Raw genomic sequence first — 56587 nt, forward strand, 5'->3', positions numbered from 1 at the left:
GTGAATCGCCGCGCCCGCCCGAAGGCCCCGGCCACCCCGCCGAGGAAGAGGTTCCGCATGTCGACGTCCCGGCTCCGTCCGCGCCCCGGCGAAGCCGCAGCACTGCTCACCGTGCTCGGCCTGCTCGTCCTGGAGGAGATCGCCCTGGGCATGGCCGAGGAGGACGAGCGCCCCGTCATCGGCGGCATCCTGATCGGCGCCTCCGGCACCGGCCTCCTCGTGGTCGGCGCCGTACTCCTCACCCGGTGGCTCGACGCCCGCCGCCCGCTCCCCCTGCCGCCGGCCGGCCCTGACGGTCCCGAGTACAGCGCCCGCGCCCTCGAAGGCTTCCCCATGGAAGCCGTCCGCCCCCTGCTGCTCGCCGAGAACGCCCCCCGGCTCGACCGCCTCTACTCCGCCTGGATGCTCGCCCGCTCCGGCCGCCCGGCCCCCTGGATCGCCCGCCGGCTCGACCTCCCGCTCGACGCCGCCCACCTCCTGGTCGACGCCGCCCGCTCAGCGGAACTCGATCAACGCCCCTGATCCGGCGCCCCGTTCGCCTGCACCACCAGGTACGGCACCAGCCCGCGCTCCACCAGCGCCGCCCGCCAAGCCTCCCGCGCCCGCAGCAACTCCCCCGCGCCGTCCGGCTCCTCGCCCGCCGCCTCCGCCGACCGGGCCGCCGCACCCAGCAGCCCCAGCCCGCCGACCAGCAGACTCACCGCCGCCACCCCGGCCGCGACCCACCCGGCCTCCACCAGCGCGTGCGCCAGGACGTCCAGGTCCTCGACCAGGCCCAGCGCGAAGCCCAGCAGCAGGAAGATCACCGCCGCCGCCCCGGCGATGACCGGCACCACCACCCCCAGCACCCCCCACCACCCCGACGCCCGCTCCCGCTCCGGCTCGTCCGCAGGCAGCCGCACCACCGCGTCCGCACTCGCCCGCAGGGCCGCGTACCGCTCGTACTCCGGCGCCGCCGCGGCCAGCACGAACTCCACGTCCTCCCGCGCCGCCCGCCGCAACGACTCCACCCCGCGCGCGCCACCCTCGACACCCCGCAACGCCTCCCGCACCTGCGGCGCGGCGAGCGCCCGCCCGAGCGCCGTCTCGAAGTCCGCCCGATCCTGCTGCGGCAGCCGAAGCGGCTTGTGCATGTCGCGTCCCCGTTCACCGGTCGTGATGTTCTACAGAACTGTAGAACAAGGGGGCGCATCGTAGCAGCCCCGCTCACCGGCGGACTCACACCTACGAGGGGTCCGCCATCGGCACCCGCGCCAGGGCCGCGCGGATCGTCTCGGCGACATCGGGGACGGGAACGCCCCACTCACGGAGCCACGCGGCGATCCGCGCGATCGACCTACCGGTGCGCTGCGAGACCTCCAGGAGTGTCGCCAACGAGAGCCCCCTGCCGACATAGATCGGCTCCCGGCCGATGTCACCGAGAATCTGGAGCGCCTCACGATGCGTCAGACCGGCGGGTAGACCATCGCACGACACGTCGATCCCCCGAGACCTCAAGTGCCCGGCCAACTCCTCCGGGCGCCTGTGGAGCTGATGCGCCGCCGTGATCAGCCGGGCGAACGGCACGGTGTCACCGATGGCCAGGTCTTCCCAGTCCATGGCGCCGTCGACCTGAAAGAGCTCCCGATCGAGTCGAGTGGCCGGGCCCGGAAGGCACATCGGAGATCCGTACGCCCGGTACCAGTCGACCACCTCCTCCAAGGTGGTGTCTCCGAGGTCCAGAAATCCGAAGGCGTGTCTGAAGGGAACTTCTGCGGGATCCCCCCACCGGACCCCTCGGCGCTCGAACAGGTCCAGGTCCTCCACCGATGCGTCCTGCGGCATCGTCGGCGTTCGGAACCCGAGATCCGTGAAGAAATCGAGCACCTGGCCGATGCCGACCTCCCTCGCTTCCGCAACACGCAACACATGCGCAGCGGGGACGACTTCCGCGCGGAGGAGCCACGGCCATGAACCGTCAAGACACGAGCTGAGCGGCACGAGCAGGTCATCCGACGGATGAGCGGGGAGTCCCGTCGGGTCGGCCTTCAGTCCGTACCCCGCCATGGCGCGCACCACCTCGGGCACGGGAACGCCCAGCGTGACGCTCGCCTTGACCAGATGGCCCGGGGCGACGACGTCACCCGGCTCCGGCCAGTCACGGAACCGCCCGTGCTCTCCCCGCGCCCGCAGGAACACCGGGTCGGACTCCACCGCGAGCGCCAGATCACGCACAGCCCGAGAGACATCCGCACCGTCCCGCAACCACTCCTCGGCCACCTCGGTGACCGAGACGTCCCGATAGCCAGCTTCCGCCACCAATCCGGTCACGGTGACCCGCCGACCACCACCCGGAGCACCACCGGGCACCATGCCGACGCTGATGGCCCACTCCTCGGCGGAATCCAGATCGGCACCGAGCCTGGCGGCGATCATGGCGATCACCTCTCTGCCAGGACTCCTCCAGTACCTCGTCCCCGTGAACCTCACACCATGGCGGGTCGTCATGGAGACTTGATCGGACGGCATCGCCGCACGGACGTCCCCGACGGCCAGGAGTTCCGGACACACGTCCGCCAGCGCCTCCAACTGCTGCTGCCGACGGTGTGCCAGGAGTCTCCACAGGACAACCGAGTCCCCCGGCCTGCCGGCGACTTGCGGCTTCCTGCCGCTCGCGCCGGGCGCCGCGATCCCCACGACGTCCAGCACATCGATGTCCACGGGGAAGCACCCCGTCCGTCGGGTCTCGAACTCGATGCCGCAGTAGTCGAAGACTCGGCCCTGCCGGACACACTCCGCGGCCACGACGTCGGCGAGCTCCGCGTCCCCATCCATCACGTCCGTGAGCCATTCCATGCTCAGCAGAGGTGCGCCGGTGCCGACCAGTTCGACGACTGCCTTCTTGAGGAGTCCACCGATGCGGTCGGACACGTCATCGATCACCTGGCGACGGTCAACCGACAACCTGCTCGGCGCCCACGGGCCCGAGAGGTTCACGACGACTCCCACGGGTCCCCTGCCGGGTGCCATGAGCCTCCGCGATGCCGACGGCTGGACGAACAGGCCGTCCACCAGAAGTGCCCCGCCGTACTCGCACCACGTCACGTGCACTCCGCTGGGTGCCTCCGTCCACGGAACCAATGCACCCCACGCGCCGATGCCGAACTCCTCGGCCGTCGGTGACGACCTGCTCCGAAACGTTCCCGGCTCCCACTCGACTCTCCGCTCCTCGTGAACGGCCGTCGTGGTGAACTCCGCGATGCCCAGCAGGCGTTCGAGCGCTTCGAGAGCCGACCACGACGCCGCCAGGTCGATGTCGTCCCGGAGGAACAGCCGGACGGTGGTGCCGGGCTTCCGGCAGGTGTCCTCTCGCTCGACGATGCGGAAGAGGTGGCCGGGGCCGTGGATGGAGACCTCCAGGAGGGGACCCCGTCGGCCGGTGGCGTCCATGCGGCAGGTGGTCACCCGGATCTCGTCGGCGAGCATGAAGTAGCTCAGCACGCCGATGCCGAAGCGGCTGTTGGGGTACAGCTCGACGGGTGGGTCGGCCTTTCGCCACTCGGCGCGTTCGAGTTTGAAGTCCAGTTGCTCCGCGAAGCGGGCGCCTGCGTTGGAGAAGACGCCCCTCAACTCCGCCTCGCCCATGCCGACACCGTTGTCCTGGCATTCCAGGTAGGCGCGGCCCTCCTCGTCCACGCCCTGGCGGAACTCGATGCGGCCTTCGTAGCTGAAGCTGGCGCCCAGGGTGTTGGTGCGGTCCAGGTATTCGGTGCGCGCGCGGCGGTAGCGGCAGGCGTCGAGGGCGTTCTGGTAGAGCTCGCGGACGGCGAGGTCCCGGTCGCGGTAGAGCTCGACGCCCATCAGCAGGCTGCGCACCCGCCGTTCGTCCAGCCGGAACCTCGCCCAGCCGGTGAAGGCGCCGCCGGCGGGGGCGGCTTCGTCGGAGGTGAGGCGGGTGGGCAGCGGGTGGTCCACCAGCACGCGGCGGACGGCGTGGAGGAGTTCGTCGGCCCTGGCCGTGTACTCGCGCAGGCCTTCGACGACTGCTTCGTGGTGGCATTCGGCGCGGAGCACGGGCAGGTCGTAGGACCCGCCCCACACCGCCTCGTCCAGGGTCCGGCGCAGGGCGGGTAGGCCGACCTCGTGGGGGATGCCGAGGTGTTCGGCGACGATGTCGGGCAGGGCGGTGGTCTCGATGGCGGTGCCGTAGGCGAGTGCCAGCAGCAGGGCCAGCCGCGGCTCGCGGACGTGCTGTTCGCCGGGGGCGCGCAGGTGGTCGTCGGCGCTGAGGCCGGCGAGGTAGTCGCGGTTCGTGACGTCGGGGCCTCGGCGGAGGCCGTGCAGGAGGGCGCAGACCCGCTTGGGCGAGAAGGTCTCGCCGAGTTCGGCGAGCTCCGGCAGCGCGTCGAGGAGTTCGCGGACGCCGTCGGGGTCGGCGAGGTCCTCGTGCTGGTCGAGCCAGCGGTGGAAGAGCCACCAGCCGAGCGGCGCGGCCGAGTCGGGCCGGGTGCGGGCGCGGTGGGTGAGCAGGTCGTGGGACTCGATGAACTGCTCGTACGCCGCCCGGTCGCCGTGGGGCTCGCCCGACGCCTGCAGGTCGGTCGGCCGCACGGTTGCCCGGGCGGCGGCGAGGCGCAGGGAGCGGACCCGGTAGAGGAAGGGGAGTACGGCCAGCAGCGCCGCCTCGGCCGGGTAGAGGTCGAGCGGCTCGTCGCCGAGCAGCCAGCCGACGCGTGCGGCGAAGCGGAGCGCGATCCCGGGGTCCTGCCAGGGGTCGTCCGTGAGGTGGGCCTCGTCGCGCAGGCGGGCGAGTCGGCGGACGGCTGCGAGCGCAGCCCGCCGGTACGGTTCGGCGTCGCGGTCGGCCCGGACGTGGTGCCAGGCCCGGGAGTCGGCGGCGGTGTGCACCCAGGGGTCGTCCCCGTCGGCGACGGCCGGGGGACGCCGTCCGTCCAGGTAGACGTTTCCGATGTACCCGGCTTGGACGGCGTCCCCGTGCACGGTGCCGTTCATCGTGTTCGAGCTGTCGACCACCGCTCGTGCCCCTCCCCGTGTGCAGGGCACGAGCGTAGGGCAATCCCGGCTCAGCTCGTGGTGGCGCTGGGGGCGGCCGGCGCGGTGGTGAGCGTGACCCGCTTGGCGTCCGCCGCGGCCGGCGGGGTGGCGCCGATGTTGGAGACGGTGGCGGTGAGCACGGCGTCGACGTCGGGGATCCAGTTGAAGGTCTTGGACTGGACGACGATCTGCCGTTGCTGCTGCGTCCCGTCGCAGACCACGTCCGCCTCGGCCGTCCGGCTGGAGCCGAAGGCGATCGAGGAGGAGTCCTGCGGGTCCTTCTGCTCGACGGAGACGGTGAGCGAGCGGGCCTCGGTGCCGACCGAGCAGAGGTAGTCGACGTCGACCCGGACGCGGCCGGGCAGTTTCGGGTCGATCTTGGCGTCGCCGAGGCTGACGACGGTGGTGGCGGGGACCGGGTCGTCGGCCTGGGCGGGTGCGGCGAGGCCGGCGAGGGCCGTGGTGACGACCGCCAGGATGATCCACCGTTGCACTGCAACCTCCCTGTGGTGAGGACGTGTTGCGGCTGACGCTAACCGCCCGGCCGGGGCGCCGCGCGTCGAGGCCGGGCGGTCGTCATACCAACGGCCCACCCCCGCGGCCGGGCCCGGCAGCCCGGCCCGCGGGCCGGTCCCTCCGCCGGTGCCCGCCCCCTGGTCACCGCCGCCGGAGCCAGACCGCCCAGGTCAGCACCGAGCAGAGCACGTACGCCCCGAGGAACCCGAGGTACGCCGCGTCGCCGTTGTGGCTGGCCAGGAAGGACTGCCGGAAGGCCAGGTTCACCAGCACTCCGCCGAACGCGCCGATCGCTCCCGCGAGCCCGATCAGCGCGGCGGAGCGGCGCCGGGAGTCGGCCTCGGCGGCCTCCGGGTCGGCGCCGGCCGCGACCGCCGTCCGGGCGACGGCCTGGTAGTGCGCCGGGATCATCTTGTACGTCGAGCCGTTGCCGAGGCCGCTGAGCACGAACAGCGCGATGAACCCGGCGAGGAACAGCGGCAGCGAGTCGGCCCGCGAGGCGAGCAGCACCACGCCGGTCCCGGCCCCCATGGCGAGGAAGGTGCACAGCGTGACGACCGCCCCGCCGTACCGGTCGGCGAGCCGCCCGCCGACCGGCCGCAGCAGCGAGCCCAGCAGCGGCCCGAGGAAGGTGAGCGCGGCCGCCTTGACCGGGGTGTCGAAGCGTTCGTGGAACTGCACCTGCAGCACCTGTCCGAAGGCGAACCCGAAGCCGATGAACGAGCCGAACGTCCCGATGTACAGCGTCGAGACGGCCCAGCCGTACGGGTCGCGGGCGACTTCCCGCAGCGCCCGCCCCGCCCGGGACGAGCCGGAGGAGCCGGACGACCCAGACGGCCCGACAGAGTTCGTCGCCAGGTTGTCCATTCGCCACCACGCCCCCGCCGCCGCGAGCACGATCAGCGGCAGGTAGAGCAGCGGCAGCAGCCGGGGGTGGGCGGCGCCGGCGGTGGCCAGCACCAGCAGCCCGAGCAGCTGGACCGCCGGTACGCCGAGGTTGCCGCCGCCCGCGTTGATGCCGAGGGCCCAGCCCTTGAGCCGGTGCGGGTAGAAGGCGTTGATGTTGGCCATCGAGGAGGCGAAGTTCCCGCCGCCGACGCCGGCCGCGCAGGCGACGGCCAGCAGGGTCCCGTACGGGACGCCTGGTTCCAGCACGAGGGCGGCGAGCGTGGTGGGGACGAGCAGCAGCAGGGCGCTGACCACCGTCCAGTTGCGCCCGCCGAAGCGGGCGACGGCGAAGGTGTACGGCAGGCGCAGCAGGGCGCCGAGTGCGGTCGGCAGGGCCGTGAGGGTGAACTTCCCGGCGGTGTCGATGTGGTACTCGGGGCCGAGGAAGAGGACAAGGACCGACCAGAGGCTCCACACGGAGAAGCCGATGTGTTCGGAGAGCACGGAGAACACCAGGTTGCGGCGGGCGATCCGGGCGCCGGTCTGCGACCAGAACTCCTCGTCCTCCGGGTCCCAACCCGCCAGCGGGGCGGGCTTTCTCGCGTCGAGGACGGTCGTCATTGCGCACCTCCGGGCGCGGCCACCCGCACCGGCCAGCGCCGCAGCACCGCGGGGGCGCCGTCGGGGGCGGTGTCCTCGTCCAGGCAGCGGCCGTCGGTCAGGTCGTAGACCTGCTTGTACATCGGCGAGATGAGCGTCGGACGGTCGCCGCGGCTGCCGAGCAGGCCCCGGGAGAGGACCGGTGCGCCGCTGAACGGGTCGAGGTTGTCGACGGCGTGGAGCGTTCCTGAGCGGTCCCGGAAGAGCGCGACCTGGCCGGTCTCCGGGAGCAACACCGCGACGCCGCGGCCGGGTTGCAGGTCGGTGAGGGCGCAGACGGTCTGCCAGCGGGTGCCGTCGTGGATCTGTACGGTCACGGGGTGAGCACCTCCAGTCGGGTTCCGGCGACGAACACCGGGGAGTCGAGGGTGCGGCCGGCCTCGCCGGGGCGGGCGGGGCGGATCTGGCCGCGTTCGGGGACGAAGGTCACGGCGGGGTCGGGGGTGCCGGGGGCGTTGACGAAGGAGGCGAAGCGACGCAGCCGCTCGGGGTCGGCGAGCGTCTCGGCCCATTCGTCGCGGTAGCCGCTGATGTGACGCTCCATCAGATCGTCCAGTTCGGCGGCGATGCCGAGCGAGTCGTCGATGACGACGGCCCGCAGGTGGTCGAGGCCGCCTTCCAGCCGCTCCAGCCAGACCGAGGTGCGCTCCAGGCGGTCGGCGGTGCGGATGTAGAACATCAGGTAGCGGTCGATGGTGCGGATGAGGGTCTCGCGGTCGAGGTCGGCGGCGAGCAGGTCGGCGTGCCGCGGGGTCATGCCGCCGTTGCCGCCGACGTAGAGGTTCCAGCCGGCCGAGGTGGCGATGATGCCGAAGTCCTTGCTCTGGGCCTCGGCGCACTCGCGGGCGCAGCCGGAGACGGCGGCCTTGAGCTTGTGCGGGGAGCGCAGCCCCCGGTAGCGCAGTTCGAGTTCGATGGCGAGGGTGGTGGAGTCCTGGACTCCGTAGCGGCACCAGGTCTCGCCGACGCAGGACTTCACGGTGCGCAGCGACTTGCCGTAGGCGTGCCCGGACTCGAAGCCGGCATCGACCAACTTTTGCCAGATGACCGGCAGTTGGTCGACGGTCGCGCCGAACATGTCGATCCGCTGACCGCCGGTGATCTTGGTGTAGAGGCCGTGGTCGCGGGCGATCTCGCCGATCGTGATCAGGCCCTCGGGGGTGATCTCGCCGCCGGGCACCCGGGGGACGACCGAGTACGAGCCGTTGCGCTGCAGGTTGGCGAGGAAGTGGTCGTTGGAGTCCTGCAGGGCGCCCTGCTCGCCGTCCAGGATGTGGCCGTTGCCGAGGCTGGCGAGGATGGAGGCGACGGTCGGCTTGCAGATCTCGCAGCCCTCGCCGCCGCTGCCGTGCTCGGCGAGCAGTTCGGAGAAGCCCGCCACGCCGGTGACCCGGACGATCTCGTACAGCTCGGCGCGGGTGTGGGCGAAGTGCTCGCACAGGCCCTTGGCGGTGCTGACCCCGGCGGCTTCCAGCTCCTCGGTGACGACGGCGCCGAGCTGCTTGAGGCAGCTGCCGCAGCCGGTCCCGGCCCGGGTGCACTTCTTGACGGCGGCGACGCTGTCGCAGCCCTGGTCGCGGACGGCGGCGCGCACCGCGCCCTGGGTGACGTTGTGGCAGGAGCAGAGCACCGCCTCGTCGGGCAGTGCGACCGCTCCGGCGGGGGCGAACCCGGCGGGCAGGACGAGCTGTTCGGGGGCGACGGTGAGCGGCTTGCCGCCGACGGCGAGCGGGCGCAGGGTGCCGTAGCCCTCGGTGTCGCCGACCAGGACACCACCGAGCAGTGCGCCGTCGGCGCCGATGACGAGCTTGCGGTAGACGCCGCTGCGGCTGTCGCTGTAGAGCACGTCGAGGGCGCCTTCGGCGGTGCCGTGCGGGTCGCCGAAGCTGGCGACGTCCACGCCGAGCAGCTTGAGCTTGGTGGAGGTGTCGGCGCCGGTGAAGCCCTCGCCCTCCAGCTCCGCGAGGGTGCGCGCCGCCGTCTCGGCCATCTGGTAGCCGGGGGCGACCAGGCCGTAGACCCGGCCGTCGACGGCCTGGGCGCACTCGCCGATGGCGAGGATCGCCGGGTCCTCGGTGCGGCAGTGCGCGTCGACCACCACACCGCCGCGCGCGCCGACCGGCAGCCCGCACTCCCGGGCGAGCTGGTCGCGGGCGCGCACGCCGGCCGAGAACACCACCAGGTCGGCGGGCAGTTCGCGCCCGTCGGCGAGGGCGAGGCCGCGGACCGTGCCGTCCGGGCCGGTGAGGACGCCGCTGGCGCCGGCGCTGGTGTGGACGGTGACGCCGAGCTCCTCGATCTTGCGGCGCAGGGCCGCGCCGCCGCCGTCGTCGACCTGGACGGCCATCAGCCGGGGCGCGAACTCCACCACGTGGGTGTCCAGTCCGCCGGCCCGCAGCGCGCCGGCCGCCTCCAGGCCGAGCAGCCCACCGCCGACGACGACGCCCGTCCGGGCGGTCGAGGCCCCGGCGCGGATGGCGTCGACGTCCTCGATGGTCCGGTAGACGTGGCAGCCGGGGGCGTCGGTGCCGGGCACCGGCGGCACGAACGGCACCGAGCCGGTGGCCAGCACCAGGACGTCGTAGTGGACCCGGGAGCCGGAGCGGGTGTGCACCAGCCGCCGTTCGCGGTCGATCGCGGTGGCCGGGTCGCCCAGCCGCAGGTCGATGCCGTGCTCGGCCGGGAAGCCGGCGGGGCAGAGTCCGAGGTCGTCGGGGGTGCTGCCGGAGAACAGCGCACTGAGGTGGACCCGGTCGTAGGCGGGCCGGGGCTCCTCGGCGAGCACGGTGACCCGCCAGGCAGCCGCGGCCGGCTGCTCGGTCCAGGCCTCCAGGAAGCGCTGGCCGACCATGCCGTGGCCGACCAGGACGAGGTCCCGGACAGTGCGGTCGCGGTCGTCAGGGGTCATCGCGCTACTCCAGTCATGGCAGTTCCTCGGGTGAGCAGGTGCAGGGGGTGGCCGGCGAGCGTGCCGCCGTCGGCGAAGGCGCCGGCCAGGGCGTCCACGGTGGCCAGGTCGCCGAGCAGGATGGCGCCGACCAGCCGGTCGCCGCGCAGGACGAGCTTCTTGTAGCTGCCGCGGGTGGCGTCGGTGAGCCGCAGCACGTCAAGGCCGGGGTCGAGGGTCTCGTCGACGGTGCCGAAGGCCGCGTACTCCAGGTCGCCGGTGCTGAGCCGGGCGCGCGGGCTGGTGCCGGGGTAGCGGGCGTCCGGTTCGGCGCCGGAGAGGCGGCGGGCGAGGACGTCGGCCTGCTCCCAGGCCGGGCCGGCCAGCCCGTGGACGGTGCCGCGGTGCTCGACGCAGTCGCCGATCGCGGACACGTGCGGGGCGGCGGCCAGCCGGTCGTCCACCAGGATCCCGGTGCCGACCGGCAGTCCGGCGGCGTGGGCCAGCGCGGTGCGCGGACGGGTGCCGCAGGCGAGGACCACCAGGTCGCAGTCCAGCCGGTAGCCGCTGGCCAGCTCCACGGAGCCGACCTTCTCGCCGCCGTGGACGGCCCGGGCGCGGTTGCCGGTGTAGCAGTCGACGCCGAGCAGCCGCAGCCGCTCCCGCAGCACGTCGGCCGCCTCGGGATCCAGCTGACGTTCGATCAGATGCGGTGCCTGGTGGACGATTTCGGTGCGCACACCGAGCGCGGCCAGCGCCCGGGCGGCGCTCACCCCGAGCACCCCGCCGCCGATCACCACCGCGCGCTTGGCGCCGACGGCCTCCTCGGCCAGCCGGGAGCAGTCCTCCAGGGTGCGCAGCGTGTGCACGCCCTCGACCAGGCCGTACCCGTCGGGGCGGCGCAGCCCGCGGACGGGCGGGAGCACCGGGTTGGCGCCGGTGGCCAGCACCAGTTCGTCCCAGGGCTCCACCGTGCCGTCGGCCAGAGCGAGGGTGCGCGCGCCCGGGTCGAGGGCGACGACCTCGCAGCCGGGTCGGGCCGTCGCCCCGCCGAGCGGCAGGGCGATCGACTCGGCGTCGTAGCGCCCGGTCAGCACCTCGGCGAGCAGCACCCGGTTGTACGGGGCGCGGGCCTCGGCGCCGTACACGGTGACCGTGCCGGGCCCGCCGAGGGCGCCGTAGCGCTCGGCGAAGCGGGCGGCCGCCATGCCGCCGCCGACGACGGCGATCCTGCGGGCCGCAGGGCGCGTGCCGCTCGTGCGGCCCGTGGCGGGCTCGGGGGGTGTGGGGGGTGTGGGGGGTGTGGGGGGTGTGGGGGGTGTGCGGCTCATCGGGCGACCTCCGTTCGTTCGACCCTCGTCGGGCCGCCCCCGGTGGCCCCCGCCCGCTCGACGCGCACCGCGCAGAGCTTGAACTCCGGCATCCGGGAGACCGGGTCCAGCGCCGGGTTGGTGAGGCTGTTGGCCCGGCCGGCGCCGGCCCAGTGGAACGGCATGAAGACGGTGTCCGGCCGGATGGCGTCGGTGATCCGCGCCGCGGCGACGGCCCGGCCGCGCCGGCTGGTGACCGCGACCGGCTCGCCGTCCGCGATCCCGAGCCGCTCGGCCAGCCGCGGGTGCAGCTCGACGAACGGGCCGGGGGCGGCCGCGTTGAGCTCGGCGACCCGGCGGGTCTGGGCGCCGCTCTGGTACTGGGAGAGCACCCGGCCGGTGGTCAGGAACAGCGGGTACTCCTCGTCCGGCTCCTCACCGGCCGGGCGGTGGGTCACCTCGGCGAAGCGGGCCCGGCCGTCCGGGGTGGCGAAGCGGTCGAGGAACAGCCGCGGGGTGCCCGGGTGGTCCGGCGTCGGGCAGGGCCAGAACACCCCGTCCTCGGCGGCGATCCGCCGGTAGCTGATGCCCGCGTAGTCGGCGTCGCCGCCGGCCGAGGCGCGGCGCAGTTCGGCGAAGACCTGCTCGGCCTCGGCCGGGAAGCCCTCCGCGACGCCCAGCCGGGCGGCGAGTTCGCGCAGCAGCCACAGCTCGCTGCGCACCCCCTCGGGCGGATCGATGGCGCGGCGGCGCAGGATCACCCGGCCCTCCAGGTTGGTGGTGGTGCCGTCCTCCTCGGCCCACTGGGTGACGGGCAGCACGACGTCGGCGAGCCGGGCCGTCTCGGAGAGCACCACGTCCGCGACGACCAGCAGGTCCAGTGCCCGCAGCCGTTCGGTGACGTGCCCGGCGTTCGGTGCCGAGACCGCCGGGTTGGAGCCGGCCAGCAGCAGCGTCCGGACGCCGCCGGGCTGCCCGAGGCCGTCCAGCAGCTCGTACGCCGACACACCGGGGCCGGGCAGGCTCGCGGCCGGGACGCCCCACACGGACGCGACGTGCTCCCGCGCCGCCGGGTCCTCGATCGAGCGGTAGCCGGGCAGTTGGTCGGCCTTCTGGCCGTGCTCGCGCCCGCCCTGGCCGTTGCCCTGGCCGGTCAGGCAGCCGTAGCCGCTGTACGGGCGGCCGGCCTTGCCGGTGGCCAGGCACAGGTTGATCCAGGCGCCGACGGTGTCGGTGCCCTTGCTCTGCTGCTCCGGCCCCCGCGCGGTGAGCACCATGCCGGTCTCGGACCGGCCGAACAGCCGTGCCGCCTCGCGGAGTTGGTGGGCCGGCACGCCGGTGATCCGCTCCACCCGGTCGGGCCAGTGGGCCATCGCCGACTCGCGGGCCTGCTCGAAGCCGCGGGTGCGCTGCGCCACGAAGGCGCCGTCCACCAGGCCCTCCGCGATCACCAGGTGGAGCAGGCCGAGGGCGAGCGCCAGGTCCCCGCCGGGGCGGGGCTGCAGGTGCAGGTCGGCGAGCTCGGCGGTGCGGGTGCGGCGCGGGTCGACCACGATCAACGTGCCGCCGTTCTCCCGCAGTTCGCGGAAGTAGCGGACGGCGGGCGGCATCGTCTCGGCCGGGTTGCCGCCGACCAGGATCAGGCAGCCGGTGTGCGGGATGTCCGCGAGCGGGAACGGCAGCCCGCGGTCCAGGCCGAAGGCCCGGCGGTGTGCGGCGGCGGCCGAGGACATGCAGAACCGGCCGTTGTAGTCGATGTTGGCGGTGCCCAGCACCACCCGGGCGAACTTGCCCAGCAGGTAGGCCTTCTCGTTGGTGAGGCCGCCGCCGCCGAACACGCCCACCGCGTCCGGTCCGTGCTCGGCCCTGGTCCGGGCCAGCCCGGCGGCCACCCGGTCCAGCGCCTCCGGCCAGCTCGCCGAGCGCAGCGGGGCGCCGGGCCGGTCGCGCAGCAGCGGGCCGGTTAGCCGGACGTCCCGGTCCAGCAGGGCGGGCGCCGAGCGGCCCTTGCCGCACAGCGCGCCCCGGTTGACCGGGAAGTCCGGGCGCTCCAGCAGCTCGACCGGCGACCGGCCGGCCGACGGCCGCTCAGCGGACGACGGATCAGCCGACGACCCCCCGGCCGGCGACCGCTCGACCGGCACCAGCCGCATGCCGCACTGCAGCGAGCAGTACGGGCAGTGCGTGTCGGTGGCGGCGTCTGCGGCGGCGGCTCCGGCTGCGTCCGCGGCTCCGGCGGCCTTCGGGCTGGTCAACGTCATGCCGAGAACGGTGGCCGCCCGCTGTTTCCCGATCGGGTCGGCCGTGTTGCGGGCGCGGTACGCCTCGCTCACGGCACCCGGCCACCGGGGTGCACGGCCGGACATCTGCCGTAACCGGAGCGGCACTTTCGCTTACCGGCAGGTGACGGACGGGCAATGCCCCCGTAACACGCGCACCGCACGCTGACGGGCATGGCAGCAACCCCCACCCCGTCAGGGCCGCTCACCGGCTTCACCGTCGGCGTCACCGCCGCGCGCCGCCGCGAGGAGCTCACTGCCCTGCTCACCCGCCGCGGCGCACAGGTGGTCGAGGCCCCGGTGCTGCGGATCCTGCCGCTCGCCGACGACCTCGCCCTGCGCGAGGCCACCGAGCGCTGCCTGGCCGCCCCGCTCGACTACGTGGTGGCCACCACCGGGGTCGGCTGGCGCGGCTGGATGAGCGCGGCCGAGGGCTGGGGCCGGGGCGCCGCGCTCGCCGAGGCCTGCCGCGGCGCGGTGGTGCTCAGCCGCGGGCCCAAGGCCACCGGCGCGGTCCGGGCCAGCGGGCTGGGCGAGGAGTACTCCCCCGGCACCGAGGCCACCGACGAGCTGCTCACCTGGCTGCTCGCCCGCCCGCTGGCCGGGTGCCGGATCGCCGTCCAGGAGCACGGGATCCGGCTGGACGCCTTCGCCGCGGCGCTGCGCGAGCGCGGTGCCGAGGTGATCTCCGTCCCGGTCTACCGCTGGGCGCCTCCGGAGGACCCGGGCGCGGTGCGCAAGCTCCTCGACCAGACCGTCCGCCGCCAGGTGCACGCCCTCACCTTCACCAGCGCGCCCGCGATCACCGCCCTGCTCGCCACGGCGGAGGCCGAGGGCCTGTACGAGGCACTGGTCGACGCCCTGCGCGAGGACGTCCTGCCGGTGTGCGTCGGCGCCCTGTGCGCCCGGCCGCTCACCGAGCTCGGGCTGCCCGCCGTCCACCCGGAGCGCGGCCGCCTCGGCTCGCTGGTCCGGCTGCTGGCCGACACCCTGCCCAACCGGGCCCGACGTGAAGTCGCCCTCGCCGGGCAGGTGTTGACGCTGCAGGGGAACGCCGCCCTGGTCGACGGCGAGAGCCACTGGCTCAGCCCGCGCGGCGCGGCCGTGCTGCGGGCGCTCGCCGAGCGGCCCGGCCGGGTGCTCAGCCGCGCCGACCTGCTGCGCGCCGCCTGGCCCGACGCGGCGGCCGACGAGCACGCGGTGGAGGCGGCGGTCGGACGGCTGCGGGCCGCGCTGGGGCCGCACGCCGCACTGATCCGCACCGTCCCCAAGCGCGGCTACCGGCTGGCGGCGGGCTGATGGCCCCGGCGCTGCTCGCCGTCGCCCACGGGAGCCGCGATCCGGCGGCCGTCACCTCGACGCGCGCCCTGCTGCGACTCGTTCGCTCGCTCCGCCCCGAACTGGCCGTGCACTGCTGCTTCCTGGACCTCGCCGAGCCGTCCCTCCCGCAGGCCCTCGACCGGCTCGCCGACCGGCAGCCGATCCTGGTCCCGCTCCTCCTCGGCACCGGTTACCACGTGCGCGTCGACATCCCCGCCGCCCTGGCGGACGCCGGCCTCCCGCACGCCCGCCTCGCCGCCGCCCTCGGCCCGCACCCGCTGCTCGCCGAGGCCCTCGCCGACCGCCTCACCGAGGCCGGCGCCCCGACGGACGCCCCGGTGGTGCTGGCCGGCGCCGGCTCCTCCGATCCCACCGCGCTCGCCGACACCGCGCGGATGGCCCGGCTGCTGGCCGCCCGCCTCGGCCGCCCGGTCACCCCTGCCCACCTGTCGGCCGCCGCCCCCACCCCCCACCGGGCGGTCGCCGACCTCCGGTCCGCCGGCCACCCCGGGGTCGCCCTCGCCACCTACCTCCTCTCCCCCGGCTTCTTCGCCCGCCGCGCGGCCGGCACCGCGGCCACCTGGACCGGCGCCCCGCTGGCGGCCCACCCGGCCGTAGCCCGCCTGGTGCTCCACCGCTACGACGAGGCCCGCGCCGCCTCAGCCCTGCCGGCCGCCGCCTGACGCTCCCTCGATGAACGACAGCAGCCGCTCGTTGACGAGCTCCGGCCGCTCCAGGTTCAGGCCGTGACCTGCCCGGTCCAGGATCTCCGCCCGCACGCCCGGGATCAGGCGGGCGACCCGCTCCACCACCCGGCGCGGGCGCAGCAGGGCACTGCGCCTGCCCACCAGCACCAGGACGGGCAGGTCGATCGACGCCAGCTCCTCGTCCGTGAACGGTCGGGCCGCCGGGCGGCCGCCCGGCTTGTAGCTGCGCATCCCGAGCATCAGCGGAGCGATCATCTCGCGCGGCGCACCGAGCGCCGGGTTGGCGAGCAGCCGCCCCACCGCCGGACGCAGCGGCCTCGGCGCCAGCATGCCGAACAGCCCGGCGATCATGCTGACGTAGAACCGCGCGGGGACCTTCTCGATCCCGCCCGGGTCCAGCGGCGCGACCGAGGCGAGCCGCTCGGGCGCGTGGACGGCCTGGTTGAGCGCCAGCCAGCCGCCGTACGAGACCCCGACCAGGTGCACCCGCTCCAGCCCCAGGCCGGCGAGCACCTCCCCCAGCCAGGCGGCGTTCTCCTGCGATCCCGCCGCGACGGCGCGCTGCACACTGCGGCCGGGGTCGTCCAGGGTGTCGATCGCGTAGACCGGGTGGTGCTCCCCGAGCGCCGCGACCTGCGGGTGCCAGTTGGACGGGTGCCCGGCGTGCCCGTGCAGCAGCACGATCGGCTCGCCGGTCGCCGCGCCGTGGCGGTGGACGTGCACGCTCCCGTACGCGGTCTCGACGTCGAACTCCTGCCGCGGGCTCGGCCACAAGTCCATCGCGCGGTCGTACGCCTCAAGGAACCTCGCCCGAGCCGCCTCACTGACGAAGTGTCCGACGCTGGTCCTGGTCATGAGCCCTCCCCTGTTTTGGTGGTATGGTTGTACCACAAAAGTATTCGAAGGGAACCCGATGCCCAAGCTGGTGGACCACGAGGAGCGACGGGCCCACATCGTCGACGCCCTGCTCCGGTCGGCGGCGCGCGACGGCCTCCACTCCGTCACCATGCGCTCCGTCGCCACCGAGGCCGGCGTCTCCGTGCGGCTCGTGCAGTACTACTTCGACACCAAGGAGAAGCTGCTCCTCGACGCCATGACCCGCCTCACCGGCCGCATGGGCGAACGCGTCCGGCACCGGGTACGGGCGACCGGCGCCGGCACCGACCCGCGCGGCATCATCGAGGCCGTCCTGCTCGAAGCCGTCCCCACCGACGACGAGAGCCGCGCCTTCCACCTCATCCACACCGAGTACGCCGTCCTCTCCGTCACCGACCGCGCCCTCGCCGACCAGGCCTTCCTCGCCGCCCCCAACGAGATGGAGGCCTTCCTCGCCGCCCACCTCGCCACCGCCCGACGATCCGGCGACACCGACCCCACCCTCGACCCCCACCGGGAAGCCGCCGTCCTCCTCGCCACCTCGGCCGGCCTCGGCCTGAGCGTCCTCCTCGGCCAGCGCACCCCGGAGGAGGCCACGGCCACCCTCCGCTACCACCTCGACCGGATCCTCCCGGCCCGCAGCTGAAGGAGGGCCATCCGCCCCGCGTCGGCGGGCCCCGGTGGACGTCCGCCGCCACACCTGTGCACACCCCGACAGTCAATTGACTGATGGCACACGTATGACCTCACCGGAACAGTGGGGGTGCTCCGAGAGCAGACATGTCGGAAACCACACCACAGGGGTTGTCACCATGAAGAAGACGTCGGGCACGCTGGCGAGGATCGCCGGTGCCCTGGGGCTCGCAGTCGCCGCACTGACCACCGTGTCGGCCTCCCCGGCCGCCGCGAGCACCTCCGCCACGGCCGGCTGCACCAAGTACTACAAGCTCGACAACATCCAGGTCCAGGTGGACAACTGCTCCGACGGCTGGGTCTGGATCTACACCGGCAGCGGCACGTACACCACGGGCAGCGTCCACGTCACGGACAACTTCGGCAACAACCGGGGGGAGCAGAAGGCGGACCGGGGCAAGGCCAACGCGACCAAGTACCAGGTCGTCGGGAGCATCAAGATCTGCGGTACCAAGTGGCTCGGCTGGACTCCCCCGCTCAGCCCGTGGTGGACCGACTGCACCACCGAGATCCACGTGTGACCCGTCCGGCTGTGACCGCGGAGGCGGTCCGTCGACGGTGTCGGCGGTCCGCCTCCGCGGTCTCCGGGGCTCTGCGGGCTCAAGGTGCCACAGATGCCACGGATGCCACAGGCGCTACAGGTGCCACGTGGCTCGGACGGCTCAGTCGGCGGCCACGCCCGGCAGGCCGGTGGCGACCCCGTCCAGGGCGTGCGAGCAGACGCAGTCCCGTTCCGCGGGCAGTACCTCCAGCGCCTTGAACAGGACGGTGCGCAGCCGGTCGACGTTGCCCGCGAAGACCTTCAGCACCTCCGCGTGGGTGACGCCCTCGCCGCTCTCCACCCCGGCGTCGAGATCGGTGACCAACGCGAAGGACGTGTAGCAGAGCCCGAGTTCACGCGCCAGCACCGCTTCCGGATGGCCCGTCATGCCGACCGCCGACCAGCCGTTGGCGGTGAACCAGCGGGACTCGGCGCGGGTGGAGAAGCGCGGGCCCTCGATCACCACCAGCGTGCCGCCGTCCACCGGCTCCCACGCCGCGTCGCGCGCCGCGTCCAGGGCCGCCCGCCGCCCCACCGGGCAGTACGGGTCGGCCATCGACACGTGCACCACCTCGGGCACCGAGCCGTCCGGCAGCGGCAGCCCGTCGTAGAAGGTCTGCACCCGCCCCGAGGTCCGGTCCACGAACTGGTCCGGCACCAGCAGCGTGCCCGGCCCGTACTCCGGCCGCGACCCGCCCACCGCGCACGGCCCGAGCACCTGCCGCACCCCCAGCGCGTGCAGCGCCCACAGGTTGGCCCGGTAGTTGATCCGGTGCGGCGGCAGACCGTGGCCGCGCCCGTGCCGGGGCAGGAAGGCGACCCGACGCCCGGCCACCTCCCCCACGAACAGCGCGTCGCTGGGCGCCCCGTACGGCGTGTCGACGCGCACCTCGGTCACGTCGTCCAGCAGCGCGTAGAGCCCCGAGCCGCCGATCACGCCCAACTCGGCGCGTGCGCCGCCCTGATCGATCGTCATCGTTCGTACCCTTCGTCGAGGAACGTCCGCGGTCACTCCAGGGCGGGGGGTGAACCGGGGGTACGGCCGGATGGCCGCGGGCCGCCGGGGTGGCACCGGGCGGCCGTGCGGGTGACCTGCCGGACGTGTCGGCGGCGGAACGGCCCGGCCGTCTGCGTCGGTGGGAGTGCGCCGTCTCCGGGCGGTGCGTGTCCTGTCCCCGGATCTGAGAGCCGCCCATGCCTCCCACCGCTCGTCTCCGCCGCCTCGTCCCGACCGCGCTCTGCGCCCTGACCGTGGCCCTCGCCGGCGCCCCAGCGGCCCACGCCGCACCCCCGGGCCGCGAGGGCGGGTCCGACCCCGGCCGGGCGGACGGCGGCCGGTACGACTGGGACGGCGTGGCGGCCTGCGAGAGCAGCGGCAACTGGCGCGTCAACACCGGCAACGGCTACTACGGCGGTCTCCAGTTCGACCAGCCCACCTGGCGCGAGAACGGCGGCCTCGCCTACGCCCCGCGCCCCGACCTCGCCACCCGCGAGCAGCAGATCGCCGTCGCCCAGCGCCTCGCCGGCCGCCGCGGCCTCTCGCCGTGGCCCGTCTGCGGCGCCCGCGCCGCCCACCGCCACGACCGCGGCGACGCCGCGCCGCCCCCGGCCGCCCACGCCCCCGCCCACACCCACACCCCGGCCGCCGAGCCCGCGCCTTCGCGGGACGGCACCTGGACCGTCCGGGAGAACGACACCCTCGCCGACCTCGCCGAGCGCCTCCGCGTCCCCGGTGGCTGGCCCGCCCTCTACGCCCTCAACCGCAGCACCGTCGGCGACGACCCGGACCTCATCCAGCCCGGCATGGTCCTGGATCTCCCCTCCTGACCCCGTCCCCTCCCGATCCGCCGCCCACGCCCTCCCCTCCCGGGCGTGGGCGGCACCACGTGCTCACGGGGTCACCGGCTCGTGGCATCACGGACCCGCCGCGCCGCCCCGGACCCGCCGGCGAGAGCGCCTCCGGGAACGCCGACGGCCCGCCCGCTCACCGGGAGCGGACGGGCCGTGCAGCAGGGGCGGCGGTCAGGGGCCGGCGCCGGGGCGCCCGCGGGGGTCGGCCGACGGGGTCAGCCGACGTGGACGCGCGGGCGGCGCGAGCGGTCCGGCTCGGCCTCGCGCAGCACCTCGCGGGTGACCGGCGCGACCTCGCCCTGGCCGAACAGGAAGAACCGCAGGAACTGGGCGAAGGGGTTGCCCTCGGTCCACTCGAAGTAGAGGTGCGGCCGCTGCCCGGTGCGGTCCCGGACGGTGAGCGCCAGCGCGGCGATCGCGTTGGGGATGCTGGAGCTCTCCAGGGTGAGCACCCGGTAGCGCCCGTGCAGGACCTCGCCGCGGACGGTCAGCTCGGCCTCGAAGTCGGAGGCGTCGCGGACGGTGACCTCGACGAAGACCAGGTCGTCCTCGCCGGGGATGTCGTTGTCGGCGCGGATCTGGCGGATCTTGTCGCGGTACTCGGCGTTGTCGCGGCGGCTCGGCTCGTTGGCGATCAGCCGCAGCGGGCGGTGCGCGTAGTCCCTGATGAAACGTTCCGCCACCTCGTCCATCGCCACGTTCGTGACCCGCAGCTCGAAGGCGCGGCGCAGCCGGGAGGCCAGCGAGACCAGGATGATGCCGGCGATGAAGCAGGCGCCGATCTTCAGACCGTCCGGCCGCTCCATGACGTTCAGCACGGTGGTGTAGAGGAAGACCGCCGCGATGACGGCGAACGCGACGGTCCAGCCGCGTTGGCGCTTCCGGTACGCGGCGATGGTCACCGCGATCGCCGCAGAACTCATCAGCACCAGCACGCCGGTCGCGTATGCGCCGCCCTGTGCGTCCACGTCGGCGTCGAAGATCCAGGTGATCAGGAAGGCGACCAGGGTGAGCACGATCACCATCGGCCGCACGGCCCGCGCCCAGTGCGGCGCCATGCCGTAGCGCGGCAGGTAGCGGGGCAGCAGGTTGAGCATGCCCGCCATGGCCGAGGCACCCGCGAACCAGAGGATCGCGATGGTGGAGAGGTCGTAGACGCTGCCGAAGGTGCCACCCAGGTACTGGTGGGCCAGGTACGCCAGGGCGCGGCCGTTGGCGTCGCCGCCGGGCTTGAACTGGTCGGCCGGGATGAGCAGCGTGGTGATGAAGCTGGTGGCGATCAGGAAACTGCTCATGATCACGGCGGCGGTGGTGAGCAGCTTGCGGGTGCCGCGGATCCTGCCGACCGGGTTCGCCTCGGTGTCGTCGGGGTCGCCCTGGATGTGCGGCATCACCGCGACGCCGGTCTCGAAGCCGGACATGCCCAGCGCGAGCTTCGGGAAGAGCACCAGGGCCACGCCGATCATCAGGATCGGGTTGCCGTGCTGGGTGGTCAGCGCGTCGGTCCAGTCGGTGACCACGTGCGGAGCCTGGATGATCTTCCAGACGCCGACGGCGACCACGACCACGTTGAGCACCAGGTACGCCCCGACCAGTGCGACTGCCAGGCCGATCGCCTCGCTGAAGCCCTTCAGGAAGACCGCGCCGAGCAGTGCCACCAGGAGGAGCGTGATCAGCACCTGCTTGCCGCCGAGGACGCCGGTCAGGTGCGGGTTCTCCACCAGGTGCGCGCTCGCGTCCGCGGCGGACAGCGTGATGGTGATGATGAAGTCCGTCGCGGCGAAGCCGAGCAGCGCGAGGACGAACAGCTTGCCCTTCCAGAACGACAGCAGCCGCTCCAGCATCGCGATCGAGCCCTCGCCGCGCGGGCTCTCCTTGGCCACCCGCCGGTAGACCGGCAGCGCACCCAGCAGGGTGACGATCACCAGCACGATGGTGGCGATCGGCGACAGCACGCCCGCCGCCAGCGCGGCGATGCCCGGCTGGTAACCGAGCGTGGAGAAGTAGTCCAGGCCGGTCAGGCACATCACCCGCCACCAGCGCTGGCCGACGTGCGCACCGTGCGCGGCGGAGTCTCCCGCTGCCGCGCCCTCGTGCGACGCCTCCGGGCCGCCTGCCGCGTCGGACGGCTCCGCGGGCTTCGCCGCGCTCACGTCCTCCAGCAGCCAGCTCCGCAGCCGTATTCGCGCCGACGACGAACCCTCCGTCGCCGTCCCCGTCGAACCCGACGAAACCACGTGACACCTCTTGTTTAAAGACCCCGCAAAAGCGCCGTCGGGCGACGGCAGTGCGCCAGGCTATGCGACGGGCGTTAAGGAGGTGTCATCGGCCCGCGTTAAGAAATCGTCATGAAGGCGCAGGTCGGCGCGGGTGATCACGGCGCAGCGGGTCGGGCGCCGGGGCGGGGAACGCGCTCCCCGCCCCGGCGTCTCACAAGGTGGACCGGGGTTACGCCTGGTAACCGAGGACGGTCATCATGCCCGCCTCCGCGTGGTACACGTTGTGGCAGTGCACCATCCACAGCCCCGGGTTGTCGGCGTCGAAGTCGACGGCCAGGGTCGTGCCGGGCAGCACGATCGCGGTGTCCTTGCGCGGGCCGTCGCCGGGGAGCGCGAAGCTGTGTCCGTGCAGGTGGACCGGGTGCCACATGGCGGTGCTGTTGCGGAACTCCAGCCGCACCCGCTCGCCGGCGGCCACCGGGTGGCGCTGCGCCGGGTCGTACCTGCGGCCGTTGAACGCCCAGTCGGCCTTCGCCATGCCGCCGGTGAGCTCCAACTGCACCGTGCGGTCGGGGGACTTGGCGGGCAGTCGGACACCCGGGTCGGCCTTCAGCCCACCGGCGGTCACCAGCGTGCCGTCGAGCTCGGCCGGGCGCACCGAGGCGTCGGGCGCGGCGCCGCCGCCGGTGCGCAGCAGGGCGAGCGCGGTCGCGCCCTTGCCCTCGGCGAGCGCGGTCAGCGGGAAGACGCCGTCCCCGGCGGTGACCAGGACGTCGTAGCGCTCGCCCATGCCGAGCAGCAGCGCCCGGGTGGTGGCGGGTTCGACCGGGAAGCCGTCGGTGTGGGTGACGGTCAGCTCGTGTCCGCCGAGGGCGACCCGGTAGGCGGTGTCGCCGGCCGCGTTGATCAGCCGGATCCGGATCCGGTCGCCGGGCTTGGCGGTGAAGGTCTCGGGCGCGGTCGCGAGACGGCCGTTGACCAGGTGGAACGGGTGGGCGACGTCGGCGGCGTCGCCGCCGAGCACGGGGCTGCGCGCGCCCATCAGCATCCGGGTGGGTCCGCTCGTCGCACCGCCCGCCCCCGACCCCGCCGTACCGGTCATCCCTGACATCCCGGACATTCCCGGCATGTCGTGGCCGGAGCCGCCGGAGTGGTCCGTCCCGCCCATGCCCTTGGCGAGTTCGGCGAGAACGGCGTCCGGGGTGCTGCCGTCGACGCCGTCCACCCAGTCGTCCAGGACGACGACCCACTCCCGGTCGTAGCGCAGCGGCTCCTTCGGGTCCTCGACGATCAGCGGCGCGTACAGGCCGCGGTCCTGCTGGACACCGGAGTGCGGCCGAACGGCCGCAGCTGCGCCATCCTCCGCCTCCCCCACCGGGTCCGGTCCGCCAGCACGTACCCCCGTAGGGTATCGCGAACTGCAGAAGCGGACGGAGTGGGGGTCAACTCCGTTCACCCTCTTGGCAGGTGCAATTTCACATTGCTATGTTACGCCTCGCTCAACCGAGGGCGCCCCAACCTCGCAACGCCCGCCCTCGCCCCGGCAGTCCCGGGCCGGAACCCACGGCACTGCCGCCTCGCACCGCCCTGCCACTTCCCCCTCCAGGAGATCCGGTGTCAACTTCCCGCGTAGCCCGGCGAGTCCTGCTCGCCTCCGCGATGGCCGTCACCCTCACGCTGCCCACGCTGCAGACCGCCCAGGCCCTCACCCCCACCCCCGCGGCCTCCGCCCCGGCCTCGGCGCCGACCGCACCGAAGAGCTCCACGCCCGCCCCCGACCCGCTCACCGCCTACGACGACGTCGACCACCTCGGCGACGACACCGCCAAGCCCGGCGCCCCGGCCCCGGCCCCCGGCGGCGGCTCGCTCGGCAGCACGCTCATCCCCGGGTTGCTGCCCGACCACGTCGGCGCGCCCGCGCCGACCGCCGACCAGGTCGCCGGCACCACCGCCGCCACCCCGCCCACCAGCGGCGCCGGCGTGCCCTGCACCGTCGACGGGCTCACTCGCCTCGGCGCCGACCAGCTCGTCGCCTTCCTCACCGATCCGGCGGTCACCGCGGACGGCTGTCTGAACTCGATCCTCTGGACCTGGGACGCCCGCTTCACCACCACCATGGACAACGCCCACGTCCGGGCGGTCGCCGACCGGCTCACCCAGCTGTCCGCCACCGACGACGGCACCGGCTCCTCGCACGTCTACGAGCTGTGGACGTACCTGCACGCGACCGTCTACCACGCCTTCACCCACCACGAGCTGAACGTCTCCGACCCCGCCACGCTCGGCTCCATCCAGCGCGCGATCACGGCGTACGCGGGCAGCGCGCACGCCTTCGACCGCACCGACCTCGCCGCGAACATCCTGCGCGAGACCGCCATCACCGCCGGCGCCGACGGCCTGCGCCAGAACAACCTCGGCCTCGCCCGGCGCATCCTCGGCGTGCTCGCCCCCGGCACCACGGTGGCCGACAGCGCCGCGTGGGGCAAGGCCGTCCTCCAGGCGCTCAACCTCAACTACCTGGGCATCTACAACCAGGACCCGGCCTTCCTCGCCGCCGTCGCCGGCGACGCCGACTACCGCGCCGCGTTCCGCGCCTACGCCTCCTGGGGCCACCTCAAGGGCACCAAGAACGCCTGGGCCGCCCGCGACGCCGTCGCCGAGTACGGCCGGTTCGGGCAGGTGCCGGCCCTGCACGACGCCACCGTCGCCGACCTCGGCCGGCTGATCGACGCCACCCGGACCGCCTTCGGCGAGTGGTCCGACCCGTGGGCCAAGGCCATCGGCTGGGCCGCCACCTACGGCGCCTGCCAGCAGTACGGCGTCTGCATACCCGACCTGGAGGCGAAGCTCTTCCCGAACACGTACACCTACGACAACGGCGCCATCGAGGTCCGCACCGCCCTCGACAAGGCCACCGTCGACCAGATGTACTACGCGAGCAAGCAGGTCAAGTCCCAGTACTTCCGGGTGCTCGGCACCGACCAGCCGCTCGCCGGGGACGCCAACGCCACCCTGCACATCCACCTGTACGCCTCACGCGCCGACTACGAGGTCTACCACCCGATCCTCACCGGCTTCTCCACCAGCAACGGCGGGATCTACATCGAGCGCGGCGCCACCTTCTACACCTACCAGCGACGCGTCCCGCAGGACTCCCAGCTCACCCTCGAAGAGCTGTTCCGCCACGAGTACGTGCACTACCTCAACGGCCGTTGGGCGGTGCCGGGTTACTTCGGCGACTCGCGCTGGTACGCCGACGACAAGACCACCGCGATGGACGAGGGAACCGCCGAGTTCTTCGACGGCTCCACCCGCGACCACGGCATCCTGGTGCGCAAGTCGCTGGTCAGCAAGCTGGCCGCGGACGAGGCTGCCGGCATCCCCCGGATGACCATCGCCCAGCTCCTGCACGCCCGTTACGCCGACACCCCGGCCTTCCACTTCTACAACTACGCCGGCACCTTCTTCGAGTTCCTCTGGCAGCAACACCCCTCGCTGATCCGCGAGATGTACGGCTACCAGCGCGCCGACGACCCGGCCGGCTTCGACGCCTGGCGCGACCGGGTCGGCGCCGACGCCACCCTGCAAAAGGAGTACTCCGCCTTCCTCGACGCCCAGATCAAGAACGTCGACAACCTGTACGTCCCGTCGACCTCCTTCGTCCCGAACGGCTCCCTCGACCTCGCGTGGGCCGACGACGTCCAGGCGGACTTCGCCGCCGCCACCGGCATCACGCCCGACTGCAAGGACAACGGCGACTGGGCCAACAAGCCGATGCGCTTCGTCTGCACCGGCCGCATCACCGCCAACCTCTCCGACTCCGCCAACCCGGACAAGGTCTTCAAGGACATGTCCGACACCGTGGACTACTTCATCCTCACCCGCACCAAGGACGTCAAGGGGGCGAACAACCTCAACGACATGAACTGCAGCTTCGGCAAGGTCGACGTCTGGACCGGCGGCAAGGCCGGTACCGCCGACTACACCTGCGAGGGTCCGCTCCGCCGGTAGCCGCCGAACGCCCGGCGGCCGCGGAACGCCGGCCGCCGGGGCCACCGATCACCGGGCGCGGTACGGACAGTGGGATCCGTACCGCGCCCGGCTCACTGCTGCCCCGCCCGCCGGACGGCCGCCGCCAGGTGCTCGCGGAACCAACGGTGGCCCGGGTCGGCCGAGTTGCGCGGGTGCCAGGCCATCCCCAGCTCCAGCGGGTCGAGTTCGAGCGGGATCGGGAAGGAGCGCAGGCCCAGCGCCTCGACCGTCTCCGGCAGCCAGTCCGCCACCCCGAGCGCGACCAGGTCGCTGTCCCGGGCCAGCAGCATCGCGCTGGTGTGGCTCGGCACCACCACCGCCACCCGGCGCCGCAGCCCGCGCTCGGCCAGCGCGGCGTCGATCGGCCCGAGCCGCCTGCCGCGCCGCGAGACGCCGATGTGGTCGGCCGCGGCGAAGCGCCGTGCGGTGATCCGCCCGTCGAACAGCGGATGCCCACCGCGGGCCACGCCCACCAGGGGTGCCCGGACCAGTGGCCGGCTCCGGATCTCCGGGTCCAGGTGCCCCAGCACGCCCACCTCGACGTCCACGAGCCCCTGCCGCAGCGCCGGCCCGCCCTCCAGCGCCTCCGGCAGGAACACCGTGTCGACCTTGGGCGCCTCCGCGCGGATCCGCTCGGTCAGCGACCCGGCCACCCGGACCAGGACGACGTCACTGGTCTGCACGGTGAAGGTCCGCTCCAGGTGAACCGGCTCGAACCCCGCCCCGGGGCGCAGCACGTTGTCGCAGTCGCGCAGCAACGCGCCCACCTCCTCCCGGAGTTCGAGCGCCCGCGGGGTCGGCACCATCCCCTGTCCGGCCCGCACCAGCAGCGGGTCGCCGACCGTGCGGCGCAGCCGGGCCAGCGTCCGGCTCACCGCCGCCGGTGAGGTGCCGAGCCGCTCGGCGGCCTTGGTCACACTGTTCTCCTGCAGCAGGGCGTCCAGGGCCCGCAGCAAGTTGAGGTCCATCCATGGCTCCTGAACTGCATCTTTGCGTTCCGGTCAACTATCCCGTGCCCATCCTTGCATTGTTCCACCGTCCCGGGAGCCGGAGGGTGGAGACGTCCACCGGGAAGACCCGCTTCAAGGAGCACCTGTGTCCACCATGTCCCGTTCCCACCTCGCCGGAGACGTCCTCGCCGCCGTCAGCCAGAGCGGCCCGACCGTCTCCTTCTTCGACGCCGCCACCGACCGGCTCCTCGACACCGTCGAAGTCCTCGCCGAGCCGCACGAGTTGTGCTTCGACCCGACCCAGCGCCTGCTCTGGTGCACCAGCGCCTACCACTCCGGCTACTACCACGCCAACGGCGGCCGCCGCACCGAGCTGACCGTGATCGACGCCGACACCCGCCGGATCGTCGAGGTGATCGACCTCGCCCCCGAACACGGCCCGCACGGCCTGGCGTTGGACACCGCCCGCGGTCGCCTCTACGTCAGCGTGGAGGGCGGCCCGGACCGCCCCGGCGGCGTCGTGGTCGTCGACACCGACACCCGCCGCCCGATCGGCCGGATCGACACCGACGCCCCCGGCCCGCACTGGTTCGCCGTCTCCCCGGACGGTCGCACCGGCTTCGCCACCAACAAGGAGGCCCCGTTCGTCTCGATCGTGGACCTCGACAAGGGTGTCCTGACCGCCAAGGTCGAGGTCCCCGGCAGCGAGGGCCTCGCCGTCTCCCCCGACGGCACCCGGGCGTACGTCGCCGGGCCCTACCTCGGCTTCGCCGGCCGGCCCGACGCGACCCCCGGCATCCGCGTCATCGACGCCCGCACGGCCTCGGTCGTCGACACCCTCCCGACCGGGTCCGCCGCGCTCCCCGTCCACCTCACCTCCACCGGCAAGCTCCTGGCCGGCGAGGTCCGTTCGGCGCCCGACCCGGACTCCCGGCTGGGCCGCCAGCTCCCCGGCCGCCTCAGCGTCTTCTCCACCGACGACCACCGGCTCCTCGGCTCCGTCGAGATCGGCCTCTTCCCCCTGACCATCGCCTCCTCCCCGGACGGCCGACTCGCCTACGTCTCCTCCGTCGTCTCCTCCACCGTCGACGTCATCGACCTCGACACCCTCACGCCGGTCTCCCGCCTCACCCTCCCCAAGCGCGCCGAGCCCGGCGCCCACGGCCTCGCCTACCTCCCCCGCCCCGCCTGACCGTCCCGCTCCCGGGCCCCGACCCCGGACCTTCCCCCGAATGCGCCCCCCGGGGGAGCGGCGCGGGAGGCGGGGCCTGCCCCGCCCACCGGACCACGGGTCCGGCGGGCGGCGGAGCCCTACACCGGGACCGTCACGAAGGTCTGTCCGGACTCGTTGACGACCGACACCGAGACCACGTCATCCGGCGAGACGATCGCCGAACCGTCCAATGTGGTACCGGACTTGGCGCCGACAGCGGAGACCAGCCAGCTGCCCGCGTCCGCCGTCGCCCCACCCCTGGCGTTGACCACCAGGTGGCAGCGCTGGCCGGCCGGGATTCCGGTGACCGCCGCGTTCACCCGCACCCAGCCCATCGCCGGGGTCATCGTCAGCGTCATTCGGGCACCGGTGGCCGGATCCGTCACGGAGCCGGTCCTGGTCCCGGCCGGCGGCGGGGTGACGGTCGCGCTCGGCGCTGCGGTCGGGGCCGGGCCGGCGGCCACCGGCGGTGCGGTGACCGTGCCGCGGCCCACGGCGATCCCGAGGACCAGTGCCGCCGCTGCCGCGACGGCCGCGACCGCGCCGATCCGGGTCCGGCGCCGGACCAGCGACGCTCCGCGTTCCGCCCGCGCCTGCCGCAGGGTGCGCTGCAGCAGCAGGTCACCGCCCGCGGGCGGGCCGTCCACCAGCAGCTCGGGCGGCACCTCGCCCAGGACGGTCTCCAGCTCCCGCAACTCGGCCACCTCCTGTCGGCAAGCGGGGCAGTCGGCCAGGTGCCGTTCGACCGCCGCCGACTCGTCCGGATCGAGCACGCCCAGCACGTGGGCACCGACGAGCTCGGCGATCCGCTCGTGCGGCACCGGGCCCGCACCCTCCGCGCCCGTGCCGTCCGCACCCGTACCGTTCGCGTTCACGTCTTCCGTGCCCATGCCGCCCGTACCCGCGTCGTCCCTGGTCACACCGACACCTCCTGCCACGTCCCCGTCCTGTCGGTGTACGAGCGCCGCAGCGCCCGGAGCGCGTAGTGCGCGCGGGACTTGACCGTCCCGGCGGGTATGCCCAGCTGCTCCGCGGCCTCGGTGACCGACAGTCGCTGGAAGTAGATCGAGCGCAGCACGTCGCGGTGTTCGGGCGAGAGGCGTTCCAGCGCCTGCGACATCACCAGCGTCTCCACCACGCCCTCGGCGTGATCGCGTTCGACCGGCACGGTGGCCGTCGCCTCGGACACCTCCGCCACCTCGGCCGGTCGGGCGGCCCGGGCCCGGAACCGGTCGGTGATCAGGTTGCGCTCCACGGTCAGCAGCCAGCCGCGCACCGATCCCCGGGCCTCGGTCAGCGCCTCGGGATTGCGCCAGGCCCGGATCAGCGTCTCCTGCACGGCGTCCTCGGCCGCCGCGCGGTCACCGGTGAGCCGGACGGCGTAGGCGAGCAGTGCGCCGCCGTGCTGCTCGTAGAGCGTTCGGATCAGTGCCTCGTCGGCGGCGTCCTGCCGTCCGCCCGGTCGTGTCCTCGCCATCCGCCATTCCTCCGTCGTCGGGTGCCACGTCCAGCACGTACGAGGCGGCCGTCCGGTTCAACCGGATTCCCGACAGTTGCGGTTCTCGTTCAGGCAGGCCACCACGGAGGCCATCTGCCGGTTGGTCATCAGGCCGATGTACACGGCGTGGTCGGTGAGCGGACTGTGCCGCTGCTCGGGGAAGGCGTCCAGGGCGAAGGCCCGGGGTGGGGGCGGGCGGTAGCCGACGGTCACCCGCAGGTGCGGGATCGCGAAGGTGCCGTGCGGGCAGAGGCCGCCGGCGGACGGGAACCGCACGTGGGCGCGGTGGCCCGGGCTGTCGGTGCCGCGTCCGTCCCAGCAGCTGGGGAAGTCCAGGGTGCGGGTGAGCATGCTGTCGGCGGGGCAGAGCGGGTAGCGGTCGGTGGTCGTGCGGTCGGCGAATCCCGTACAGCCCCAGCGGGCGCCGGCCTCGGCGCCGCCGTCGGTGGCGGCGGCCGGGTCGCCTTCCAGGAGCCGGAGGAAGCGCGGCATCGGCACGACCTTCGACCACGGATTGCCGAGGTACTCGATGGAGACCCGCTCGGGAGCAAGGATCTCGCCGGGGACGTCGTGCGGGTCGCCGGAGGCCGCCACGGCGGTGCTCGGCGCCGGGGCGACGCGGTCGGTGCGGCGCAGCACCGGCCAGTAGTACGTCGAGCGGTCGCCGTCGGTGCAGGTGGTCGGGGCCGCGGCGAGGCTGTCGTCGGTGGAGTCCGCGTCCGTGGAGAGGTTGCCGACGTAGTCGTGCACGTGGTGGGCGCCGCCCACCGTCCCGGGGGAGACCACCACGTTGTCGGCGTTGCGGTGGCCCTCCTGGTTGCGTCCGCAGTCCTGCGCGTACGATCCGCCGGAGGCGTCCGGGCCGACGGCCGACGGCGCGGGCGCGGTGGCCGCCACCGCGGTGATGTCGACGAACTCGGACGCCGGTTCCGGCCCGCCGGGCCGGAACCGGAGCGCCAACAGCGACAGCCCCAGGACGAGGCAGAGCAGGACGCCGACCGGGAGGGCGACACCCCCCGACGGGTGGTGATTGCGGTTCCGGTGCACCGCGACAGTCTGGGCGACGGGTCCCCGCACGGGCAAGGCGGCGCCGGCCGCCCCGCCGCCGTGCTCGGCCCGTCAGTAGCCTCCGGAGTAGCCGCCGCTCTGCGCGGCGGTCGGCGAAGCGGCCTGCCCGGTCGTGCCCGGCGCCTTCTTCCCCTCGGGCGTGCTCGCGAACCACGTGCCACCGACGCCCTGCCCGTTGGTCTGCCCCGCCGCGGTGTCCCCGGCGAAGCGGTAGAGCGGCCAGCCGTTCAGGGTCACCTGCTTCGTGCCGTCCGGCCGGGCCACACTGCCGACCAGGGCGGAGTCCACTCCGGTGACCTGGACCGCGTCCTGGGCCGTGAGCGGCGGCCACTTCGCGGCGCAGGCATCGACGCAGGTGCTCGCGGACGGCTTGGCGGTGTCCTTGTCGAAGCGGTACAGGGTCCGGCCGGCGGAGTCGGTGACGACCGGCCCGAGCGTGGCCGACTTCACGGCCACGAGCCGGACCCCGCCGGCGCCGCCGGTGGCCGGGGCTGACGACGTGGCGGCCGGAGGGGCGGCGGCAGACGTGGCCGCGCTCCCCCCGGAGCCGTCGGCCGTGTCCGGTCCGCAGGCGCCGGCGGCGAGCGCGAGCACGGCGACGCCGGTGGCGGCGAGCATCCGGCGCGTGGCGAACGTGGGCGCGGCGTACTTCGGCATGGCGAACTCCCCCTGGAGAGTGGGTGCTTGACGATCCGAGCGCTGAGCGCCCGGATACCTTCCACACGAGTCCCGGAGGGGAACGGTTCAATGTCGGCGCGAAAAATCTTTCCCGCCTCCGTGCCGGCTGGGTCGCGGCCTGTTCTCTCCCGAAGGACCGGACCCCGATGTCGCGTGCACCGCCTGGACCTCGTCCGCCGTACTCGGGCGGCTCAGGCCGGCGGCAGGGCCCGGGCGAGGTCCTCGGCCTCGCGCAACTGCTCGACGCCCAGGCGCCGGAGGTCCCGGAGCAGCAGGGCGGCGTCGGTGACGGCCTCGCCCGGCACCGGGGCGGCCGCCGGCAGCGGGAGGCCGAGGATCGCGGCGAGGTCCGCCGCGGGCACGGCCAGCACGGTGGCGAGGTCGGCGACCAGCTCCGGGGTCAACTCGGCCTCGCCGGAGGCGACCCGGCCGTAGGCGGTGGCCATCCGGGAACGACCGGTCAGCAGCTGGACGACCTTCGCGGTGCCGTTCCAGCCGAGGTTGCGGGTGGCGACCATCCGCATCAGCAGGTTCCCCGGCGTGTGCCGGTCCGGCAGGGCGGCGGGCAGGCCCTCGATCCGCCCGCGGTGCCGTGCGGACGGCAGCGCGGCGACGCCGGAGCGGAGTTCGGCCCGGGACGCGGGCGGCAGCGCGAGGGCGAGCCGCACCAGACCGGTGATCGAGGTAGTGGCCATGCCACCGGCCGGGGCGAGGTCCTCCGGCAGCGGGAGGGCGGCGAACTCGAAGAGGTCGGCGGCGTCCAGGCCGAGGGCGGGCGCGAGCCGGCGCAGCAGCGCGGGTTCGGGCGCGGCGCCGGCGAGGACCGCAGCCACCTCGGGCTCGGCGGCCTCCGCCCACCGGGCCAGGTCGCCGGGTGCCAGGCCCCGGTGGTCCAGCAGACGGGCCAGCAGGACGGCGAAGCCGGGGAGCTCGATCACGGCCCCAGCCTAGGGCCCGGCGGGTGCGGACGGGCACGGCGGGAGGCGACCGGATGTAACCGGCCGCCGGCCGGGCGGGGACGAACGGTCTCTCGCGCCACCGACGACGCACCGCCGAGCGGGCTGTTCGGATCCGCCCCGCGCCGCTGGGGGTGCACCATTTCGCGGAGCGGAACAACCCCTAAGGGCGTAGACACGCTCGCCGGCTTCATCCTGTGGCCGTTCGGGCGGACGGCGGTGGAGCGGTCGGACGCCGGGGCGGCGTCCTGCGTCGGAAATGTGATCTGGCTGGTCTTCGCCGGGTGGTGGCTGGCGCTGGCGCACCTGATCACCAGCGTTCCGCTGTTCCTGTCGATCATCGGGATCCCCTTCGGCTGGGCCAACCTGAAGATGATCCCGGTCTCGCTGACGCCGCTCGGCCGCGAGATCGTCTCGACGGACGAGCCGTGGGGCGGCCGGTAACACCCGTGTACGCCGACGGCCGGCGAGGCACTGCGCCTCGCCGGCCGTCGGCGTTCCCGCGGTCCGGGTGCCGGCCCGGGGCGAGGCCGGGCTCGCCGGGGCCGTCCGGACGGGCTGCCCGCACCGGCTCACCGGCCGACCGGGGGCCTCAGCGGCGGGCCACCGCCTTGCGCAGGCCGTACGCGGCGGCGCCGAGCCCGAGCACCACCGCGCCCGACAGGACGGAGGCCGCCGGGAGGGCGAAGGCCAGCGCGAGGCAGCCGGCCGTACCGACGACCGGGACGATCCTCGGCGGGCGGCCCTCGCCCGGCGTGAGGGTCCAGGCGGAGGCGTTGGCGACGGCGTAGTAGGCGAGCACTCCGAAGGAGGAGAAGCCGATCGCGCCGCGCACGTCGCCGACGGCCGCGACGACGGCCACCACCGCGCCGACGGCCAGCGCGGCGCGGTGCGGCACGCCGAAGCGCGGGTGGACGGCGGCCAGGGCGTGCGGCAGGTGGCGGTCGCGCGCCATCGCGAGCGTGGTGCGCGAGACGCCGAGGATCAGCGCGAGCAGCGAGCCGAGGGCCGCCACCGCCGCCCCGGCGCGCACCACCGGAGCCAGCCCGGGCACCCCGGCTGCCCGGACCGCGTCCGCCAGCGGCGCCGCGGCGTGGGCGAGGCGTTCGGGGCCGAGTACGGCCAGGACGGCGAGCGCGACGGCCGTGTACACCACCAGGGTGATGCCCAGCGCGAGCGGGATCGCGCGCGGGATCGTGCGCTGCGGGTCGCGCACCTCCTCGCCGAGGGTGGCGATCCGGGCGTACCCGGCGAAGGCGAAGAACAGAAGGCCGGCGGCTTGCAGCACCCCGTGGAACCCGGCGTCCGCGCCGACCGCCCAACGGCCGGCGTCCGCCTGGCCGCCGCTCAGGCAGGCCACCACCACGGCGGCGAGCACGCCCAGCACGACGGCGACGATCGCCCGCGTCAGCCAGGCGGCCTTCTGCACGCCGACGTAGTCGACCGCGGTCAGCGCCACGACCGCGGCGACCGCGACGGCGTGGGCCTGGCCGGGCCACACGTAGGAGCCCACGGTGAGCGCCATCGCCGCGCAGGAGGCGGTCTTGCCGATGACGAAGCCCCACCCGGCGAGGTACCCCCAGAACTCCCCGAGCCGCTCCCGGCCGTAGACGTAGGTGCCGCCGGACTGCGGGTAGCGGGCGGCGAGCCGGGCGGAGGAGGTCGCGTTGCAGTACGCCACCACCCCGGCCAGCGCCAGTCCGATCAGCAGCCCGGAGCCGGCGGCGGCCGCGGCGGGCGCCAGCGCGGCGAAGACGCCCGCGCCGATCATCGACCCCAGCCCGATCACCACGGCGTCGAACACGCCCAGGTGCCGCCGCAACTCCCCCGGCCCGGCAGCCGACGCCGACCCACTCATTGACCTGCACCTCTTCCCGTCGGGCCCGAACGACGGCGCACGATACCGGAGCGAAGCGAACGCCGAGGGGCCGACGGCGGCCGCGCGGGACGGGCTCCGGACGGGGGTCGGTCCGGAGCGGTCAGGCGGTGAGGCGGGCTTCGAGGGCGCGCAGGTCCTTGGTGAGGGAGGAGCGGACCTGGCGGGACATCAAGGGCGCGGTGAGGCGGTGGAAACCCGTGGATCCGCCGCGGACGCGGATGCGGGCGAAGGTGCCGCCCTGGGTGGGCTCGAAGGTGTAGGTGACGTGCATCGGCATCGGCCCGGCCACCGAGACCATGTCGAGCACCTGCGGCGGGGCGTAGCCGGCCACCCGCAGCACGTATTCGAAGCGCCGCCCGAGGAAGTGGGCGGTCCGGGTGACCTCGGCGCCCACGCCGAAGCCCCCGGTGTCGGCCTCCCTGGTGAGGGCGGCGCTGCGGATTCCCTGGGTCCACTCGTGGTCGCGGCGCCAGTCCATGGCGTAGCCGGCGACCTCGGCGGGCGGGCGGGGGATCAGGCGTTCCACGGTGACGTCGAGGGGCATGATCACACTCTCCCGCCCGGCGGCCGGGTTCGCCCCCGGACTGGCCCGGTCAGCGGCCGCAGGGGCCGGCGGTGTCACCGGATCGGTCGACGGGATGCGGCGTGCAGGCGGCCGCCGGCCCGACCGGGTCGCCGAGGGCGGGCACCGCCGGGGACGCGAGGGCCAGGGCGAGGAGCACGGCGAGGGCGGCGTCCGTCAGCAGCGAGCGGACCGGGCTGGGAGCAGTCATGCCGGGACTGTGCGCACACCAACGGCGCCGCATTCCCGATCGCCCGCTCTTCCACCCGCCCGGGCGAACGCGCACCGGCGACACGCGCCGCCGGTGCGGGCGGAAGCCGTCGGCCGCCCTACAGCCCCAGGATCCGCTGCGCCTCCTCGCGCATCTCGACCTTCCGGATCTTCCCGGTGACCGTCATCGGGAACTCCTCGACCACGTGCACGTAGCGCGGGATCTTGAAGTGTGCGAGCCGGCCGGCGCAGTACTCCCGGACGGCCTCCGCGGTGAGCGGTTCGGCGCCCTCGCGCATCCGGACCCAGGCCATCAGCTCCTCGCCGTACTTCGGGTCGGGGACGCCGATGACCTGGACGTCCAGGACGTCCGGGTGGGCGTGGAGGAACTCCTCGATCTCGCGCGGGTAGAGGTTCTCGCCGCCGCGGATCACCATGTCCTTGATCCGCCCGGTGATGGCGAGGTACCCGTCCTCGTCCATCACCGCGAGGTCCCCGGTGTGCATCCAGCGCGCGGCGTCGACGGCCTCGGCGGTGCGCTCGGGCTCGCCCCAGTAGCCGAGCATGACGGAGTAGCCGCGGGTGCACAGCTCGCCGGGCTCGCCGCGCGGGACGGTACGGCCGGTGGCCGGGTCGACGACCTTGACCTCCAGGTGCGGGCCGACCCGGCCGACGGTGGAGACCCGGCGCTCGACCGGATCGTCGACGCGGGTCTGGGTGGAGACCGGCGAGGTCTCGGTCATGCCGTAGCAGATGGAGACCTCGGCCATGCCCATCCGCCCGATGACCTCCTTCATCACCTCGCTCGGGCACGGCGAGCCGGCCATGATGCCGGTGCGCAGGCTGCCGAGGTCGTGGCGCTCGAAGTCCGGGTCGGCGAGCTCGGCGATGAACATGGTCGGCACGCCGTACAGCGAGGTGCAGCGCTCGGCGGCGACGGCGGCCAGCGTGGCACCGGGCTCGAAGGACGGCGCCGGGATCACCGTGCAGGCGCCGTGCGAGGTAGCCGCCAGGTTTCCCATCACCATGCCGAAGCAGTGGTAGAAGGGGACCGGGATGCAGATCCGGTCCTGCTCGGTGTAGTCGAGCAGCTCGCCGACGAAGTACCCGTTGTTGAGGATGTTGTGGTGCGAGAGGGTCGCACCCTTGGGGAAGCCGGTGGTCCCCGAGGTGTACTGGATGTTGATCGGGTCGTCGGGGGCCAACTCGCCCTGGCGGGCGGCGAATTCCGCGACCAGCCGCGGGCCGGCCCGCCGGCCGGCGGCGAGCAGGTCGTCCCAGGTCGGGCCGCCGATCAGCAGCACCCGCTCCAACTCGGGGCAGCGGGGACGGACTTCGTCGATCATCGCGGCGTAGTCGGAGGACTTGAACCGCTCGGCGGCGACCAGTAGCCGGATGCCCGCCTGGTTCAGCACGTACTCCAGCTCGTGCGCGCGGTAGGCGGGGTTGACCGTGACCAGGACGGCGCCGAGCTTGGCCGTGGCGTACTGGGTGAGCGTCCACTCGGCGCAGTTGGGCGCCCAGATGCCGACCCGGTCGCCCTTGGCGATGCCGAGCTCCAGCAGGCCGAGGGCCACGGCGTCGACGTCGACGGCGAGTTCGGCGTACGTCCAGCGGCGGGCGGTGGGGCGGTCGACCAGGGCGTCGCGGTCGGGGAAGGCGCGCACCGCGCGGTCCAGGTTCTCCCCGATGGTGTCGCCGAGCAGGGGGACGTCCGAGGTACCGGAGGAGTAGCTGCGCGGGGTCGGCGTGGTCGGCACGTGCGGGCTCCTGGGTGCGACGGGGCGGGTCGGGGACCATGGTCCCGTTCCCGGGGCCCTGCCGCCACCCCCGAACGGGGGTACCGGAGCACGCCCGGGCGCGGCACGACCGGCCCGGCCCCGGACGCGGCGCTGGGACCGCCCGTCGGGTTCGACGGACGGCCCCAGCGCACGGGTCACGCGTTGATGCAGGTGTTGCCGAAGGCCGGGTTCAGGATCGAGATGATACCGATCGAGTTGCCGCAGACATTGGCTTCGAGGTTGATCGGGATCTGGATCTGGTTGCCCGACAGCACACCGGGCGAGCCGAAGGCGACACCGTTGGCGGTCGCGTCGCCCGCGGCGGCGGTGCCGGCACCGGCCAGGACGGCCACGGCGGCGAGCGCCGTGGCGGCGAGGGTGGTGCGAATACGCATTGCGTCACTCCTTGTGAGGGTGGCGAACATCCGTGTGACGATCACACTCGCACCGATGGAACGCGACGGCAGGTCGGGAGGGTCCGAATTGGTCACTCAGAGGGCGTGTCGCCCTCCCGCCCCACCCGCACGAGGCCCGCCGGCCCCGCCACGCTCAGTGATTCCAGCAGCTCCCGGGCCGGGTGCAGGCCCGGCTCCGCCTCCAGGGCGCCCCGCAGCCGGAACCGCGCCGTCGCCTCGTCGCCGGCCGCCAGCGCCTCCAACGCCCGGTTGTAATCGATCCGACCGGCGTAACGCAGCCGGAACAGGGCGGACAGGTCCTCACGGCAGGAGGGGCAGCACAGGCTCCGCGGATCCGCCGCGACCTTGCACAGCGGACAGAGCACCTCCGGCTCGGCCACGGCGCTCATCGCGGCCCCGCCTCCTCCGGGCGCACCGGGCCGAGCGACTCCGCGGCCGGCTCGCTGCCGAGCTCCCGCTGCGCCTGCGCGTACAGCGCCAGCAGGTTCGACATGTGCTTGTTGACCTCCTCCATGTTGGGCGTCTCCACGGCGGCGTCCAGGCCGCGCAGCTCCGCCATGATCAGCTGCCCCAGGGCGGGCGAGACCATGTTCTGGGTCACGTAGACGTTGCACATGGTCAGCATCCGCATGGTGTGACCGAGCGAGTCGCACAGCTCGTCCGCCCGCTGGGCCGCGCGCATCGCGCCCTCCCAGTCGGCCGCCTCGCGGCGCAGCCGCAGCTCGGCGGAGACCGACCGCAGCCGGTCCAGGTCGCTCGGGTCGAGGTGCTTCTCGCAGTAGTGGATGAACAGGCTCAGGTACGCCTCCGAGCCGCGCACCCAGCGCTGGGCCTTGAGCTGGCGCTGGGCCCGCTCCAGCGCCTCGTCCACCGACTGGCCGCGGGTCTGACCGGCCGCCAGGTCGTCCAGGGAGTCCATCAGCCGCTGCGCCTCGCGCATCTCGGCCTCGGTCAGCTCCCCGCCCCAGCGGTCGGTGAAGGTCTCGATCTGCCGCTGCTGCTCCTCGACCTGCACCTTCAGCTCCGGGTCCAGGGTGACCCGTTCCAGCTTGACGGTCTTCTCCGCGCCGCCCTGGATCCGTACCGACAGGGTGATGGTGCGGTCGCGGTCGAGGCCGAAGGAGACCTCCACCGGGGTGCGTCCGCCCAGGCCCTCGGGCAGGCGCAGGGTGAGGTGGCCGATCAGCTCGTTCTGCTGGGCGATCTCGTGCTCGCCCTCGTAGACCGCCACCTCCAGCCGCTGCCGGCCGCTGCCGGAGACCACGAACTCCCGGCTGACCGGCGAACTCGTCGGGTAGCTGGTGTTCTTGGGGATGATGACGGCGAGCCGGCCGTCGTTGAGCTCGATGCCGAGGTTCTTCGGGGTGATGTCGAAGGGGTTGGTCACCTGCATCAGTTCGCCGCAGCCGGTGCAGGTCTCGCTGCCGGGCGGGTTGACCACGGCGCAGGAGGCGCAGCGCAGGCCGACGTCCTCGGCGGCGGTGGAGATCACCTTGGTCAGGCCGGGGGCGGCCGAGTTGAGCGCCTCGCCGCACAGTTCGCAGGCGGTGACGCCGGGGGCCGCCGGGGTGCCGCAGCGCGGGCAGTTGTCGCTGCGGACCACGGTGGTGTCCTGGACCTGCTTCGGGACGGTCGCGCCGCCGGCCGAACCACCCGTTTCCTGGCCGCACTTGGGGCAGTCGGCGGCCGCGGAGTCGACCGGGATGTGGCAGGTCGGGCAGGAGACCCGGTCACCGCCGAGCAGGGAGGTCGCACAGTTGGCGCAGTTGGAGGCGGAGAGGTCCCCGGGGGCCCGGCACTCCGGGCACTCCACCTCGCCGACCAGTGCGGACTGCACGGCCGCGCCGAGCGCCACGCACTGCATCGGGTTGACGCCGCGCCGGATCCGGCGGGGGCCGAACACCTCGCCGAGCCTCCGGGCGACCAGCGGGATCGCGGTCGAGCCGCCGACCAGCACCACCTCGTCGATGTCCCCGACGGTCAGGTTGGCCTGCATGATGGCCTTGTGGGTCAGCTCGATGGTCCGCTCGATCTGGGTCTCGATCAGCTCCTCGAAGCGGGCGCGCTCGAACTCCGTCTCCAGCACCAGCTGTCCGGCGCCGAGACCGGGCAGGATGACCTCGGAGGACTCCTGGTTGGAGAGCTCGATCTTGATGGTCTCGGCGGTGGAGGCGATCTTCGGACGGTCGCGCAGGTCGGGCTGGTAGTCCGAGCCGTACTCCTCGCGGATGTCCTCCAGCAGCGCGGTGGTGATCGCCCGGTCGAAGTCGTCGCCGCCGAGCAGGTTGTCGCCCTCGATGCCGAGCACCGACACCGAACCGGGCACCAGCAGCAGGATGGAGATGTCGAAGGTGCCGCCGCCGAGGTCGTAGACCAGCACGGTCCTGCCCTCGTCGCCCGCCTCGGAGGTGATCCCGTACGCGAGCGCGGCGGCGGTCGGCTCGTTGATGATCCGCAGCACGTGCAGCCCGGCCATCCGGCCCGCCTCCTGGGTGGCGGCGACCTGCCGCTCGCCGAAGTAGGCGGGGACGGTGATGACGGCGCGGTGGAAGGGCTCGCCGAAGCGCTGCTCGGCGTCCTCCTTGAGCCGGTGCAGAACGATCGCGGAGATCTCGATCGGAGTGTACGAGCGGCCGTTGAACCAGACGTTGACGTCACCGTCGGTGCCCGCGGTGACCTTGTAGTCGACCTCCTTGAGGGCGGCCTGCACCTGCGGGTCCTTGAACTTGCGGCCCATGAAGCGCTTGACCGAGCGGATCACGTTGGCGCCGTCGATGGCGATCCGGCTGCGCGCGGTGGAGCCCACCAGCAGCTCGCCCTTGCGGCCGCTGCCGACGACGGAGGGCGTGGCCTCCTGGTTCTGCCGGTTGAAGATGATCTCCGGCTCGCCCCGGCGCAGGTGGGCGACCACGGAGTTGGTGGTGCCCAGGTCGATGCCGAGTGTGCGGTACATGTCGTTCCCCTCTTGCCCCTCGTGGTCCTGGCTACTTCTTGCGCTTGGCCCGCTTGCCCGCGGCCGTCGCCTTGCGGCGGGCCCGGGGCGGGGCCGCCTTGGGCTGGGCGCGGACGGGCTGCGCGGCGGCGGGATCGCCTGCTCCGGCGGCCTCGGCCGGCACGGTCGTCTCGGCGGCTTCGGGTGCTTCGGGTGCTTCGACCGCTTCGACCGTCAAGGCGGCTTCGGGTGCTTCGGCCGCTTCGACGGCGGGTCCGTCCGGCACGGCCCCGGGCTCCCCGGCGGCGTCGGACTGCAGCGCCTGCGCGTCGGGCGCCCGTTCCGGCTCCGGTGCGGCGACCACCACCTGGGCCCGCCGCAGCACCTCGTCCTCCCAGAAGAACCCGGTGACCACCGTCCGCACCACCGTCTCCGGCACCACCCCGGGCCGGACCTCGGTGCCGACGATCTCGGTCAGCTCCGGGTCCGCCGGCATGCCCTCCAGCCGCATCGGACGGACCTTGGCCTTGGCGAGCCGGCCGAGCAGCCGCCGCCGGGTGGCCTCGATGCCCTCACCGCGTCCCAGTGCGACCAGCTCGCGGTCCAGGCCGAGGGCGGCGAGCGCGTCGTCCACCTCGACCAGGATGCCCAGCAGGTCGCGCTGCTCGGCCCGGGCGGTCTGCCGCTGCTCTGTCAGCTTGCTCCCCAGGAGGGAGGACCGGAAGAGCAGTTGGACGAACTTCCGCTCCAGGTCGACCTCCTCGACGCCCGGCGGGATCTCCAGCCGCCGGTGGCCGTCGAGCGGGGATGCGGTCGGTGCGTCGGTCATTCGGGTACCTCGATCTGCGGCAGCACGGACAGGTCGGCCGCGTAGCGGGCGGGGACGGGCGGTTCGGGGTCGGTGCCCGGCGGGGCGGGCTCGGCGAAGTCGGCGGCCAGCTCGGCGCGGTGCAGCGTCAGCAGGGCGGGGACGGGCGGCAGCGGCGGGCGCTCGATCACCAGCAGCGGTTCGGCGAGCGCCGGGGCCAGCAGGTCGGCGGCCCGGTCGACGGGCTCCGGCGGGAGGGGCTGCTGGAGGTCGGACTCCAGCCGCCGGTCCGGGTTCCGCAGCAGCGCGGCGGCCTCCTGGATCTGCTGGCGGGTGTGCCGGCCCGCCCGCATCGCCGGTCCGACGGCGAGGTTGATCTCGCGCACACCGGCCGTGAGCGGGATGCCCAGGACCTCGTACGGCGACGGTTCAGGCAGTGGCATGGCGGGCGCTCCCTCTCCTCACGATCACGACTCACGACTCAGGACTCACGACTCAGGACGGGTGGGCTCTCGGCGGGCTGGGGTCTCGGCGGACGGCTCTCGGCGGGCCGGCCCCGACCGGCCGGTCCCGACGGCCCGGACGGCGGCCGGCGCCGGGGCGCACGGTCTAGGACGACGGCAACTGCCGTGCGGTTGCCGTCAGTAGAGCGAGTTGATCCGCCGCTGCATGGCGCGCAGCTCCAGGTCCTCCGGGTTGTGCTCGACGGCCTTGCGGGCCAGATCGCGGGCCTCCCGCAGCTGCCGGGCGTTGGCCCGCTGGACGGCGTACGAGCCGTAGACGATGCCGAGTTCGCGGTGCAGCTTGTCGTCGTCCTCCGGGGTGCGGGACAGCCCGAGCGCCTCCTCCAGCAGCCGGAGCGCCTCCTGGTAGCGGCGGGCCTCGTAGTGGCCGATGGCCTCGCCGCGCCAGACGCTGACCATCAGGCGGCGGATGTCCGTCGAGTCGTCGTACGACTTGGCCTTCTGCAGCACGGCGGCCTGGGCGGAGAACGGCTTGTCCCCCATGGCGTCGAGCACGTGGTTGGCGAGCATCACCGCGACCCGGCGCGGGGCCTCGTGCTCGGCGTCGCCGTCCCACTCCGGGTCGGCGTCCAGCGCCTCGGCCATGCGGCGCACCGCGCGGCCGCGGTCGTCGGCGAAGGCGGCCGAGCGGGCGAGGTGGCGCAGCACGAAGGCGAGGCCGAGCCGGTGGTCCGGGTCGGGGTTGAGGGCGATCAGCGCCCGCCAGGCGTCGGCGGCCTCTTCCAGCTCGGCGTCGGAGGCCTCGGGGCGGCTGAGCTGGCCGGCCCGGTTGCCCAGGGCGGCCTCCAGGAAGTGTCGGGCCGTCGGGTCGCCGGGGACGAGCTCCAGGCTCTTCTGCAGCAGCTCCAGGGCGCGGGGGTAGTCCTTGTCCTCGTTGTTGATCTTGCGGGCCCACTGGGCGTAGGTGGCGCCGAGGTCGCCGCGCACCTCGGGGTCGTCCGGCGCGAGCGCGTACGCCTTCTCCAGCAGCTCGGCCGCTCCCGGCTGGTCGTCCACGGTGCTCTTGAGCAGCGCGCGGGCGGCCCGGACGCCGGACTCGGCGGCGATGGCGGCCGAGTCGGCGGGCAGGGCGGCGCCGGGGACGGCCCCGGCCCGGGTGAGGCAGTCCAGGGCCTCCCGCCAGTCCTGGTTGCGGTGGTGCTCACGGGCCTGGCTGACCAGCGACTCGCCGAGCAGCGACTGCCAGTCCTCGCCGCGCCGCTGCTGGGGCACCGCGTCCAGGGCGGCGACGGCGGCGGCCTGGCGGCCCTGCAGCTGGAGGTAGCGCTGCGGGCCGAGCTCGCCGAAGAGGCCGAGTGCGCGGGCCGGGCCGGGGGCGCCGGCGCCGGCGGGCTGCCGCCAGGACCGTACGGCCTGCTCGAACGCCTCGGCCCAGGCGGCGAGTTCGGGCTCCGCGCGGAACAGCCGGTCGAGCGTGGGGCCGACCGTCAGGCGGCGGGAGGGGCAGCCGGGCAGGGCTATTCGGAGGTCCTCCTGGGCGAAGGCGTCGGCGGTGTGGGCCTCCATGCCGAGGCGCAGCGTCCAGGCGGAGACCTCGTCCCCGCTGCGGCCGGCGGCCCGGTCGAGGGCGCGCAGGTCGTCCCGCAGCCGGTCGATGAGCCCGGTGCGGGCGGCGGCGAGCCGCTGCGGTTCGGGGGTGCGGCCGGTGATCCGGGCGGACTCGGCCCACAGTTCGGGCTGGTGCAGGGCGGCGACCAGGCAGCCGAGCGTCCAGGCCCAGACCTCGTCCCGGGCCGCGCCGGACGCGGCATTCCCGGACGCGGCACTCTCGGACGCGGCACTCTCGGACCCGTCGGCCCCGGAGGCAGCCGCCCCGGACGCGGTCGCGAGCCGGTAGCCGGCCAGGCCGAGGGCGTGCAGCAGCCGGGGGTGCGCCGGGTCCTTGAGCAGCAGGTCGCGGTAGGCCTCCCAGGCCTCGCGGTGGCGGCCCTCGATGGCGTGCTGGTGCGCCTCGTGCTCGGCGAGCAGGACGAGGGTCTCGGTGGCCCGCGCGTGGCCGGGGGCCAGGCGGAGGGCCTGGCGCAGGTCGCCGGCGGCCCGTCCGGGCCGGCCGGCGGCGAGGGCGGCGCCGGCCCGGCGGATCAGGACGGCGGCGCGGACGGCCGCGGCGTCCGCGGGGAGATCGGCCAGCGCCTCGTCGTGGCGGCCGAGTTCGGCGCGCAGCAGGGCGAGGTCGAGCCGGACCGCTGCGGCGGCGGCGCTGTCGCCGAGCGCCGCGGCCCAGGCCGCGAGGACGGGTTCGGCCTGCTCGGGCGCGCCGGTACGGCGGGCGCAGTCCAGGACGGCGCGCAGCGCGGGACCGGCGCAGCGGACGCAGCGGGGCGAGCCGGCGCCCTCCGGGGTGTGCAGGTGGTCGGTGCACGCCTCGCGGCCGCAGCCGGCGCAGGCGCCGGTGGCGGGCCGGTCGCAGGCGGCGCAGTCGCCGGCGGGCTCCGCCGCACGGGCGGCTCCCGGTGGCGCCGCGGCGGTCAGGAAGTTCCGGTACCACTCCAGCGCGGCGGCCCAGTTGCCGGCCCGTTCGGCGAGCAGGGCGCGCAGCCGGGCGGTCGCCGGGTCGCCGTTCGGGTCGGGCGGGCCGAGCAGGGCGATCGTCCGGGCCGGGCGGCCGGCCAGCAGGGCGACGGCGGCGAGGTGGTAGCGGTCGCGCAGGCCGCTGCCGGCGTCCAGCAGGGTGCCGACCGGCTCGGTCTTGCCCTCGGCCAGGGCCAGGGCGGCGCGCAGCCGGGCCTGGCGGTGGGTCAGGGCGCCGGGCAGGGTGTCGGCGAGGGCGAGCGCGGCGGTGGCGCCGGCCCGCGACTCGGGGCGGTCGCGGCCGGTGACCAGCAGATGGGCGGCCTCGCGGAGGGCGGCCTCGCGCAGCGCGGCGCGGTAGCCGGGGGCGGCCGGGTGCTCGGCGGCGGCCCGCTGCCAGAGTTCGCGGGCGGCGACCGGGTCCCCGGCCAGCCGGGTGCGGGCGAGCCGGTCGCGGGCCAGGGCCCGGCGCTCGCTCAGGTCCTCGTCGTCCAGCGGCTCCCAGCGGGCGAGGGCGCCGGCCGGGTCGTCGGTGCGGGCGAGGGCGAGGCCGTGGTGGAAGGCGGCGATGCCGGTCCAGCGGCTGCCCGGTTCGGTGTCGGACTCGGCGCGCAGCAGCGGCTCGGCCTCGGCGGTCCGACCGGCGGCGAGCAGGGCGGCGCCGAGCCGGACCCGGGCGGGGCGCCAGTCGGGGGCCCGGTCGAGGCCGGCCCGGTAGTCGGCGGCGGCCTCGGCGTGGCGCTCGGCCCGTTCGTGCACCAGGGCGAGGCCGAACCGGGCCGGGGCGAAGGAGGGTTGGACGGTCAGGGCGGCGGTGAACTGCTCCCGGGCCTGGTCGTCGGCCCCGAGCAGCAGGGCGAGCCGGCCGAGGGCGTAGCGGGGGCGCGGGTCGGTCGGGCTCTCCGCGGTGGCGGCCGCGAAGTCGCTCCAGGCGCCGTCGGTGTTGCCGTGCCGCTGCTTGGCCAGGCCGCGGAAGAGCAGGCAGTCGGTGCGCAGCGCCGGGCCGCGCCCCCACGGGGAGGGCTCGCCGGGGCCGATGCGCAGCGCCTCGTCGAAGGCGGCGACGGCGGCTCCGTCCCGGTGCCGGTTGTAGTGGTGGATGCCCCAGCGGAAGTGGAGCTCGCCGCTGCCGCCGCGGACGGAGTCGGCGACCAGCATCTCGGCCTCGGCGAGCCGGCCGGTCTCCTGCAGCAGGGCGGCGCGGGCGAGCACCGGCCAGTCGCGGCCGGGCAGGGCGGCGAGGGCGCGGACGGTGGCCTCCTCGCGCTGCTCGGCGGAGCCCTCCCGGCAGCGGCGCTGCAGCCAGTCGAGGGCGCGGGCGGCGGCCTGGGCCTCCTCGCCGGGTTCGGCGCCGGCGGCGGTGGCCTGGAGGAAGGCGAGTAGCGGTCCGAGGTCGCCGTCCTGGGCCCGGGGCCGTTCCCCGGTCTGCGGCTTCCCGTCGGCCGGGATCCGCTCACCGCCCCGCATCCGCTCCTCGGCGAGGTGGCGCAGGCTCCACCGGGGCAGTTGGCGGGCCGGGTCGGCGAGCAGCGGGAACGCCTCGCGGTGCAGGGCGAGGGTGGCCGCCCGGTCGCCGGTGGGGATGGTCGCCTCGGCCTGGCCGAGCAGCGCGAGGCCGCGCTGCGGGCCCAGTTCGGCGGGCCCGGCGGCGAGTCGCTTCGCCAGTCGGGCGTAGCGGCGGCGGGCCTGGGCGGCCTTCCCGGCGGTGAGCTGTTCGGCGGCCGCGGCCAGGGCTCTCGCCACCGCGTCGGCGTCCAGGGCTCCTCGGCGGCGCGCCAGTACGACGACGGCCGCACCGGCCAGTGCCACCACGATCAGCAGCACCGCTAGCAGCGCCATGCACCGTCCCCCTGTGTCAGGATGTCGTCGCCTCCATGATCAACGAGGTTCGAACGATCATGAGTTGACGTCGTGTCGTGATGTTGCTCGGGCGCCATCAGAATAGGCCCTCGATCGGACAGACGAACAGGAAAGAGCACTATCCTGGGCAACGCATGAGCAGGACGTGAACAAGCGCACCAACAGCGGTTCGTCGAAAGCATCGAGCGGCCGTCGACCGGGCAGTCAGCAGCGTCGAGCGGTTCATAACGTCGGGGGTCGTGTGTCCGAGTCGCGTTGGGTGCCCGGGCTCCGGTTCGGGCCGGAGTTCGACCCCGAGCAGTACGAACTCCTGGAGTTCCACCACCGGGGCGGCGAGGCCGAGGTGTGGCGGGCCGTGCGCACCGGCCACAACGGTCGCAAGGAACTGGTCGCCGCGAAGATCATGCTGGAGCGCGACCCGTCCGAGGTGCGGCGCTGGCTCGGGCGCTGGGACGACGTGTCGCACAACGCGCACCGGCTGGGCGTCACCGACCTGGTGGTGCCCAGCTTCCTGCTCGGCCCCTCCCCGCACCGGCCCGGCGCGGCGCCCTCCGCCGGGCTGCTGGGCTACCAGATCTCGCCCTGGGTCGAGGGCGCGCCGCTGCACACCTGGGCGCGCGGCCAGCGCGGCGGTCCGGCGGCGGTGGCCGAGGTGCTGGCCCGGCTCTGCCGGATCGTCGACGAGCTGCACCGCAAGCGCTGGGTGCACCGCGACATCTCCCCCGCCAACGTCCTGGTGGACGGCCAGGGCCAGGTCAAGCTGATCGACCTGACCTTCCTCGCCCCGCTCGACCACACCCTGACCGTCGCGGTGTTCACCCCCGGGCACGTTCCGCCGGAGGCCGAGCAGGTCGGCGGCTTCCCGACCACCGCCAAGGACCTGTTCGCGGTCGGCACCCTCGCCCGCACCCTGCTGCTGCCCGACCACGGCCGGCTCGACCACCGGCTCGCCGCCGAGCAGGCCCGCGCCGAGCTGCTGGCGGCCGGCTACGGCGAGGAGTTGGCGCGCTGGGCGTGCGAGCCGCTGGCCCGCGACCCGGAGCGCCGCCCCTCCCCGCTCGGCCCGTGGGCCGCCCGCGGCCGCGAACTGCTGCGCTCGCACCGACCGGTGGCCCGTACCGCGGGACTGGCCGTGCTGCCCGACCGCACCGGCCGCCCGCTGGTGGTCACCGGCGGCTCCGGCGGCACCGCGCTGGCCGGCCCCGGCCACACCGGCCGACTGCTGCCCGCCGGACAGGGGCCCGGAGCCGTAAGGGAGTTGGCGGCAGGCTGGGCCGGGCGCCAGGGCGAGCTGGTGGTCTGCGCCGAGGACCGCGGCAACACCCTCTGGGTCGGCACGGCGGCCGGCTGGTGGGAGGCGGCGCGCGGGGTCAACGGGCTGGCCGGGGCGGTCGGTCCGGCCGGGGAGATGACGGTCTGGACGGCCGTCGGCGGCGCGCTGCGCTCCTACCGCTGGGCGCCCGGCCTCACCCTCACCGGTCACGAGCTGCCCGGCTGCTCCGCCGACCGGGTGCTCGCGGCCCTGGAGGAACGGCCCGGCTGCTGGCTGGTCCTGGTCGAGCACCACGGCCGGGTGCTGGGCCAGCGGCCCGGCACCACCGAACCGCCCACCCCGGTCGGCCCGGAGGGCGCGCTGCGCGCCGGGGCGCTGGCCCGCACCTCCGCCGGCCCGCAGGCCGCCACCCTGCGGCCGGACGGCTCCGTCCAGCTGCACACCCTCGGCTCCGCCGGGCCGGGCACCGAGATCGGCGACGGCGAACCCTCCCTCGACATCGCCATGGCGGGCCACCGCGGCGGTCCGACCATCGCCCTGGCCGGCGCCGGCGGCATACGGCTGCGGCTCCCGGCCGGCGGCGCCTCCCGCCGCCCCCGCTGGTGGCGGCCCACCCTGCGCCCGGCCACCCGGGTGGCGCTCGCGATGGGCGACGACTGGCGGCTCTGCCTGGCCGCGGTGGTGGAGGGCGAACTGCAGGTCTGGCAGGAGGACGCGGCGTACCGCTGGCAGGCGGTGGAGCTGCCGGAGGACTGACCGGCCGCACCCCGGAAACGCCGGGGCCCCGGAGCCCCGGCGGGGTTCCGGGGCCCCGGCCCGGCGGTGGAGAGTGGTCCGGAGTCCGCACGGCACGGCGGAAGCGGTTCAGCGGAGGCCGCTCAACGGAAGCGGCGCAGCAGAAGCCGCTCAGCGAAAGCCGTTCAGCGGAAGGCCCGTTCAGCGGAAGGCCCGTTCAGCGGAAGCGGCGCAGTCGGAGGCTGTTGCCGACCACGAAGACCGAGGAGAACGCCATCGCCGCCCCCGCGATCATCGGGTTGAGCATCCCGGCCGCGGCCAGCGGCAGGGCGGCGACGTTGTAGCCGAACGCCCAGAACAGGTTGCTCTTGATGGTGCCGAGGGTCCGGCGGGAGAGCCGGATGGCGTCCGCCGCGGCCAGCAGGTCGCCGCGGACGAGGGTGAGGTCGGCGGCCTCGATCGCGGCGTCGGTGCCGGTGCCCATCGCGAGGCCGAGGTCGGCCTGGGCGAGGGCCGCGGCGTCGTTGACGCCGTCGCCGACCATCGCGACGACCTTGCCCTCGGCCTGCAGCCGCTTGACGATGTCGACCTTGTCCTGCGGCATGACCTCGGCGATCACGTGCTCCGGCGCGATGCCGACCTCGGCCGCCACGGCCTCGGCGACCCGCCGGTTGTCACCGGTCAGCAGCACCGGGGTCAGGCCCAGTGCGCGCAACTTGCCGATCGCCTCGGCGCTGGTCGGCTTGACCGCGTCGGCGACCTCCAGGACGGCCCGCGCCTCGCCGTCCCAGCCGACCGCGATCGCGGTGCGGCCGGCCGCCTCGGCGGCGCGCTTGACCCCGACCAGGCCTTCCGACAGGTACTGCGACCACTCGTTGAGCAGTGCCTCCCGACCGGCCACCACCGCGTGGCCGTCCACCACGCCCTGGACGCCCAGGCCGGGGACGTTCTCGAAGCCCTCGACGGCGGGCAGTTCGCCGGCCTTGGCGGCGGCGTCGGCGATCGCCCGGGCGATCGGGTGCTCGGAGGCGTGCTCCAGGGCACCCGCCAGGCGCAGCACCTCGGCCTCGGTGGTGCTGCCGGTGGTGTGGACGGCTATCAGGGTCATCCGGCCGGTGGTGACGGTGCCGGTCTTGTCCAGGACGACGGTGTCGACCTTGCGGGTGGACTCCAGGACCTCCGGGCCCTTGATCAGGACGCCCAGCTGGGCGCCGCGGCCGGTGCCGACCAGCAGCGCGGTCGGGGTGGCCAGGCCCAGGGCGCACGGGCAGGCGATGATCAGCACGGCGACGGCGGCGGTGAAGGCGGCGGTCCAGCCCTCGCCGGTGCCCAGCCAGTAGCCGAGGGTGGCCACCGCGAGGGTGATCACGATCGGCACGAAGACGGCGGAGATCCGGTCCGCGAGGCGCTGCGCGGCGGCCTTGCCGTTCTGCGCGTCCTCGACCAGCTTGGCCATCCGGGACAGCTGGGTGTCGGCGCCGACCCGGGTGGCCTCGACCACCAGCCGGCCGCCGGCGTTGACGGTGGCGCCGGTGACACTGTCGCCGACCCCGACCTCGACCGGGACGGACTCACCGGTCAGCATCGAGGCGTCCACCGCCGACGCCCCCTCGACCACCAGGCCGTCGGTGGCGATCTTCTCGCCCGGCCGGACCACGAAGCGGTCGCCCACGGCGAGTTCGGCGATCGGGATGCGCACCTCGGCCCCGCCGCGGAGCACCGTCACGTCCTTGGCGCCCAGTTCCAGCAGCGCCTTGAGCGCGGCACCGGCGGTGCGCTTGGAGCGGGCCTCGAAGTAGCGCCCGGCCAGGATGAAGGCGGTGACGCCGGCCGCCGCCTCCAGGTAGATGTTCGACGCGCCGTCGCTGCGGGCGATGGTGAACTCGAAGCCGTGCCGCATGCCCGGCATCCCTGCGTCACCGAGGAACAGCGCCCACAGCGACCACAGGAACGCGGCGCCGGTGCCGAGCGAGACCAGGGTGTCCATCGTCGCGGCGCCGTGCCGGGCGTTGGTGAACGCGGCCCGGTGGAACGGCCAGGCGGCGTAGGTGACGACCGGGGCGGCCAGGGTCAGCGACAGCCACTGCCAGTTGTCGAACTGCAGGGCCGGGACCATCGCCATCGCGATCACCGGCACGGCGAGCGCCACCGCGGTGAACAACCGGGCGCGCAGCTGGGCCAGTTCGTCCGCCGGCCGGGTCCGCTCGCCGTCCGGGCCCTCGGCGACCGGGGGCTCGGGCAGCGCCGCGGTGTAGCCGGTGGCCTCGACGGTGGCGATCAGGTCGGCGACCTCGACGCCGTCCTCGAAGGAGATCTTCGCCTTCTCGGTGGCGTAGTTGACGCCGGCGGCGACCCCGTCCATCCGGTTGAGCTTCTTCTCGATGCGGGCCGCGCACGAGGCGCACGTCATTCCGCCGATCGAGAGTTCCACCTCCGCGGAGGCGGGTGCCTGCGTAGTCATCGTCGCTCCTCGTGACAGTCGTCTTGCCGGTCGTGCGGTGCGTTCGGTGGCCGGGCCTTCATACCTCGCAGGGGTATCGGGCGGTGCCGGGTTCATTTATACCCCCTAGGGGTATCGAGAGCAAGCCCTGGCCGATACCCCCAGTGGGTATTTTTCGCCGCTTCGATCCGCTTGACTTGATACCCCCATGGGGTATTCACTCATGGACGCCGAGCGGGGCCGGGCCCCGCGCCGGACTGCCCGTACGCCCGCCCGCCCGTACGCCCGAGGAGAACCCCGCCATGAACACCGCGCTGCGCATCACCGCCTTCACCGCCGGCCTCGCCGCCGCGTTCGGCCTCGCCCTCGGCGTCGGCAACGCCACCGGCAGCGGCACCTCCCCCCAGCCCGCCACGGCCCGGCACGCCGGACACGACACCGGGAGCACCGGGAACGCCGGACACACCGGACACGCCGAGGACGCGGGAGGCGGCGCCGCCCCCGAGCACCTGCCCGGCGGGCTGCAGATCTCCGAACGCGGCTACACGCTCAGCGTCGAGAACCCCTTCGTCACCGCCGGCTCCCCCACCGACCTGCGGTTCCGCATCCTCGGCGCCGACGGCCGGCCGGTCACCGCCTACCAGCCGCAGCACGAAAAGGAGCTGCACCTGATTGTCGCCCCGCGCGACCTCTCCACCTACCAGCACCTGCACCCGACCCTCGGCGCCGATGGCACCTGGAGCGCCCCGACCGCCGTCCCCGCAGCCGGGGAGTACCGGGTGTTCGCCGACTTCACCCCGGCCGGCGCCGCCGAGGGCCTCACCCTCGGCGCCGACCTGCACGCCGCCGGCGACCTGCGCCCGGCCCCGCTCCCGCAGACCGGACGGACCGTCACCGTCGACGGCTACACCGTCACCCTCGGCGGCGACCTCGCCCCCGGGCGCAGCGGCCGGCTCACCCTGAGCGTCAGCAAGGACGGCCGGCCGGTCACCGACCTCCAGCCCTACCTCGGGGCGTACGGCCACCTGGTCGCCCTCCGCGCCGGCGACCTCGCCTACCTGCACGTCCACCCGGACACCACCGCCCCGGGCCCGGAGATCGGCTTCACCACCACCGCCCCGAGCGCCGGAAGCTACCGCCTCTTCCTGGACTTCAAGCACCAGGACACCGTCCGCACGGCGGCCTTCACCCTGACGGCCGACGGCACCACCATCGCTGCCACGGGGGACACGGGCGCCCACCAGCACTGACCGCGCTTCCCAACGGAAGATGCCGGGCGATCCCGAATCCGGGATCGCCCGGCACGGTGTCGTTCACACCCTTGGTCGGGTCAGTCGGCCAACTCGGGGACGGGGACGGGCCCGAGGTCACCCTCGGGCTCGCAGGCGAGACGGGCATGCAACGCGGGGTCCGCGTGGATCTCGGCGCTGCGCTTCCACTGGGCGAGCAGCACCGCGATCGGGGCGAGGTTGTCCGGATCCGCCTCATTGTGTGCCGTGTCGGTCAGTTCGGTGAGCAGGGTCTCGATGTCCTCACTGGGCAGGGACACAACCCATGGCACGACTTCGGGCAGCAGGCCGCGCAGTGCGGTGATGCTCCCGGCTTGCGCCAGGCCAGCGAGCAGGCCGTAGGTGTCGTTCACAGTTGGGCAGATTACTCGGATGAACATGCCCAGACGGAAAGTGCCGGGCGGTCCGGGAGGGATCGCCCGGCACCGCTGCTCACCCTCGGGCGGCTTGCCGGAGCACCGTGCGGAGAAGGGCTTCGGCGTTGCCCGGGGTGGCCGCCCAGAGCTGCATCTCGGCATGGGCGGCCTGGCGGCGGGGGCTGACGGCGCGGACCGGGCGGGAGAACTGGGCGCTGAGACACCACCACATCTCGATGCGGACCCAGGTGAGTCGCCGGATCACTCGGGGTCCGTCGCCGGGCGCAGGTAGATGGGGTGGGCGTGGATCCCGAGGAAGGCGATCACGCCGACCACTCCGATGTGGATCAGCTGGTGGGCGATCCGCTCGGCGGAGGCCGGGGAGAAGTAGTCGGCGAGGTAGCCGGCCTGGTCCTCGTCCAGCGGGAGCCGGGCGAGGCCGGCGCGGACGGCGTCGAGGGCATCGGGGAGCTTGGCGAAGGTGGCGACCTTCGCGACGCCCTTGATCTCGACGCTGACGGGGAAGGGGAGTTCGACGCTCACTGCGAGCCCCCGTCGATCAACGCCCACACCATCTTGCCGATGCCACCAGCGCGGGGGCCGCAGCCCCAGCCGGACGCCAGCTGGGAAACGAGCCAGAGCCCGCGCCCCCTCTCGTCCTGCTCGGTGGCGGGGTGCGGCACGGACGGCTGGTTGGCGTCGGCGTCGTGCACCTCGATGCGAAGCGAGTCGGGGTCGAGTTCGAACCGGATGAAGATGAGCCGCCCCGGCGGGGTCTTGGCGTGGAGGACCGCGTTGGTGACGAGCTCACCGAGCACCAACTCGCCGGAGTCGAGGAACCGTTCACCGTCAGGCTGGCCGGCGAGGAAGGTTCGGAGCAACCGCCGGGCGAACCCGGCGGACTTGTGGTGCCTGGGCAGCCACCACGAGTACGGGTTGGTGGGGGCGGGCGGCTTCTCCAAGGTTCCGGGCATGGCGGGGCCTCCTCCGGGGGTGGTGGGAAAGTTCGCGATCCGAAGGCGGCGGAGGGCAAAGGGATGCCCGAGCGATGAGCCGCGAGGATCACGCTGTGTAGTGCGTCACACTACGGCGAGTAGCTTGCTCCTTGCGTGCGTCACCTCGCAACCCTGAACATCAATTCGCATATGCTCTTTTGAATCTGACGTGACGACACTCCCACCGTCGCGCCAAACTGTGATGCAACAACAGAGCGCGATGAGGGGAGGTCGGAGCGTGACCGCAATGCCGACGGTGCGCCGCCGAATGCTGGGTGCGAAGCTCCGGAAGATTCGGGAGGACCTACGCCTCACGGTTGACGAGGTGTCGGCCCGGCTCGGCTGGCACCAGTCCAAGGTCAGCCGGCTGGAGAACGGCCGATATGGCGTGCGCGCGAACGAGGTCGGGATGCTGCTCGACGTCTACCAGGTCACAGATCCGGAGACCCGCGAGGCGCTCGCGACGCTGGCGCGCGAGGGCAAGCGTAGGGTGTGGTGGCAGCCCTACTCCGATGTGATCACACAGCACTACGCTTCGTTCATCAGCTTCGAGGCGGAAGCAGTTTCGATTCGGAACTTCGAGTCGTCGCTCGTGCCAGGGCTGCTCCAGACTGCCGACTACGCGCGAGCGCTGATCCGGCAGCTTGAGTCCGACGCCACGCCTGACGAGATCAACGCACTGGTCGATGTGCGCTTGGCTCGCCAGAACGCGACACTTCGGCGAGAGAATCCGCTGAAGCTATGGGCGATCGTGGATGAGGCCGCTCTCCGGCGCCTGATCGGCAGCCAAGCCATCATGGCCAAGCAGTTGCAGCAGCTCATCGCCGCCTCGCGCGAGCCACACGTGACCTTGCAGGTGGTGCCGTTCTCCGCCGGGGCTCACGCTGGCGTCCATGGGTCGTTCGCGACTCTGGAGTTTCCTGTTCGGGGAGATCTCGACGTGGTGTACACCGAGGCGCTGACGAGTAGCCTCTATCTCGAACGAGATAACGACGTCGCAGCCTATGACCAGGCCTTTGATCGGCTGCGAGCAGCAGCACTCGACGTTGCGCCGTCACGGCGACTCATCGCGCAGATCACAAAGGAACTTGAGTAATGATCATCGACCAGAGCAGTTTGGACCTGCGTCGCGCCATCTGGCGAAAGAGCAGGTTCAGCGCCAACCAGGGGAACTGTGTCGAGGTCGCGGACGGCTTCCTTGACACCGTCCCGGTCCGCGACTCCAAGGACCCCAACGGCCCCGCGCTCGTCTTCCCCTCCGACGCATGGACGGCGTTCGTCACCGCCATCAAGACCGGGGACATCCCCAGCGTCTGAACTCCCTGCGCGAGAAGTCGGCCTGGCCGACTTCTCGCGCACACCTCATCAGTGGTGACCGTGGCCCGTGCACCCGTCCGCCTCCGGGGCTCCGCCCATCATGCGGAGCATCGCCCGGCCACCGGTGCGGAAGAAGCGGACCAGCAGGGCGGCGGCGAGCAGCAGGAAGACGATGTTGAGCCAGGTCGTGTAGTTCCACTGGACGCCGGACATCGGGATCTCCACGTCGCGGTTGTCCGGGATCAGGCCGAGGGCCCCGAAGACGAGTTCGACGAAGTAGCCGGCGAGGACCATCGCCACGTAGAAGGTGCCGAGCAGGAACAGCGCCGTCCGCCGCCCGTAGTACTTCCGGTAGATGTTCAGGATCGGCAGGATCAGCAGGTCCGCGAAGATGAACGCGACCACTCCGCCGAAGCTGATCCCGCCCTTCCACAGCACCACCGCCAGCGGCACGTTGCCGATCGAGCAGACGAACGACGCGATCGCCACCAGCGGGCCGACCAGTGGGCCCCAGAGCTTGCTCGCGAGCGGGTGGTCGACGAAGAAGAAGGACTGCCAGAAGGAGTCGGGCACCCAGGCGGCGATGGCGCCGGCGATGAGCAGGCCCAGGACGAGGTCCCGCAGGATCGCCGCCCACTCCATCACGAAGACATGCGAGACCGAGGTGAATCCCTTCCCCGAGAGCAGCCGCCGGGCGAAGGAACCCTCCCCCGCCACCGACATGTCCATCGCCGCGTGGCCCTCCATCGAGCCCGCCCGGCCGTGCTCGGCCTGCTCGCGGGCCTCCTGTAGCAGCCGGTCGGTCAGCAGCCGCCGGAACAGCACCGCGAGCACCAGGATCATCACCGGTCCGCCGACGAACTCGGCCGCCGTGAACTGCCAGCCGAGCAGCAGGGCCAGGATGATGCCGAGTTCGATCACCAGGTTGGTCGAGGCGATCTCGAAGGCCATCGCCGCGGTGAAGTCCGCGCCCTTGCGGAACAGCGAGCGGGCCAGGGCGACGGCGGCGTAGGAGCAGGACGAGGAGGCGGCGCCGAGACCGGCGGCGGCGGCGAGGGTGCGGGGGCGGTCGTCGCCCAGCAGCCGGACCACGGTGGCCTTGTGGACGACGGCCTGGACGACGGCGGAGAGCAGGAAACCGAGGATCAGGGCCCAGGTGATCTCCCAGGTCATCGATCCGGCGATGGACAGCGCGTGCAGGATCGCGTGAATGGTGGTCCGCCTTCCCGGTTGGCGCCCGCGCCGGGCACCGTCCGTGGGAGTCCGCTGGGCGCGGTTACGATATACCCATACGGGGTATCGGGCCGCGTGGCGCGCCGACATCCCGCCCCGGACCGACCCCGGAACCGGCGCTCCCCCGGTTACGTCTATGCTCGTCGACCGTGCTCGTCCGATCACGGCGAGCCATGGAGCTTCTTGGGGGAGAGCAGCCGATGCCCGACTCGGTGGGGTACACCGTCCAGCCCGACGCGCTGGAGCACGTGACGACGGCACTCAACAACGTCGCGACCGACCTGGCCACGGCCAACCAGTCCTACACCGCGCAGACGCCCGTCCAGTCCGCCGACTTCGGCGAGTTCGGCGTGGACCAGGCGTGGGCGGGCTTCGACACCAACTGGAGCCAGGAACTGCACGTCACCCAGCGCGCCGTGGCGCAACTGGTCCAGAAGATGTCGGCCACCAACGCCAACTACCGCGCCGCGGAGTCGACGCTCGCCGCATCGCTGACCCCGGCGCAGTCCCGATGAGCAAGGTCGCGGACCTGCAGAAGGCGCAGCAGGCCATCACCCACCCCGGCGGCGGCCTCTTCATCGGCCCCGCACTGCTCGGCGCGATCGACAAGGCCCTGGCCGTGCCCCGGCCGGCCGGGAACCCGGGGGCGATACGCGAGCGGGCCAAGGCGTACGCGGAGACCGCCAAGGCCTACGCCAAGGCGTCCACCGACCTCGGGGAGGTCGCCGACAACCGCCTGCCGAACGCCTGGACCGGCTCGGTCGCCGAGAACGCCACCCAGTCCATCCGGGCGCTGGCGAACGAACTGAGCGTCTCCCAGAAGTCGTTGGAGCAGGCCGCCACCGAGCTGAACGCCTGGGCGGACAATCTGGAAGGGGCCCAGAGCACCGACGCGCAGGGCGTGACCGCCCTGGAGAACGTGCAGAAGTCCCTCGCCCACGACGCCTTCGACATGGGCAAGGCCATCGCCGCCATCGAACCCGCCAACACGGCCGTGGGAACCAGGATCTCGGCCGCCCAACGGGCGGAGAGCAGCGGCACCCACGCCGCGAGCATGCTCAACCAGCTCGCTGCCAGGGCCCGCACCGAGCGCGCCGGACAGGGGCCGATCGATCCCCTCGCGGCGCTGGTGCTGGCGAACGAGAAGGGCCCCGGCGGCGGTGCGGACGGCGACTACATCCTGACGGACGGCCAGCTCGACCGCGCCAAGCAGTTCATGTCCGTGATGAACGGCACCGACCAGCTCGCCTTCCAGAAGCTCCTGTCCGACGCCAAGTCGCCGGAGGAGGC

Annotated in this window: 48 protein-coding genes and 1 pseudogene (1 of these 49 cut by a window edge); 15 read left to right on the top strand and 34 right to left on the bottom strand. The window is 73.8% G+C overall.

The genetic code is table 11. The annotated features are described in order from the left end of the window. Positions 1–57: 57 nt before the first annotated feature. On the top strand, positions 58–522 hold the full coding sequence (locus ACIGG8_RS11235) for a hypothetical protein (RefSeq protein ID WP_396547169.1): 465 nt from the start codon (positions 58–60) through the stop codon (positions 520–522). Here ACIGG8_RS11235 and ACIGG8_RS11240 read toward each other — a convergent pair. From ACIGG8_RS11240 to ACIGG8_RS11275, 8 genes are all read right to left on the bottom strand, one after another. After that, positions 510–1133 (bottom strand): hypothetical protein, encoded by a 624-nt coding sequence (locus tag ACIGG8_RS11240; protein WP_396547171.1) that lies wholly within the window; start codon positions 1131–1133, stop codon positions 510–512. The two genes, ACIGG8_RS11235 and ACIGG8_RS11240, sit on opposite strands and share 13 nt — an antisense overlap. A gap of 91 nt (positions 1134–1224) precedes the next feature. Next, positions 1225–5013: an ATP-binding protein gene (locus tag ACIGG8_RS11245; protein WP_396547172.1), complete on the bottom strand. Its 3789-nt coding sequence runs from the start codon at positions 5011–5013 to the stop codon at positions 1225–1227. Positions 5014–5063: 50 nt separating this feature from the next. After that, positions 5064–5528 (bottom strand): hypothetical protein, encoded by a 465-nt coding sequence (locus tag ACIGG8_RS11250; RefSeq protein ID WP_350521114.1) that lies wholly within the window; start codon positions 5526–5528, stop codon positions 5064–5066. Between the two features lie 163 nt (positions 5529–5691). After that, positions 5692–7059 (bottom strand): nitrate/nitrite transporter, encoded by a 1368-nt coding sequence (locus tag ACIGG8_RS11255; RefSeq protein WP_396547174.1) that lies wholly within the window; start codon positions 7057–7059, stop codon positions 5692–5694. Continuing rightward, positions 7056–7415, bottom strand: coding sequence for a nitrite reductase small subunit NirD (gene nirD / locus ACIGG8_RS11260; RefSeq protein ID WP_396547176.1), 360 nt, complete (start codon positions 7413–7415; stop codon positions 7056–7058). The genes ACIGG8_RS11255 and nirD overlap by 4 nt, the downstream gene beginning before the upstream one ends. Then, on the bottom strand, positions 7412–10006 hold the full coding sequence (gene nirB, locus ACIGG8_RS11265) for a nitrite reductase large subunit NirB (protein WP_396547178.1): 2595 nt from the start codon (positions 10004–10006) through the stop codon (positions 7412–7414). Before nirB ends, nirD begins: the two co-directional genes overlap by 4 nt. Further along, positions 10003–11193: an NAD(P)/FAD-dependent oxidoreductase gene (locus ACIGG8_RS11270; RefSeq protein WP_396547180.1), complete on the bottom strand. Its 1191-nt coding sequence runs from the start codon at positions 11191–11193 to the stop codon at positions 10003–10005. The genes nirB and ACIGG8_RS11270 overlap by 4 nt, the downstream gene beginning before the upstream one ends. Before the next feature lie 119 nt (positions 11194–11312). Continuing rightward, a complete protein-coding gene (locus ACIGG8_RS11275; RefSeq protein ID WP_396547290.1) occupies positions 11313–13448 on the bottom strand; it encodes a molybdopterin oxidoreductase family protein in 2136 nt (711 codons plus the stop codon). A gap of 300 nt (positions 13449–13748) precedes the next feature. Here ACIGG8_RS11275 and ACIGG8_RS11280 point away from each other — a divergent pair, with 300 nt between their 5' ends. Continuing rightward, complete coding sequence (locus tag ACIGG8_RS11280) at positions 13749–14873, top strand: uroporphyrinogen-III synthase (RefSeq protein WP_396547182.1); 1125 nt, start codon at positions 13749–13751, stop codon at positions 14871–14873. Continuing rightward, the gene (locus tag ACIGG8_RS11285) at positions 14873–15577 is read left to right on the top strand and encodes a sirohydrochlorin chelatase (RefSeq protein ID WP_396547184.1); all 705 of its coding nucleotides are present in this window, start codon (positions 14873–14875) and stop codon (positions 15575–15577) included. The genes ACIGG8_RS11280 and ACIGG8_RS11285 overlap by 1 nt, the downstream gene beginning before the upstream one ends. Here the strand turns inward: ACIGG8_RS11285 and ACIGG8_RS11290 are convergent. Then, the gene (locus ACIGG8_RS11290) at positions 15554–16456 is read right to left on the bottom strand and encodes an alpha/beta fold hydrolase (protein WP_396547186.1); all 903 of its coding nucleotides are present in this window, start codon (positions 16454–16456) and stop codon (positions 15554–15556) included. The two genes, ACIGG8_RS11285 and ACIGG8_RS11290, sit on opposite strands and share 24 nt — an antisense overlap. 58 nt (positions 16457–16514) lie before the next feature. Between ACIGG8_RS11290 and ACIGG8_RS11295 the strand changes: the two genes are divergently transcribed. Both ACIGG8_RS11295 and ACIGG8_RS11300 read left to right on the top strand, forming a co-directional pair. Then, positions 16515–17123, top strand: a complete 609-nt coding sequence (locus ACIGG8_RS11295) for a TetR/AcrR family transcriptional regulator (protein ID WP_396547188.1) — start codon at positions 16515–16517, stop codon at positions 17121–17123. A gap of 166 nt (positions 17124–17289) precedes the next feature. Then, on the top strand, positions 17290–17691 hold the full coding sequence (locus ACIGG8_RS11300; RefSeq protein WP_396547190.1) for a hypothetical protein: 402 nt from the start codon (positions 17290–17292) through the stop codon (positions 17689–17691). A 141-nt stretch (positions 17692–17832) separates the two neighbouring features. Here the strand turns inward: ACIGG8_RS11300 and ACIGG8_RS11305 are convergent, their stop codons facing one another. Then, entirely contained in the window at positions 17833–18687 is an 855-nt protein-coding gene (locus ACIGG8_RS11305; RefSeq protein WP_396547191.1) for an S-methyl-5'-thioadenosine phosphorylase, read from the bottom strand. Positions 18688–18905: 218 nt separating this feature from the next. On the opposite strand from ACIGG8_RS11305, the gene ACIGG8_RS11310 reads away from it, so the two are divergent. Further along, on the top strand, positions 18906–19538 hold the full coding sequence (locus ACIGG8_RS11310) for a transglycosylase family protein (RefSeq protein WP_396547193.1): 633 nt from the start codon (positions 18906–18908) through the stop codon (positions 19536–19538). A gap of 239 nt (positions 19539–19777) precedes the next feature. On the opposite strand, the gene ACIGG8_RS11315 is transcribed toward ACIGG8_RS11310, so the two are convergent. Both ACIGG8_RS11315 and ACIGG8_RS11320 read right to left on the bottom strand, forming a co-directional pair. Next, the gene (locus tag ACIGG8_RS11315) at positions 19778–21589 is read right to left on the bottom strand and encodes an amino acid transporter (RefSeq protein ID WP_396547292.1); all 1812 of its coding nucleotides are present in this window, start codon (positions 21587–21589) and stop codon (positions 19778–19780) included. A 421-nt stretch (positions 21590–22010) separates the two neighbouring features. After that, positions 22011–23117 (bottom strand): annotated as a pseudogene (locus tag ACIGG8_RS11320) (multicopper oxidase family protein); the annotation flags it as partial. A gap of 278 nt (positions 23118–23395) precedes the next feature. Here ACIGG8_RS11320 and ACIGG8_RS11325 point away from each other — a divergent pair. After that, positions 23396–25792, top strand: a complete 2397-nt coding sequence (locus tag ACIGG8_RS11325; protein WP_396547195.1) for a collagenase — start codon at positions 23396–23398, stop codon at positions 25790–25792. 92 nt (positions 25793–25884) lie between these two features. Here ACIGG8_RS11325 and ACIGG8_RS11330 read toward each other — a convergent pair whose 3' ends face one another. Further along, positions 25885–26781, bottom strand: a complete 897-nt coding sequence (locus ACIGG8_RS11330) for a LysR family transcriptional regulator (RefSeq protein WP_396547197.1) — start codon at positions 26779–26781, stop codon at positions 25885–25887. 136 nt (positions 26782–26917) lie between these two features. Here ACIGG8_RS11330 and ACIGG8_RS11335 point away from each other — a divergent pair, with 136 nt between their 5' ends. Then, positions 26918–27955, top strand: a complete 1038-nt coding sequence (locus ACIGG8_RS11335; protein ID WP_396547293.1) for a YncE family protein — start codon at positions 26918–26920, stop codon at positions 27953–27955. Positions 27956–28074: 119 nt separating this feature from the next. On the opposite strand, the gene ACIGG8_RS11340 is transcribed toward ACIGG8_RS11335, so the two are convergent. The 5 genes from ACIGG8_RS11340 to ACIGG8_RS11360 form a co-directional block, all read right to left on the bottom strand. After that, positions 28075–28896, bottom strand: a complete 822-nt coding sequence (locus ACIGG8_RS11340) for an anti-sigma factor family protein (RefSeq protein ID WP_396547199.1) — start codon at positions 28894–28896, stop codon at positions 28075–28077. Then, entirely contained in the window at positions 28893–29453 is a 561-nt protein-coding gene (locus tag ACIGG8_RS11345; RefSeq protein WP_189924553.1) for a sigma-70 family RNA polymerase sigma factor, read from the bottom strand. Before ACIGG8_RS11345 ends, ACIGG8_RS11340 begins: the two co-directional genes overlap by 4 nt. 57 nt (positions 29454–29510) lie before the next feature. Then, complete coding sequence (locus ACIGG8_RS11350) at positions 29511–30521, bottom strand: DUF1996 domain-containing protein (RefSeq protein ID WP_396547201.1); 1011 nt, start codon at positions 30519–30521, stop codon at positions 29511–29513. A gap of 72 nt (positions 30522–30593) precedes the next feature. Next, the gene (locus tag ACIGG8_RS11355) at positions 30594–31199 is read right to left on the bottom strand and encodes a hypothetical protein (protein WP_396547203.1); all 606 of its coding nucleotides are present in this window, start codon (positions 31197–31199) and stop codon (positions 30594–30596) included. A 212-nt stretch (positions 31200–31411) separates the two neighbouring features. Next, on the bottom strand, positions 31412–32158 hold the full coding sequence (locus tag ACIGG8_RS11360) for a hypothetical protein (protein WP_396547204.1): 747 nt from the start codon (positions 32156–32158) through the stop codon (positions 31412–31414). 159 nt (positions 32159–32317) lie between these two features. Between ACIGG8_RS11360 and ACIGG8_RS11365 the strand changes: the two genes are divergently transcribed. Continuing rightward, on the top strand, positions 32318–32620 hold the full coding sequence (locus ACIGG8_RS11365) for a YccF domain-containing protein (RefSeq protein WP_396547294.1): 303 nt from the start codon (positions 32318–32320) through the stop codon (positions 32618–32620). A gap of 148 nt (positions 32621–32768) precedes the next feature. On the opposite strand, the gene ACIGG8_RS11370 is transcribed toward ACIGG8_RS11365, so the two are convergent. The 10 genes from ACIGG8_RS11370 to ACIGG8_RS11415 form a co-directional block, all read right to left on the bottom strand. Then, positions 32769–34034: an APC family permease gene (locus ACIGG8_RS11370; protein ID WP_396547206.1), complete on the bottom strand. Its 1266-nt coding sequence runs from the start codon at positions 34032–34034 to the stop codon at positions 32769–32771. Positions 34035–34155: 121 nt separating this feature from the next. Continuing rightward, on the bottom strand, positions 34156–34599 hold the full coding sequence (locus ACIGG8_RS11375; RefSeq protein WP_396547208.1) for an SRPBCC family protein: 444 nt from the start codon (positions 34597–34599) through the stop codon (positions 34156–34158). Positions 34600–34648: 49 nt separating this feature from the next. Then, entirely contained in the window at positions 34649–34828 is a 180-nt protein-coding gene (locus ACIGG8_RS11380) for a hypothetical protein (RefSeq protein WP_396547210.1), read from the bottom strand. Between the two features lie 118 nt (positions 34829–34946). Then, complete coding sequence (locus ACIGG8_RS11385) at positions 34947–36587, bottom strand: AMP-binding protein (protein ID WP_396547211.1); 1641 nt, start codon at positions 36585–36587, stop codon at positions 34947–34949. Positions 36588–36763: 176 nt separating this feature from the next. Then, a complete protein-coding gene (locus ACIGG8_RS11390; RefSeq protein ID WP_396547212.1) occupies positions 36764–37003 on the bottom strand; it encodes a chaplin in 240 nt (79 codons plus the stop codon). A 92-nt stretch (positions 37004–37095) separates the two neighbouring features. Continuing rightward, positions 37096–37413 carry a hypothetical protein gene (locus ACIGG8_RS11395; RefSeq protein ID WP_396547213.1) on the bottom strand — a complete coding sequence of 106 codons (318 nt, stop codon included), beginning with the start codon at positions 37411–37413 and terminating at the stop codon, positions 37096–37098. After that, positions 37410–39977 carry an Hsp70 family protein gene (locus tag ACIGG8_RS11400; RefSeq protein WP_396547214.1) on the bottom strand — a complete coding sequence of 856 codons (2568 nt, stop codon included), beginning with the start codon at positions 39975–39977 and terminating at the stop codon, positions 37410–37412. The genes ACIGG8_RS11395 and ACIGG8_RS11400 overlap by 4 nt, the downstream gene beginning before the upstream one ends. A gap of 31 nt (positions 39978–40008) precedes the next feature. Further along, positions 40009–40785: a nucleotide exchange factor GrpE gene (locus ACIGG8_RS11405; RefSeq protein WP_396547215.1), complete on the bottom strand. Its 777-nt coding sequence runs from the start codon at positions 40783–40785 to the stop codon at positions 40009–40011. Next, complete coding sequence (locus ACIGG8_RS11410) at positions 40782–41207, bottom strand: hypothetical protein (RefSeq protein WP_350521142.1); 426 nt, start codon at positions 41205–41207, stop codon at positions 40782–40784. The genes ACIGG8_RS11405 and ACIGG8_RS11410 overlap by 4 nt, the downstream gene beginning before the upstream one ends. Before the next feature lie 198 nt (positions 41208–41405). Then, complete coding sequence (locus ACIGG8_RS11415) at positions 41406–45638, bottom strand: hypothetical protein (protein ID WP_396547216.1); 4233 nt, start codon at positions 45636–45638, stop codon at positions 41406–41408. Positions 45639–45900: 262 nt separating this feature from the next. Between ACIGG8_RS11415 and ACIGG8_RS11420 the strand changes: the two genes are divergently transcribed. Then, positions 45901–47688 (top strand): serine/threonine protein kinase, encoded by a 1788-nt coding sequence (locus tag ACIGG8_RS11420; RefSeq protein WP_396547218.1) that lies wholly within the window; start codon positions 45901–45903, stop codon positions 47686–47688. Between the two features lie 196 nt (positions 47689–47884). On the opposite strand, the gene ACIGG8_RS11425 is transcribed toward ACIGG8_RS11420, so the two are convergent. Beyond that, on the bottom strand, positions 47885–50128 hold the full coding sequence (locus ACIGG8_RS11425; protein WP_396547220.1) for a heavy metal translocating P-type ATPase: 2244 nt from the start codon (positions 50126–50128) through the stop codon (positions 47885–47887). A gap of 281 nt (positions 50129–50409) precedes the next feature. Here ACIGG8_RS11425 and ACIGG8_RS11430 point away from each other — a divergent pair, with 281 nt between their 5' ends. Further along, the gene (locus tag ACIGG8_RS11430) at positions 50410–51357 is read left to right on the top strand and encodes a hypothetical protein (RefSeq protein ID WP_396547221.1); all 948 of its coding nucleotides are present in this window, start codon (positions 50410–50412) and stop codon (positions 51355–51357) included. A gap of 80 nt (positions 51358–51437) precedes the next feature. Here the strand turns inward: ACIGG8_RS11430 and ACIGG8_RS11435 are convergent, their stop codons facing one another. The 4 genes from ACIGG8_RS11435 to ACIGG8_RS11450 form a co-directional block, all read right to left on the bottom strand. Further along, positions 51438–51749, bottom strand: coding sequence for a hypothetical protein (locus tag ACIGG8_RS11435; RefSeq protein ID WP_350521146.1), 312 nt, complete (start codon positions 51747–51749; stop codon positions 51438–51440). Positions 51750–51828: 79 nt separating this feature from the next. Next, positions 51829–52017 carry a hypothetical protein gene (locus ACIGG8_RS11440; protein WP_396547222.1) on the bottom strand — a complete coding sequence of 63 codons (189 nt, stop codon included), beginning with the start codon at positions 52015–52017 and terminating at the stop codon, positions 51829–51831. Continuing rightward, on the bottom strand, positions 52014–52295 hold the full coding sequence (locus ACIGG8_RS11445; RefSeq protein ID WP_396547223.1) for a hypothetical protein: 282 nt from the start codon (positions 52293–52295) through the stop codon (positions 52014–52016). Before ACIGG8_RS11445 ends, ACIGG8_RS11440 begins: the two co-directional genes overlap by 4 nt. After that, the gene (locus ACIGG8_RS11450; protein WP_396547225.1) at positions 52292–52726 is read right to left on the bottom strand and encodes an ATP-binding protein; all 435 of its coding nucleotides are present in this window, start codon (positions 52724–52726) and stop codon (positions 52292–52294) included. Before ACIGG8_RS11450 ends, ACIGG8_RS11445 begins: the two co-directional genes overlap by 4 nt. 268 nt (positions 52727–52994) lie before the next feature. Between ACIGG8_RS11450 and ACIGG8_RS11455 the strand changes: the two genes are divergently transcribed. Together ACIGG8_RS11455 and ACIGG8_RS11460 are read left to right on the top strand one after the other, a co-directional pair. Then, complete coding sequence (locus ACIGG8_RS11455) at positions 52995–53843, top strand: helix-turn-helix domain-containing protein (protein WP_396547295.1); 849 nt, start codon at positions 52995–52997, stop codon at positions 53841–53843. After that, positions 53843–54064, top strand: a complete 222-nt coding sequence (locus ACIGG8_RS11460) for a DUF397 domain-containing protein (RefSeq protein WP_396547227.1) — start codon at positions 53843–53845, stop codon at positions 54062–54064. The genes ACIGG8_RS11455 and ACIGG8_RS11460 overlap by 1 nt, the downstream gene beginning before the upstream one ends. Positions 54065–54112: 48 nt before the next feature. On the opposite strand, the gene ACIGG8_RS11465 is transcribed toward ACIGG8_RS11460, so the two are convergent. Continuing rightward, the gene (locus tag ACIGG8_RS11465; RefSeq protein WP_396547297.1) at positions 54113–55276 is read right to left on the bottom strand and encodes a permease; all 1164 of its coding nucleotides are present in this window, start codon (positions 55274–55276) and stop codon (positions 54113–54115) included. Between the two features lie 221 nt (positions 55277–55497). Between ACIGG8_RS11465 and ACIGG8_RS11470 the strand changes: the two genes are divergently transcribed. Together ACIGG8_RS11470 and ACIGG8_RS11475 are read left to right on the top strand one after the other, a co-directional pair. Next, entirely contained in the window at positions 55498–55812 is a 315-nt protein-coding gene (locus ACIGG8_RS11470) for a hypothetical protein (protein ID WP_396547228.1), read from the top strand. After that, positions 55809–56587 carry the start of a hypothetical protein gene (locus ACIGG8_RS11475; protein WP_396547230.1) on the top strand. 802 nt of this gene lie beyond the right edge of the window, so the window shows 779 of its 1581 coding nt (coding positions 1–779); the start codon lies at positions 55809–55811; its stop codon lies beyond the right edge, outside the window. The genes ACIGG8_RS11470 and ACIGG8_RS11475 overlap by 4 nt, the downstream gene beginning before the upstream one ends.

The organism is Kitasatospora sp. NPDC085464, assembly GCF_044541955.1.
GTDB lineage: Bacteria > Actinomycetota > Actinomycetes > Streptomycetales > Streptomycetaceae > Kitasatospora.

Bases quoted from the DNA above. Each gene is read 5' to 3' on its own strand.
- ACIGG8_RS11405 (WP_396547215.1), bottom strand. From the start codon at position 40,785: ATGACCGACGCACCGACCGCATCCCCGCTCGACGGCCACCGGCGGCTG.
- ACIGG8_RS11455 (WP_396547295.1), top strand. From the start codon at position 52,995: ATGCCGACGGTGCGCCGCCGAATGCTGGGTGCGAAGCTCCGGAAGATT.
- ACIGG8_RS11370 (WP_396547206.1), bottom strand. From the start codon at position 34,034: ATGAGTGGGTCGGCGTCGGCTGCCGGGCCGGGGGAGTTGCGGCGGCAC.
- ACIGG8_RS11285 (WP_396547184.1), top strand. From the start codon at position 14,873: ATGGCCCCGGCGCTGCTCGCCGTCGCCCACGGGAGCCGCGATCCGGCG.
- ACIGG8_RS11400 (WP_396547214.1), bottom strand. From the start codon at position 39,977: ATGTACCGCACACTCGGCATCGACCTGGGCACCACCAACTCCGTGGTC.
- ACIGG8_RS11355 (WP_396547203.1), bottom strand. From the start codon at position 31,199: ATGCCGAAGTACGCCGCGCCCACGTTCGCCACGCGCCGGATGCTCGCC.
- nirB (WP_396547178.1), bottom strand. From the start codon at position 10,006: ATGACCCCTGACGACCGCGACCGCACTGTCCGGGACCTCGTCCTGGTC.
- ACIGG8_RS11415 (WP_396547216.1), bottom strand. From the start codon at position 45,638: ATGGCGCTGCTAGCGGTGCTGCTGATCGTGGTGGCACTGGCCGGTGCG.
- ACIGG8_RS11425 (WP_396547220.1), bottom strand. From the start codon at position 50,128: ATGACTACGCAGGCACCCGCCTCCGCGGAGGTGGAACTCTCGATCGGC.
- ACIGG8_RS11430 (WP_396547221.1), top strand. From the start codon at position 50,410: ATGAACACCGCGCTGCGCATCACCGCCTTCACCGCCGGCCTCGCCGCC.
- ACIGG8_RS11375 (WP_396547208.1), bottom strand. From the start codon at position 34,599: ATGCCCCTCGACGTCACCGTGGAACGCCTGATCCCCCGCCCGCCCGCC.
- ACIGG8_RS11295 (WP_396547188.1), top strand. From the start codon at position 16,515: ATGCCCAAGCTGGTGGACCACGAGGAGCGACGGGCCCACATCGTCGAC.
- ACIGG8_RS11275 (WP_396547290.1), bottom strand. From the start codon at position 13,448: ATGCGGCTGGTGCCGGTCGAGCGGTCGCCGGCCGGGGGGTCGTCGGCT.
- ACIGG8_RS11315 (WP_396547292.1), bottom strand. From the start codon at position 21,589: ATGTGCCTGACCGGCCTGGACTACTTCTCCACGCTCGGTTACCAGCCG.
- ACIGG8_RS11255 (WP_396547174.1), bottom strand. From the start codon at position 7,059: ATGACGACCGTCCTCGACGCGAGAAAGCCCGCCCCGCTGGCGGGTTGG.
- ACIGG8_RS11240 (WP_396547171.1), bottom strand. From the start codon at position 1,133: ATGCACAAGCCGCTTCGGCTGCCGCAGCAGGATCGGGCGGACTTCGAG.
- ACIGG8_RS11330 (WP_396547197.1), bottom strand. From the start codon at position 26,781: ATGGACCTCAACTTGCTGCGGGCCCTGGACGCCCTGCTGCAGGAGAAC.
- ACIGG8_RS11470 (WP_396547228.1), top strand. From the start codon at position 55,498: ATGCCCGACTCGGTGGGGTACACCGTCCAGCCCGACGCGCTGGAGCAC.
- ACIGG8_RS11335 (WP_396547293.1), top strand. From the start codon at position 26,918: ATGTCCCGTTCCCACCTCGCCGGAGACGTCCTCGCCGCCGTCAGCCAG.
- ACIGG8_RS11345 (WP_189924553.1), bottom strand. From the start codon at position 29,453: ATGGCGAGGACACGACCGGGCGGACGGCAGGACGCCGCCGACGAGGCA.
- ACIGG8_RS11305 (WP_396547191.1), bottom strand. From the start codon at position 18,687: ATGACGATCGATCAGGGCGGCGCACGCGCCGAGTTGGGCGTGATCGGC.
- ACIGG8_RS11395 (WP_396547213.1), bottom strand. From the start codon at position 37,413: ATGAGCGCCGTGGCCGAGCCGGAGGTGCTCTGTCCGCTGTGCAAGGTC.
- ACIGG8_RS11410 (WP_350521142.1), bottom strand. From the start codon at position 41,207: ATGCCACTGCCTGAACCGTCGCCGTACGAGGTCCTGGGCATCCCGCTC.
- ACIGG8_RS11290 (WP_396547186.1), bottom strand. From the start codon at position 16,456: ATGACCAGGACCAGCGTCGGACACTTCGTCAGTGAGGCGGCTCGGGCG.
- ACIGG8_RS11270 (WP_396547180.1), bottom strand. From the start codon at position 11,193: ATGGCGGCCGCCCGCTTCGCCGAGCGCTACGGCGCCCTCGGCGGGCCC.
- ACIGG8_RS11310 (WP_396547193.1), top strand. From the start codon at position 18,906: ATGCCTCCCACCGCTCGTCTCCGCCGCCTCGTCCCGACCGCGCTCTGC.
- ACIGG8_RS11390 (WP_396547212.1), bottom strand. From the start codon at position 37,003: ATGCGTATTCGCACCACCCTCGCCGCCACGGCGCTCGCCGCCGTGGCC.
- ACIGG8_RS11460 (WP_396547227.1), top strand. From the start codon at position 53,843: ATGATCATCGACCAGAGCAGTTTGGACCTGCGTCGCGCCATCTGGCGA.
- ACIGG8_RS11380 (WP_396547210.1), bottom strand. From the start codon at position 34,828: ATGACTGCTCCCAGCCCGGTCCGCTCGCTGCTGACGGACGCCGCCCTC.
- ACIGG8_RS11235 (WP_396547169.1), top strand. From the start codon at position 58: ATGTCGACGTCCCGGCTCCGTCCGCGCCCCGGCGAAGCCGCAGCACTG.
- ACIGG8_RS11300 (WP_396547190.1), top strand. From the start codon at position 17,290: ATGAAGAAGACGTCGGGCACGCTGGCGAGGATCGCCGGTGCCCTGGGG.
- ACIGG8_RS11450 (WP_396547225.1), bottom strand. From the start codon at position 52,726: ATGCCCGGAACCTTGGAGAAGCCGCCCGCCCCCACCAACCCGTACTCG.
- ACIGG8_RS11280 (WP_396547182.1), top strand. From the start codon at position 13,749: ATGGCAGCAACCCCCACCCCGTCAGGGCCGCTCACCGGCTTCACCGTC.